The sequence below is a fragment of the Blastomonas sp. genome (genome assembly GCF_046294995.1).
Classification (GTDB): Bacteria; Pseudomonadota; Alphaproteobacteria; order Sphingomonadales; family Sphingomonadaceae; genus Blastomonas.
In genome coordinates this window covers 60,952-115,267 of record NZ_JBKBOG010000002.1, presented here as the reverse complement: position 1 = coordinate 115,267, position 54,316 = coordinate 60,952, and the positions used below count along the sequence as shown (strand labels likewise).

General features: G+C 64.6%; 59 protein-coding genes (2 of these 59 running past the window's edge). 33 read left to right on the top strand and 26 right to left on the bottom strand.

From position 1 onward, the window contains the following. From ACK4R0_RS05140 to ACK4R0_RS05100, 9 genes are all read left to right on the top strand, one after another. Positions 1–362: the 3' portion of an ABC transporter ATP-binding protein gene (locus ACK4R0_RS05140; protein ID WP_409671244.1), read on the top strand. Its footprint begins 487 nt before the window's first position; only the last 362 of its 849 coding nucleotides appear in the window; its start codon lies off the left edge, out of view; it ends in the stop codon at positions 360–362. A 92-nt stretch (positions 363–454) separates the two neighbouring features. Continuing rightward, positions 455–1,402: an MlaD family protein gene (locus ACK4R0_RS05135; protein WP_409671241.1), complete on the top strand. Its 948-nt coding sequence runs from the start codon at positions 455–457 to the stop codon at positions 1,400–1,402. 11 nt (positions 1,403–1,413) lie between these two features. Beyond that, a complete protein-coding gene (locus ACK4R0_RS05130) occupies positions 1,414–2,040 on the top strand; it encodes an ABC-type transport auxiliary lipoprotein family protein (protein ID WP_409671238.1) in 627 nt (208 codons plus the stop codon). A gap of 42 nt (positions 2,041–2,082) precedes the next feature. Further along, positions 2,083–2,505, top strand: a complete 423-nt coding sequence (ribH, locus tag ACK4R0_RS05125; protein WP_409671235.1) for a 6,7-dimethyl-8-ribityllumazine synthase — start codon at positions 2,083–2,085, stop codon at positions 2,503–2,505. 129 nt (positions 2,506–2,634) lie between these two features. Beyond that, positions 2,635–3,267 carry a glutathione S-transferase gene (locus ACK4R0_RS05120; protein ID WP_409671232.1) on the top strand — a complete coding sequence of 211 codons (633 nt, stop codon included), beginning with the start codon at positions 2,635–2,637 and terminating at the stop codon, positions 3,265–3,267. Positions 3,268–3,326: 59 nt separating this feature from the next. After that, a complete protein-coding gene (locus ACK4R0_RS05115; RefSeq protein WP_409671230.1) occupies positions 3,327–4,247 on the top strand; it encodes a hypothetical protein in 921 nt (306 codons plus the stop codon). A gap of 39 nt (positions 4,248–4,286) precedes the next feature. Beyond that, a complete protein-coding gene (locus ACK4R0_RS05110) occupies positions 4,287–5,225 on the top strand; it encodes a DMT family transporter (protein ID WP_409671227.1) in 939 nt (312 codons plus the stop codon). 136 nt (positions 5,226–5,361) lie between these two features. Next, on the top strand, positions 5,362–6,597 hold the full coding sequence (locus ACK4R0_RS05105) for a NupC/NupG family nucleoside CNT transporter (RefSeq protein WP_409671224.1): 1,236 nt from the start codon (positions 5,362–5,364) through the stop codon (positions 6,595–6,597). A gap of 3 nt (positions 6,598–6,600) precedes the next feature. Then, positions 6,601–7,002 (top strand): hypothetical protein, encoded by a 402-nt coding sequence (locus ACK4R0_RS05100; RefSeq protein ID WP_409671221.1) that lies wholly within the window; start codon positions 6,601–6,603, stop codon positions 7,000–7,002. 45 nt (positions 7,003–7,047) lie between these two features. On the opposite strand, the gene ACK4R0_RS05095 is transcribed toward ACK4R0_RS05100, so the two are convergent. Together ACK4R0_RS05095 and ACK4R0_RS05090 are read right to left on the bottom strand one after the other, a co-directional pair. Continuing rightward, complete coding sequence (locus tag ACK4R0_RS05095) at positions 7,048–7,272, bottom strand: hypothetical protein (protein ID WP_409671218.1); 225 nt, start codon at positions 7,270–7,272, stop codon at positions 7,048–7,050. Positions 7,273–7,330: 58 nt separating this feature from the next. Continuing rightward, positions 7,331–7,657 carry an Mpo1-like protein gene (locus tag ACK4R0_RS05090; RefSeq protein WP_409671215.1) on the bottom strand — a complete coding sequence of 109 codons (327 nt, stop codon included), beginning with the start codon at positions 7,655–7,657 and terminating at the stop codon, positions 7,331–7,333. Between the two features lie 35 nt (positions 7,658–7,692). Here ACK4R0_RS05090 and ACK4R0_RS05085 point away from each other — a divergent pair, with 35 nt between their 5' ends. Beyond that, on the top strand, positions 7,693–8,094 hold the full coding sequence (locus ACK4R0_RS05085; RefSeq protein ID WP_409671212.1) for a gamma-glutamylcyclotransferase: 402 nt from the start codon (positions 7,693–7,695) through the stop codon (positions 8,092–8,094). On the opposite strand, the gene ACK4R0_RS05080 is transcribed toward ACK4R0_RS05085, so the two are convergent. From ACK4R0_RS05080 to ACK4R0_RS05065, 4 genes are all read right to left on the bottom strand, one after another. Next, complete coding sequence (locus ACK4R0_RS05080) at positions 8,091–9,758, bottom strand: flotillin family protein (protein ID WP_409671623.1); 1,668 nt, start codon at positions 9,756–9,758, stop codon at positions 8,091–8,093. The two genes, ACK4R0_RS05085 and ACK4R0_RS05080, sit on opposite strands and share 4 nt — an antisense overlap. 314 nt (positions 9,759–10,072) lie before the next feature. After that, a complete protein-coding gene (locus ACK4R0_RS05075) occupies positions 10,073–10,681 on the bottom strand; it encodes an OB-fold-containig protein (protein WP_409671210.1) in 609 nt (202 codons plus the stop codon). Between the two features lie 13 nt (positions 10,682–10,694). Further along, on the bottom strand, positions 10,695–11,417 hold the full coding sequence (locus ACK4R0_RS05070) for a hypothetical protein (protein WP_409671207.1): 723 nt from the start codon (positions 11,415–11,417) through the stop codon (positions 10,695–10,697). A gap of 13 nt (positions 11,418–11,430) precedes the next feature. Further along, positions 11,431–12,639 carry a toxic anion resistance protein gene (locus ACK4R0_RS05065; protein ID WP_409671204.1) on the bottom strand — a complete coding sequence of 403 codons (1,209 nt, stop codon included), beginning with the start codon at positions 12,637–12,639 and terminating at the stop codon, positions 11,431–11,433. Between the two features lie 216 nt (positions 12,640–12,855). Between ACK4R0_RS05065 and ACK4R0_RS05060 the strand changes: the two genes are divergently transcribed. Both ACK4R0_RS05060 and ACK4R0_RS05055 read left to right on the top strand, forming a co-directional pair. Beyond that, positions 12,856–13,113, top strand: coding sequence for a type II toxin-antitoxin system ParD family antitoxin (locus ACK4R0_RS05060; RefSeq protein WP_409671200.1), 258 nt, complete (start codon positions 12,856–12,858; stop codon positions 13,111–13,113). Then, positions 13,110–13,400, top strand: coding sequence for a type II toxin-antitoxin system RelE/ParE family toxin (locus tag ACK4R0_RS05055; protein ID WP_409671196.1), 291 nt, complete (start codon positions 13,110–13,112; stop codon positions 13,398–13,400). Before ACK4R0_RS05060 ends, ACK4R0_RS05055 begins: the two co-directional genes overlap by 4 nt. Positions 13,401–13,414: 14 nt before the next feature. On the opposite strand, the gene ACK4R0_RS05050 is transcribed toward ACK4R0_RS05055, so the two are convergent. Then, complete coding sequence (locus ACK4R0_RS05050) at positions 13,415–15,142, bottom strand: fatty acyl-AMP ligase (protein ID WP_409671193.1); 1,728 nt, start codon at positions 15,140–15,142, stop codon at positions 13,415–13,417. A gap of 207 nt (positions 15,143–15,349) precedes the next feature. On the opposite strand from ACK4R0_RS05050, the gene ACK4R0_RS05045 reads away from it, so the two are divergent. The 3 genes from ACK4R0_RS05045 to mtgA are packed head-to-tail and all read left to right on the top strand — an operon-like array spanning position 15,350 to position 17,120. Continuing rightward, positions 15,350–15,907: a regulatory protein RecX gene (locus ACK4R0_RS05045; RefSeq protein ID WP_409671190.1), complete on the top strand. Its 558-nt coding sequence runs from the start codon at positions 15,350–15,352 to the stop codon at positions 15,905–15,907. 6 nt (positions 15,908–15,913) lie between these two features. Then, positions 15,914–16,420 carry a DUF192 domain-containing protein gene (locus ACK4R0_RS05040; RefSeq protein WP_409671188.1) on the top strand — a complete coding sequence of 169 codons (507 nt, stop codon included), beginning with the start codon at positions 15,914–15,916 and terminating at the stop codon, positions 16,418–16,420. A 10-nt stretch (positions 16,421–16,430) separates the two neighbouring features. Next, positions 16,431–17,120, top strand: a complete 690-nt coding sequence (mtgA, locus tag ACK4R0_RS05035; RefSeq protein ID WP_409671185.1) for a monofunctional biosynthetic peptidoglycan transglycosylase — start codon at positions 16,431–16,433, stop codon at positions 17,118–17,120. Positions 17,121–17,159: 39 nt separating this feature from the next. On the opposite strand, the gene ACK4R0_RS05030 is transcribed toward mtgA, so the two are convergent. After that, positions 17,160–17,954 carry a citryl-CoA lyase gene (locus ACK4R0_RS05030; RefSeq protein WP_409671182.1) on the bottom strand — a complete coding sequence of 265 codons (795 nt, stop codon included), beginning with the start codon at positions 17,952–17,954 and terminating at the stop codon, positions 17,160–17,162. 120 nt (positions 17,955–18,074) lie between these two features. Here ACK4R0_RS05030 and ACK4R0_RS05025 point away from each other — a divergent pair, with 120 nt between their 5' ends. From ACK4R0_RS05025 to ACK4R0_RS04995, 7 genes are all read left to right on the top strand, one after another. Then, positions 18,075–19,238: a CaiB/BaiF CoA transferase family protein gene (locus ACK4R0_RS05025; RefSeq protein ID WP_409671179.1), complete on the top strand. Its 1,164-nt coding sequence runs from the start codon at positions 18,075–18,077 to the stop codon at positions 19,236–19,238. A gap of 2 nt (positions 19,239–19,240) precedes the next feature. Further along, on the top strand, positions 19,241–20,146 hold the full coding sequence (locus ACK4R0_RS05020) for an IclR family transcriptional regulator (protein ID WP_409671176.1): 906 nt from the start codon (positions 19,241–19,243) through the stop codon (positions 20,144–20,146). Between the two features lie 209 nt (positions 20,147–20,355). Then, positions 20,356–22,545 carry a TonB-dependent receptor gene (locus ACK4R0_RS05015; RefSeq protein WP_409671173.1) on the top strand — a complete coding sequence of 730 codons (2,190 nt, stop codon included), beginning with the start codon at positions 20,356–20,358 and terminating at the stop codon, positions 22,543–22,545. A gap of 24 nt (positions 22,546–22,569) precedes the next feature. Continuing rightward, on the top strand, positions 22,570–23,172 hold the full coding sequence (wrbA, locus tag ACK4R0_RS05010; RefSeq protein ID WP_409671170.1) for an NAD(P)H:quinone oxidoreductase: 603 nt from the start codon (positions 22,570–22,572) through the stop codon (positions 23,170–23,172). 33 nt (positions 23,173–23,205) lie between these two features. After that, the gene (locus ACK4R0_RS05005) at positions 23,206–23,748 is read left to right on the top strand and encodes a VOC family protein (protein ID WP_409671167.1); all 543 of its coding nucleotides are present in this window, start codon (positions 23,206–23,208) and stop codon (positions 23,746–23,748) included. Between the two features lie 42 nt (positions 23,749–23,790). Further along, positions 23,791–24,630 carry an alpha/beta fold hydrolase gene (locus ACK4R0_RS05000; RefSeq protein ID WP_409671164.1) on the top strand — a complete coding sequence of 280 codons (840 nt, stop codon included), beginning with the start codon at positions 23,791–23,793 and terminating at the stop codon, positions 24,628–24,630. Between the two features lie 35 nt (positions 24,631–24,665). Next, positions 24,666–25,796, top strand: a complete 1,131-nt coding sequence (locus ACK4R0_RS04995; RefSeq protein WP_409671161.1) for a cobalamin-independent methionine synthase II family protein — start codon at positions 24,666–24,668, stop codon at positions 25,794–25,796. 17 nt (positions 25,797–25,813) lie between these two features. On the opposite strand, the gene ACK4R0_RS04990 is transcribed toward ACK4R0_RS04995, so the two are convergent. After that, positions 25,814–28,651, bottom strand: coding sequence for a PAS domain S-box protein (locus ACK4R0_RS04990; RefSeq protein WP_409671158.1), 2,838 nt, complete (start codon positions 28,649–28,651; stop codon positions 25,814–25,816). A gap of 209 nt (positions 28,652–28,860) precedes the next feature. Here ACK4R0_RS04990 and ACK4R0_RS04985 point away from each other — a divergent pair, with 209 nt between their 5' ends. From ACK4R0_RS04985 to nadA, 5 genes are all read left to right on the top strand, one after another. Continuing rightward, the gene (locus tag ACK4R0_RS04985; protein WP_409671155.1) at positions 28,861–29,232 is read left to right on the top strand and encodes a BlaI/MecI/CopY family transcriptional regulator; all 372 of its coding nucleotides are present in this window, start codon (positions 28,861–28,863) and stop codon (positions 29,230–29,232) included. After that, entirely contained in the window at positions 29,229–31,115 is a 1,887-nt protein-coding gene (locus tag ACK4R0_RS04980) for a M56 family metallopeptidase (RefSeq protein ID WP_409671152.1), read from the top strand. Before ACK4R0_RS04985 ends, ACK4R0_RS04980 begins: the two co-directional genes overlap by 4 nt. Before the next feature lie 70 nt (positions 31,116–31,185). Next, a complete protein-coding gene (locus tag ACK4R0_RS04975) occupies positions 31,186–32,061 on the top strand; it encodes an MBL fold metallo-hydrolase (protein ID WP_409671149.1) in 876 nt (291 codons plus the stop codon). Beyond that, positions 32,051–32,674 carry a DUF4230 domain-containing protein gene (locus ACK4R0_RS04970; RefSeq protein ID WP_409671146.1) on the top strand — a complete coding sequence of 208 codons (624 nt, stop codon included), beginning with the start codon at positions 32,051–32,053 and terminating at the stop codon, positions 32,672–32,674. Before ACK4R0_RS04975 ends, ACK4R0_RS04970 begins: the two co-directional genes overlap by 11 nt. After that, positions 32,671–33,678, top strand: coding sequence for a quinolinate synthase NadA (nadA, locus tag ACK4R0_RS04965; protein WP_409671143.1), 1,008 nt, complete (start codon positions 32,671–32,673; stop codon positions 33,676–33,678). Before ACK4R0_RS04970 ends, nadA begins: the two co-directional genes overlap by 4 nt. Here nadA and ACK4R0_RS04960 read toward each other — a convergent pair. From ACK4R0_RS04960 to dapB, 9 genes are all read right to left on the bottom strand, one after another. Further along, positions 33,675–34,310 (bottom strand): lysophospholipid acyltransferase family protein, encoded by a 636-nt coding sequence (locus ACK4R0_RS04960; RefSeq protein ID WP_409671140.1) that lies wholly within the window; start codon positions 34,308–34,310, stop codon positions 33,675–33,677. The two genes, nadA and ACK4R0_RS04960, sit on opposite strands and share 4 nt — an antisense overlap. 92 nt (positions 34,311–34,402) lie before the next feature. Then, complete coding sequence (locus ACK4R0_RS04955) at positions 34,403–34,819, bottom strand: DoxX family protein (protein ID WP_409671137.1); 417 nt, start codon at positions 34,817–34,819, stop codon at positions 34,403–34,405. 5 nt (positions 34,820–34,824) lie between these two features. After that, positions 34,825–35,136: an alkylphosphonate utilization protein gene (locus tag ACK4R0_RS04950; protein ID WP_409671134.1), complete on the bottom strand. Its 312-nt coding sequence runs from the start codon at positions 35,134–35,136 to the stop codon at positions 34,825–34,827. A gap of 8 nt (positions 35,137–35,144) precedes the next feature. Continuing rightward, on the bottom strand, positions 35,145–35,273 hold the full coding sequence (locus ACK4R0_RS04945) for a hypothetical protein (protein ID WP_255352559.1): 129 nt from the start codon (positions 35,271–35,273) through the stop codon (positions 35,145–35,147). A 482-nt stretch (positions 35,274–35,755) separates the two neighbouring features. Next, positions 35,756–35,974 carry a hypothetical protein gene (locus ACK4R0_RS04940; RefSeq protein ID WP_409671131.1) on the bottom strand — a complete coding sequence of 73 codons (219 nt, stop codon included), beginning with the start codon at positions 35,972–35,974 and terminating at the stop codon, positions 35,756–35,758. A gap of 229 nt (positions 35,975–36,203) precedes the next feature. After that, a complete protein-coding gene (locus ACK4R0_RS04935) occupies positions 36,204–36,818 on the bottom strand; it encodes a hypothetical protein (protein ID WP_409671128.1) in 615 nt (204 codons plus the stop codon). Positions 36,819–36,982: 164 nt separating this feature from the next. Next, on the bottom strand, positions 36,983–37,723 hold the full coding sequence (gene nth, locus ACK4R0_RS04930; protein WP_409671125.1) for an endonuclease III: 741 nt from the start codon (positions 37,721–37,723) through the stop codon (positions 36,983–36,985). Positions 37,724–37,733: 10 nt separating this feature from the next. Beyond that, positions 37,734–38,927, bottom strand: a complete 1,194-nt coding sequence (locus tag ACK4R0_RS04925) for a M48 family metallopeptidase (RefSeq protein ID WP_409671122.1) — start codon at positions 38,925–38,927, stop codon at positions 37,734–37,736. 51 nt (positions 38,928–38,978) lie between these two features. Beyond that, positions 38,979–39,710 carry a 4-hydroxy-tetrahydrodipicolinate reductase gene (gene dapB, locus ACK4R0_RS04920; RefSeq protein WP_409671119.1) on the bottom strand — a complete coding sequence of 244 codons (732 nt, stop codon included), beginning with the start codon at positions 39,708–39,710 and terminating at the stop codon, positions 38,979–38,981. Between the two features lie 59 nt (positions 39,711–39,769). Between dapB and ACK4R0_RS04915 the strand changes: the two genes are divergently transcribed. After that, the gene (locus ACK4R0_RS04915; protein ID WP_409671116.1) at positions 39,770–40,471 is read left to right on the top strand and encodes an NAD-dependent deacylase; all 702 of its coding nucleotides are present in this window, start codon (positions 39,770–39,772) and stop codon (positions 40,469–40,471) included. A gap of 217 nt (positions 40,472–40,688) precedes the next feature. Here ACK4R0_RS04915 and ACK4R0_RS04910 read toward each other — a convergent pair whose 3' ends face one another. The 5 genes from ACK4R0_RS04910 to mutM form a co-directional block, all read right to left on the bottom strand. Beyond that, positions 40,689–41,096 carry an MAPEG family protein gene (locus ACK4R0_RS04910; protein WP_409671113.1) on the bottom strand — a complete coding sequence of 136 codons (408 nt, stop codon included), beginning with the start codon at positions 41,094–41,096 and terminating at the stop codon, positions 40,689–40,691. Positions 41,097–41,119: 23 nt separating this feature from the next. Further along, positions 41,120–41,890 (bottom strand): HesA/MoeB/ThiF family protein, encoded by a 771-nt coding sequence (locus tag ACK4R0_RS04905; protein ID WP_409671110.1) that lies wholly within the window; start codon positions 41,888–41,890, stop codon positions 41,120–41,122. Between the two features lie 144 nt (positions 41,891–42,034). Continuing rightward, on the bottom strand, positions 42,035–43,429 hold the full coding sequence (gene dnaA / locus ACK4R0_RS04900) for a chromosomal replication initiator protein DnaA (RefSeq protein ID WP_409671621.1): 1,395 nt from the start codon (positions 43,427–43,429) through the stop codon (positions 42,035–42,037). Between the two features lie 886 nt (positions 43,430–44,315). Beyond that, positions 44,316–44,579 carry a 30S ribosomal protein S20 gene (gene rpsT / locus ACK4R0_RS04895; RefSeq protein WP_284457630.1) on the bottom strand — a complete coding sequence of 88 codons (264 nt, stop codon included), beginning with the start codon at positions 44,577–44,579 and terminating at the stop codon, positions 44,316–44,318. 166 nt (positions 44,580–44,745) lie between these two features. After that, a complete protein-coding gene (gene mutM / locus ACK4R0_RS04890) occupies positions 44,746–45,558 on the bottom strand; it encodes a bifunctional DNA-formamidopyrimidine glycosylase/DNA-(apurinic or apyrimidinic site) lyase (RefSeq protein WP_409671106.1) in 813 nt (270 codons plus the stop codon). A gap of 57 nt (positions 45,559–45,615) precedes the next feature. Here mutM and ACK4R0_RS04885 point away from each other — a divergent pair, with 57 nt between their 5' ends. Together ACK4R0_RS04885 and ubiB are read left to right on the top strand one after the other, a co-directional pair. Next, positions 45,616–46,347 (top strand): class I SAM-dependent methyltransferase, encoded by a 732-nt coding sequence (locus ACK4R0_RS04885; RefSeq protein WP_409671103.1) that lies wholly within the window; start codon positions 45,616–45,618, stop codon positions 46,345–46,347. Between the two features lie 215 nt (positions 46,348–46,562). Then, positions 46,563–48,128 carry a 2-polyprenylphenol 6-hydroxylase gene (gene ubiB / locus ACK4R0_RS04880; protein ID WP_409671100.1) on the top strand — a complete coding sequence of 522 codons (1,566 nt, stop codon included), beginning with the start codon at positions 46,563–46,565 and terminating at the stop codon, positions 48,126–48,128. Positions 48,129–49,237: 1,109 nt separating this feature from the next. Here the strand turns inward: ubiB and ACK4R0_RS04875 are convergent. Further along, positions 49,238–49,540, bottom strand: a complete 303-nt coding sequence (locus tag ACK4R0_RS04875; RefSeq protein ID WP_409671097.1) for an ArsR/SmtB family transcription factor — start codon at positions 49,538–49,540, stop codon at positions 49,238–49,240. Positions 49,541–49,620: 80 nt separating this feature from the next. Between ACK4R0_RS04875 and ACK4R0_RS04870 the strand changes: the two genes are divergently transcribed. Further along, entirely contained in the window at positions 49,621–50,736 is a 1,116-nt protein-coding gene (locus ACK4R0_RS04870; protein WP_409671094.1) for an NADH:flavin oxidoreductase/NADH oxidase, read from the top strand. Positions 50,737–50,823: 87 nt separating this feature from the next. On the opposite strand, the gene ACK4R0_RS04865 is transcribed toward ACK4R0_RS04870, so the two are convergent. Next, positions 50,824–51,852 carry a hypothetical protein gene (locus tag ACK4R0_RS04865; RefSeq protein WP_409671091.1) on the bottom strand — a complete coding sequence of 343 codons (1,029 nt, stop codon included), beginning with the start codon at positions 51,850–51,852 and terminating at the stop codon, positions 50,824–50,826. Between the two features lie 180 nt (positions 51,853–52,032). On the opposite strand from ACK4R0_RS04865, the gene ACK4R0_RS04860 reads away from it, so the two are divergent. Then, positions 52,033–52,629, top strand: coding sequence for a phosphatase PAP2 family protein (locus ACK4R0_RS04860; RefSeq protein WP_409671088.1), 597 nt, complete (start codon positions 52,033–52,035; stop codon positions 52,627–52,629). Here ACK4R0_RS04860 and ACK4R0_RS04855 read toward each other — a convergent pair. After that, positions 52,626–53,279: a YoaK family protein gene (locus tag ACK4R0_RS04855; RefSeq protein WP_409671085.1), complete on the bottom strand. Its 654-nt coding sequence runs from the start codon at positions 53,277–53,279 to the stop codon at positions 52,626–52,628. The two genes, ACK4R0_RS04860 and ACK4R0_RS04855, sit on opposite strands and share 4 nt — an antisense overlap. Before the next feature lie 286 nt (positions 53,280–53,565). Between ACK4R0_RS04855 and rpoB the strand changes: the two genes are divergently transcribed. Beyond that, positions 53,566–54,316 carry the start of a DNA-directed RNA polymerase subunit beta gene (gene rpoB, locus ACK4R0_RS04850; RefSeq protein ID WP_409671082.1) on the top strand. It continues 3,416 nt past the right edge of the window, so the window shows 751 of its 4,167 coding nt (coding positions 1–751); it begins with the start codon at positions 53,566–53,568; its stop codon lies off the right edge, out of view.

Genomic DNA, 54,316 nt, shown 5'->3' with positions numbered 1-54,316 from the left:
CGCTGGCGCTCGATCCCGATGTGCTGTTCCTCGACGAGCCGACCGCCGGGCTCGACCCGATCGGGGCGTCGCGTTTCGACGAACTGACGCTCGAGCTGCAGCGGACCCTGGGCCTGACGGTGTTCCTGATCACGCACGATCTCGATACGTTGCACGAGATCTGCGACCGGGTCGCCGTGCTCGCAGACCGCAAGGTGATCGCCATCGGCACGATCGCCGAATTGCTGGCGATGGACCATCCCTGGATCCAGGAATATTTCAACGGACCGCGCGGCCGTGCTGCGGCGGTCAGCCACGCGGACGAGGAGCGGCGCCAGAACCGGCATCCGGTCCAGACCCAGAGCCGGGGGTTCAAGCGATGACGCCAGGCACCGACCCATATGCCTATCCAGGCACGAACAGCGCCGCATTGGCGGTAGACAGCATTCAAAGATCAGAGGCATAACGCAACGCCATGGAAACACGCGCCAATCATATCTGGGTGGGAACCGTCACCCTGGTGCTGCTCGCAGGCATTGCCGCCTTCGTCATCTGGCTCGCTGGTCTCGGCGAAACCAACCGCAGCGAGTACGACATCTTCTTCAAGACCTCGGTCGACGGCATCGCCAAGGGATCGGTGGTCGCCTATTCGGGCGTGCCATCGGGCCAGGTCACCGAGATTGCCTTGTGGCCCAAGGATCCGCAATTCGTGCGCGTGCGCATCATGGTCGACAATGCAGCGCCGGTGCTGGAAGGCACCACCGCCACGATCCAGGGGGTCGGCTTTACCGGTGTGTCGCAAATCCAGCTCGATGGCGCCAAGCCGGGCGCCCCTGCCATCACCGAACCCGGCCCCGAGGGGGTTCCCGTCATTCCCACCAAGCCCGGCGCGCTGGGCGAACTGCTCAACAACGCCCCGCTGCTGCTGGAGCGGCTCGCGACGCTGACCGAACGTTTCAACACGGTGCTGTCCGATGAAAATCAAGCATCGATCGCGATCCTGCTCAAGAATTCGGGCCGTCTGACCGGCGAGCTTTCCGAAACCGGCCCGCAGATGCGCGCTGCGCTGGCCGAATTGCGCATCACCCTCGAGAAGGCCGGGGTTGCCGCCGAGCAACTCGGGATGACCGCGCAATCGACCAAGGATGTGCTCGATTCCGAAGGTCGTCCGCTGGCGCGGCAGCTTGCGCAGACGCTCGCCGAAGCCAACAAGGGCATCGCCAAGCTGAGCGTGACGCTCGACGCGGCACAGCCGGGCCTGCGGCAGTTCTCGAACACGACGCTGCCTGAGACCGAGGCGCTGGTGCGGGATCTGCGGGTGACGGCCAAGGCGCTGTCGTCGATCACCGAAAAGATCGATCAGGAAGGCGCCACCGGCCTGCTCGGTGCGCCGCCGCTTCCCGACTACAAGCCCAAGAAGTGAGAAGGCGAGCCATGACCGCGATGCCGACAACCGGAGCCAGCCTTGTGACCCAGATGTTCCGCCCCGTTCTTGCAGCCGGGGCGACCGTGCTGCTGCTGTCTGCCTGTGTCAGCTTTGGCGACAAGGCCCCGCCGCAGCTGCTCACCCTGACCTCCGATGCCGCACCTGCCGCAGGCTCGATGGCGCAGGCTTCGGTGACCGAGGCGATCATCGTCGATGTGCCGACCGTCGAGCGCACGCTCGATCAGGTGCGCGTGCCGGTGCAGGTCAGCGACAGCGCGATCGCCTATGTCCAGGATGCGGTGTGGGCGGACAAGCCCGCGCGGCTGTTCCGCGGCGTACTCGCCGAAACGCTGGCCGCCAGGAGCGGGCGGCTGGTGCTCGACCAGGTCGAAACCGGATCGGAACGCGGCGCGATGCTTTCGGGCCAGCTCCAGCGTTTTGGTTATGACGAGGCGGCGCGATCGGTGATCGTGCGCTACGATGCCGTGATCCGCAGCCCGGGAAGCCCCTTGCGCAAGCAGCGCTTCGAGGCGAGCGTGCCGGTGGCCACGGTCGATGCGGTCAGCGTCGGCGCTGCGCTCAACCAGGCAGCCAACACCGTCGCGGTACAGGTTGCCGACTGGGTCGCCGGCTGAAACCCTTTTTGCCCTTCATGAAATTTACGGGATACTGAAACCATGGCGCATTTCCTCATCGTCGAGGCCCGCTTCTACGACCATCTTAACGACCTGCTGATCGAAGGCGCCAAGGCGGCGATCAAGAAGGCCGGGCACAGCTGCGAGGTGCTCACGGTGCCCGGCGCGCTCGAAATCCCCGCCGGGATCGCAATGGCATCGGAAACCCAGCGGTTCGACGGCTATGTCGCGATCGGCGTGATCATCCGCGGCGAGACCTATCATTTCGAGGTAGTCTCGAATGAAAGCGCGCGCGCGATCATGGCGCTGAGCCTCGACGGCATGCCGATCGGCAACGGCATCCTCACGGTCGAAAACGAAGCGCAGGCGCTGACCCGCGCCCGGATGACCGAGAAGGACAAGGGCGGCGACGCCGCGCGCGCCGCGATCGCGATGCTGGAGATTTCCGAGCGTCTGGCGGGGTGAACCCTTTAGCAAATCGCCGTCATTCCCGCGAACGCGGGAATCCCGCTTGTGCGCCAAGGTTGCAGGAAAGCGGGACCCCCGCGTCCGCGGGGGTGACGATGGAGCAGGTGATGCTGTAAGCCTTCGTCCATGACCGACCTGCCCATCCTCTACAGCTTTCGCCGCTGCCCTTATGCCATGCGCGCGCGGATGGCGGTGCTGGTCAGCGGGCAGGCGGTCGAACTGCGCGAAATCGTGCTGCGCGCCAAGCCGCAGGCGATGCTCGATGCCTCGCCCAAGGCAACGGTGCCGGTGCTGGTACTGCGCGATGGCACGGTGATCGACGAGAGCCTCGACATCATGCGCTGGGCGCTGAGCCTCGATGATCCCGAAGCCTGGCTGGCAGGCGACGATGCCGCGCTGATCGCGGCGAACGACGGGCCGTTCAAGCATCATCTCGATCGCTACAAATACCCTTCGCGCTATGACGAAGACCCGCTTGCGCACCGCGATGCGGGGCTCGCGCATCTCATGATGCTGGAGGACCGGCTGCAAGCGCAGGCGCATGTGTGTGGAGACCGTCGCGGTTTGGCCGACATCGCCCTGTTCCCCTTCGTCCGCCAGTTTGCCGCCACCGATGCGGACTGGTTCGCCGATCAAGGCCTTCCCCGGGTACAGGCCTGGCTGGCGCAGATGACAGGGTCCGATCTGTTCGCGCGCTGCATGCTGCGGGTGCCGCCATGGCAGCCGGGGGATGACCAAACCGTGTTTGCATGGAATTAACGCGCGCGGGCGTATGATCGCATCATGATCCCCGTTTATCCCGGTCGCCGTTGATGCTGATGGATTTCCTCCCCTATCGCCTGCGCAGCCGCATCGACCAGCGGCGGCATGATGCCGCGTGTCGCCCGGTGCTCGCCACCGCGCCGATCGTGCCTGCCGATGACGGGCTGGTAATCTTCTCGATGATGGGGACAGCGGTGCTGCTGCCCTATCTGGTCGCGGTCAAATCGCTGTGGACACACCTGCGTCGTGGGCGGCTGGCGATCCTGTCGGATGGCACGCTGACGCCCGCCGACCGTGCCACCCTGGCGCGGCAGTGCGGCGATCCGCAGATCATCGAGATCGCCGATGTCGACACCACCGGGTTTCCTGTCGGCGGCACATGGGAACGGTTGCTGACCATCCTCGACATGCGCCGTGACGATTACGTGATCCAGCTCGACAGCGACACGGTGACTCTGGGCTACCCCGACGTGGTGGCAGATGCGATTGCGGCGAACACCAGCTTCACCCTGCTGGGCGGCGCGGAGTGGGAGATCGGCGCGCAGACCTGCACCCGGTTCACGCCGCCCACCGATGTTCCGGCGTCGGCCGAAAACCATATCCAGACCCGGATGGAGCGCGCGCTGGCACAAATCGCCGATGCAGATCAGTTGCGCTACATCCGCGGCTGCTCGGGCTTCACCGGCTTTGCCCGCGGCGATGGCGGCCGCGCGCTTGCGGCACATTTCGCGCACGAGATGCAGCGGCTGCTGGGCCGCGACGCAATGCACGAATGGGGGACCGAACAGGTCACCTCGAGCTTCGTGATCGCCAACGATCCCGGCGCGGTGCTGCTGCCCTATCGCCAGTACGGCAATTATTGGGGCGAGCCCTGGGCCGCGGATTGCCGCTTCATGCACTTCGTCGGCGCGCACCGGCATGACGGCAGCGCCTATCGCGATGCCACCGCTGCCGCGCTCGCTGCGATGGACCGCTGAACGCTGGACAGCCCGCCTTTCGGTGGCGATAGCGTCGCTATGGCATCGAACCCCTCACCCCTGATCTCTGCCAACGCAGCGCCGCTGGCCGCGATCGCGGCGTGCGCAGGCGGCATGCTGTTCTTCGGCGCGATGGACACCGCGATGAAGGCGGTGACGATCGATATCGGCGTTGTCGCGACGTTGTTCTGGCGCTGTGTGATCGGGTCGGTGCTGGCGTTCGCGCTGTTCATCGGCAGTGGCAAGCGCGTGCCCCTGCGCGGCGCGACGCTGCGGTTGCATGTGCTGCGCGGCACCGTGGTCTCTGCCATGGCGGTACTGTTCTTCTGGGGCCTCGCCCGCACGCCGATGGCCGAAACCGTGGCGATAACCTTCATCGCGCCGATCATCGCGCTGTTCCTCGCCGCTTTGGTGCTGGGTGAGCGGATCGGCAAAGGCGCGATCATGGCGTCGGTGCTGGGGCTGGCGGGCGTTGCGATCATCGCAGGTGGACGGCTGGGCTGGCTGGGCGGCGCAGGCTCCGGGGCCGGTCAGGGCACGGCGCAATGGCCGGGGATCGCGGCGATCACCGGCTCGGCTGTGCTTTATGCGTGGAACCTCATTCTCCAGCGCCAGCAGGCGCAGGTCACCAGCCCGCAGGAAATCGTGCTGGCGCAGAACCTGATCATCGGCTTCTGGATGGCGCTGGCGATGCCGTTTGCAGGCGCGATACCGGGCGATGGCAGCATGACGGCTCCGGTGGCCTGGGGGTTGCTCGCCCTGGCCGCGACCCTGGCGACGGTATCGCTGCTGTTGCTGTCATGGGCCTATGCGCGCGCCGAGGCGCAGGCGCTGCTGCCGCTCGAATACAGCATGTTCGTCTGGGGCGCATTGTTCGGCTGGCTGGTGTTCGACGAAACCCTCGGCTGGACGACGCTGGCAGGCGCGGGCTTGATCGTCGGCGGTTGCTGGCTGGTTGCGCGCCAGTCGCGGGCCTAAGCAATTCAGGTCTGACCGCGCGCCAACGCCTTGGCGCACCGGGCACAGTTCGCGCTTCCCCCTTGGCGGCATTCTGGCTAGGCAGAGATGGGGACAATCCATACCTTTTCCATTTTCGGGGGCACGGGCGCAACGCATGACACGGATTTTGCTGGGACTGGCAGGCATCGCCTTGATCCTGTCGCTCGCTCTGCTGCTGTCGAACAACCGCCGCGCGATCCGGCTGCGCGTGGTGGGCGCCGCGTTCGCGTTGCAGGCGAGCATCGCGGTGCTGGTGCTGTACGTTCCTGCGGGCAAGACCGCGATCCAGGCGATGGCGCGCGGCGTTTCCAACCTCTTGGGCTATGCGCAGGCGGGGACCAACTTCATTTTCGGCCCACTCGCCAGCCCCGAAGTGGGCGGCAACAGCTTTGCGATCGCCGCGTTGCCGGTGATCATTTTCTTCTCGGCCCTAGTCTCGATCCTCTATTATCTCGGCATCATGCAGCGGGTGATCCAGTGGGTGGGCGGCGCGATCCAGAAGCTGATCGGGATCAGCAAGGTCGAAAGCCTGTGCGCGGCGGCCAACATCTTCGTCGGCCAGAGCGAATCGCCCTTGGTGATCCGTCCTTATCTCGCCGCGCTCAAGCCCTCGCAATTGTTCACGGTGATGAGCGTGGGGATGGCGGGCGTCGCGGGCACCATCCTGGCGGCCTATGCCGCGATGGGGATCCGCATCGATTTCCTGCTCGCCGCGGCCTTCATGTCGGCACCCGGCGGCATCCTGATGGCCAAGATCATCATGCCCGATGACCCTGCCGACGCCAGCCCCGAAGCAGTGATGCCGCTCGACGTCGAGTACGAAGACGAACGCCCGGCCAACGTCATCATGGCCGCCGCGATGGGCGCGCAGACCGGGGTCAAGCTGGCGGTTGCGGTCGGCGCGATGGTGCTGGCGTTCGTCGCTTTGGTGGCGATGGCCAACGGCCTGCTCGGCGGCATCGGCGGGTGGTTCGGGCTCACCGAACTGTCGTTCCAGATGCTCGTCGGCTATGTGTTCGCGCCGATCATGTATCTGATCGGCGTGCCGTGGGACGAGGCGTTGCGCGCCGGCGGGCTGTTCGGCACCAAGATCGTGCTCAACGAGTTCGTCGCGTTCATCGATCTGGGCGGGCCGGACGCCGGGCTGTCGGCGCGGACGATCGCGATCGTCACCTTTGCGCTGTGCGGTTTCGCCAATTTCTCGTCGATCGCCATCCAGATGGCGGTGACCGGCGGCCTTGCCCCCAGCCAGCGCCCGATGATCGCCAAGCTTGGCCTCAAGGCGCTTGCCTCGGGAAGCCTGGCCAATCTGATGAGTGCCGCGCTCGCGGGGCTGCTGATCACGGTCTAGACCGTGGCTGCGCCCGCTCTCGTCGCCGGGCTGCGATACGGGGTTGAGGCATTCGCGCTGGGATTTGCGCTTGCTCTGGTGAGAATCCCGCTTCTCGTTCCCGCGATCGGGGAACTGGCCGCAGTGCTGTGCGAGCTTCCCGTGATGCTGGTTGCGATGGGATTTCGCGCACGGACGCTGGCGGTCCGCCACGATCTGCAGTCGGGCAGCGCGCTCGCCTCGATGGGAGGCACAGGCTTTGCGGTGCTGATGATGGGGGAGCTGACGCTGGCGATGCTCGTTGGCGGCGGGGTCAGCCAATGGCTTGCCGGGCTGGCGATGCCGCCGGGCGCAATCGGGTTGGCCGGGCAGATTGTCTTTGCAGGCCTGCCCCTGCTGGTTCGGCGCCAGCGGCGTCGAAGCTGATCAGGGGCAGGCTGTTCGTCGGTTAAGTGATAAAGGGGTAGGCGGTCAGGGCTGGATGAAGGCTGGCGGATCGGAACCGTCCATCGATTCCTCGATCGCCTCGTCGAGATCGGCTTCGCTGACGTCGTCCTTTTTGACGTCGGATGCGGCATTTTCGTCTTCATCGGCCTTGTTCAGGCTGGTCTGCTGGGCACCTGCGCGCTGCGCGGTTTCCTGGGTGCAATCGACAGGATCGTTGGCTGCGGGTTTGTGGTCGGATTGATCGGTCATAAGACTCTCCTTGGTGATGATCCTACGCCGGTCGTGGCCGCCGGTTCCTTCTGGCCGATCAACGTACCCCGGCGCGCTTGAGCTCCGGCCCCAGTCGCCCCGTGATCCACAGACCCCACATCCTGAAATCCGCCGCCAGCGACCAGAGCGGATAGGTGAAGGTCGCAGGCCGGTTGCGCTCGATCCGCCAATGGCTGATCCAGGCAAAGAAATACCCCGCCACCGGCATCGCGGCGAGCAACAGCCAGCTCCCAGTGAGCAGCGCCGCCAGCCCCAGCAGCACGACCAGCGAGGTCCCGGCATAATGCCACGCCCGGGTAGCTGCCCGGCTGTGTTCGCTGAGGTAATAGGGCCAGAATTCGGCGAAGCTGGTGTAGCGTTGCATATCGATGTTCTCCTGACGCCATGATAGGCAAGGCGATGCCCGCCCGCCAAGCCCCCGATCTGCTTTTCGTCTATGGCACGCTGCGCCGGGGCAGCGACCACGCCAACGCCGCACGGCTGGCGCGCGAGAGCGACTGGCTGGGCACCGCGCGTCTGATCGGCACGCTTTACCGGGTGAGCTGGTATCCGGCGCTGGTGCTCGAGGGCAGCGACAGCGTGACCGGCGATCTGCTGCGGCTGCATGACGCCGCAGCCAGCCTGCGCTGGCTCGATGCGTTCGAGGGTTGCGCGCCCGATGACCCGCCGCCGCACGACTATCGCCGCGAGACCGCGCATGTGATCACCCCGCGCGGGCCGGTGACCGCATCGGTCTATGTCTGGAACCTGGCCGCAGATGGGCTCGAGCGGATCGGCTCGGGCGACTGGCTGGCGGGCTAGGCAGCCGTGTCGTCAGGCGGCGGGCTATCGTTGGCAGGCGTGGCCGCTTCGGTCTGCGTCGCGCCGGCCACCAGCCCGTCGAGCGAGCTTCCGTTGAGGCCCAGTTCCTTCATCAGCCCGTCGATGATCGGCGCCTGCGCGCGATAGCTCAGCGCCGCCGACACCGCATCGCTGGCAAGGTTGCCGCTGCTTCCGCCGCCATTGCCACCACCATTGCCGCCATATCCGTTGGACCCGCTCGATTGCCCAAGGCCATCGACCTTGACGATCTTGATCGAGTCGATCGCCTCCAGCGGCTTGCTTGCCTCGCGGATCACTTCGGGCAGCACCTTGAGCAGCGCGAGCTTGGTCTGCAGCGAGATCTGGTCGGACGAGAGCAGGTTCGCCGCCTCGTTGACCGCGCGCTGGCCCGCCGCCTCGACCTCGAAGCGAACGCGCGCGGCTTCGGCGCGCAGCTTTTCGGCCTCGGCCTCGCCCTCGGCGGAGAGGCGCATCGCCTCGGCGCGGTTGGCGGCGGCTTCGCGCTCGGCCTGCGCCTCGACCTTGACCCCGATCGCGTCGCGTTCGGCCTGCTTGGCCGCCTCGATCAGTTCGATCCGCTTGGAGCGGTCGGCAATCTCGGTCTCGCGCGCGGTTGTGACCTGTTCCTCGGCGGCGACCGCAGTGGCGCGCGCCTCGTCGGCCTCGGCCTTGGCCTGGCTTTCCTCGCGGCTCTTGTTCTGGATCGCGATCTGCTGTTCCTGCCGGGCGATCTCGATCGCCTGCTGCTGCGCGATCCGCGCCTGCTGCACCGCGCGGTCGGCCTCGATCTGCTGGCTGTCGACCAGCTTCTTCGCCTCGATCCGCGCGCCTTCGGCTTCCTGGCTGCGCAGTGCCTGCTCGCGCGCCACCTCTGCCGCCTGCTCGGCACGGCGCATCTCGATCACCCGCTCCTGCTCGAGCCGGGCGAACTCGTTGTCGCGGGAGATCTCGAACGATCGCTTGTCGGCCTCGAGGTTCTTGGTCTCGATCTGCACCCTTGTGTCCTGCTCGATGTCGTTGCGCGCCTTCTTGCGCAATTCGATCTGCTCGGTCAGCTTGGTCAGGCCCTCGGCGTCGAAGGCGTTGTTGGCGTTAAAATGCTCGATGCTGGTCTGGTCCAGCCCGGTCAGCGAGACCGATTCGAGCTCGAGCCCGTTCATCGCCAGATCGGCCGACGAGACCTGCTGCACCTTCTGGACGAAGTCGGCGCGCTGCTCGTGCAGCTGGTTCATCGTCATGCCCGCAGCGACCGAGCGCAATGCATCGACGAACTTGCCCTCGACCAGATCTTTCAGCGCCTCTGGCTGCATCGTGCGCAGGCCCAGCGTCTGCGCCGCCATCGCAAGCGCGCCCGCATCGGGCCGCACGCGCACATAGAACTCCGCCTTCACATCGATCCGCAACCGGTCGAGCGTGATCAGCGCATCGGTGTTCTTGCGCTCGACCGCGAGCCGCACCGTGTTCATGTTGACCGGCATCGTCTCGTGCAGCACCGGAAACACGATCGCCCCGCCATTCATCACCACCTTCTCGCCGCCAAAGCCGGTGCGGACAAACGCAATCTCCTTGGTCGCACGGCGATACAGCCGGGTGATGATGAGGCCGAAGATGATCAGGAAGGCGAACACGACGCCGACGATCATGGCGATGGTGATGATGCCGCTGGGGATGGCGTCGGTCATGGGGGCTCCTGTTGGGGGCGGGGAATCGCCAAAGGTGATGGTCAGGCTAACCGGTCAACGGGGGTGTTGCGAGGAGAATCACAGCTCATTTGAGGCGGGCTTCGCAAATTGCTGTTGCAGACTGGACTGTCGCGGATTCGGGCAAAGCGCACTGGGTCTACAACACCCGCTCAGCCTGAGCTTGTCGAAGGCCACGCTATCCGGCTGCCGTCCGCGCGAGCCCTTCGACAGGCTCAGGGTGAGCGGATGTGGTCATGATTGCCGCTGGCCAGCCCTCACAATCCCGGCAGGAAATGCCCGCCTCGGCTCACCGCCCGGAACGTCTCGCCCTCGCGGCGGACGAGCAGTATCTCCTCACCCTCGTGCAGCGTCTGGTCTGCGTTATCCGGTTCGACCATCACGAAATGCGGGTGACCGTGGATGTCGGTGACGCGGGCTCTGGCAGGCGAGCCGGGGCGGGCGGTGCCGGTCTGGATGGTGGCGAAGCGGCCGACCAGCGAATCGACGGCGACGGCGGTGGTCTCGTCTTGCGGCATCACGCGGGCGAGCAGACGCGAGCCTGCGCTGGTGATCGGCAGCGCGGCGGCAAAGGCGACCGGCCCGGCGAGCCAGGCGCTTGCCAGGCTTCCGGTCAGCGATTGCCAGAATTGCTGCCCCGCATAGCCGATCACCCCGAAGACCATCAGCAACAGCGCGAGCCACAGCAGCAGCGGCAACCGGCCCAGCCCGAGCAGCGCGAGCAGGCCATCGCCCGCCGCATCGCCCAGGTTGCTATCGGCATCGAGATCGCCGAGCCCTGCCGCCTGGAGGCCGCCGATCAGCAGCATCAGCACGATCGCGGCGGCAAAGGGAGTGTTCTGGATGGCGAGGAAAAAATCGAGCATGGCGGCAGACTAGCTACTGCGCGTCTGCGACACCATCATATTTCAGCTCGAGGAAACGTCCGCGAATGGCGAGCTTGTCGGCATCGCCCTCGGCGATTGTCCGGGTCGCGCCTGCGATCTCGCGTTCGATGACGCCCAGACCGTGCAGCAATTGCTCCTCGGGGCTGCGCTCGCCGCGCTTTTCCTTGCGCATGCTTGCCGGGATCTTGCGATAGCCGGTGATCAGCTCGGGCAGGTGTTCGCCGACGAGTTTGCGGATTTCGCGCGCGGGCTCGCTGTTTTCCTCGAGCGTCTGCAGCTGCGGCGCGAGCATGTCGAGCTGGACGCCGATATTGTCGATCAGGTTGATGGCGGGCGCTGGCAGCGCGGGGCGCTGGCTTTCGAGCCAGATCTCGGTCTTGCCTGCGAGCACCTTGAGCGGTTCCTTGGCCAGTTTCTCGGGCGTCGGCACCTTCAGCTTCATGCCGCTGCCCAGCACCACGGTGGCGACCACGGCAGCGAGCACCGTCAGCAGCACGCCATAAAAGCCGATGCCATCGATGATCGCGCCGATCACGCCCGCAGTCACGAGGATGACGCCGATGCTGATCGCGATCGCCGCGATCTTCTTCCACAGATGCTGGCGCTTGAGCGCGCGCGATTTGCTGCCGATGGAGGGGCCCGACTGGACGCGGCGCTTGACCGCAGCGGCATCGGCGAGGATCTGGTCGGACTGGCTGGTCAGGGATTTGCTCATGCGGACCGCTGCCTCACGCCTCCAGCGCGCTGAGCAGTGAAGGACCCGACGATGCGCCGCTGCTGGCCTGTGCCGCCCCTTCGGCGCGCGCGATATAACCCTTCGATTTCTCGACTTCCTTGCTCAATGTGTCGACCGTGGTCTTCATGCTATCGAGCGCCTTGACCTTGAACGTGTCGATGTTGTCCATCGTGTCGTAGATGTTCTGGAACGCGCGCTGCAGCGTTTCGACGGGGATCGTCGCCGATGCCGCCTGCTCGTGAATCTTGGCAGTCTGCTCTTTCAGCATCGTTCCGGTCGAATCGATGATGTTGGCGGTGGTGGTGTTGAGCGCGGTGATCTGGTCGAGCACCAGCTTCTGGCCGACCAAAGCCTGCGCGACGGTGACCGCAGTGCGCAGTGCCGCGACCGTGGTGGTGCTGGCGCGGTCGACGCCCTTGACCAGTTCGACGTTGTTCTTCTTGACCAGATCGAGCGCGAGATAGCCCTGTACCGTCACCGCCATCTGGGTGAGCAGGTCCTGCGTGCGCTGGCGCACGTAGAACAGCGCGGTTTCCTTGATCGCCTTGGCCTTGGCCGGGTCGGTCATCTCGAGCTCGGCGGCTTTTTCTTCCAGCCGCGCATCGAGCGCCTTGGAAACGTGGATCATCTGCTCGAGCTTGCCCATCGCCGCCCACAGATTCTGCCGCTCGACGTCGATCGCGGCATTGTCCATCAGCAGCTCGTCCTTGCCGCTCTGCAGACTGCCAAGGATCGACTGGATGTGGCCCTGCGAGCTTTTGTAGCTGTCAAAATAGTCGCGCATCTTGTTGCCGAACGGGATGATGCCGAAGATCTTCTTGCGGGTGAACAGGTCGCCCTTCTTGCCGGGATCGAGGTCCTCGACCGTGCGGCGCAGCTGCGCGAGATTGGCACCGACCGAATTGTCGGAGTCCATCGCCTTGACCGGGCGATCGAGGAAGCGGTTGGACTGGCCCGCCGCGTCGGTGATTTCCTTGCGGCCCATGTTGGTGATCTGGTCGACGCGCTTGCCGAATTCGGGCGAGTTGACGTCCTGCGCCACCAGATCGGCGATGAAGCCCTCGACCTTCTCGTCGAGCTTGGATTTCACGTCGTCGGACACCGGAACCAGTCCGGTGGCCTCTGCGGCCGTGACGACAGGCACCGGCTCGGGCGCCTCCAGCGTCAGTTTCTTTTCGGCCACTGCCGTCTGCGTCGCCATTACCTGCGCTCCCATTGGTGCCTGCTTCCCTCAAAATGAGGTGAAACCGCAATTCAGGCAAGCGAATTAGCCTGACTGTGTTAATATATCAACACAGTTCGCGGGCGCAAGGGCCGTGGGGGCATCTCCATCGGAATCCTTGCCCCGACTGGCGCTGCTTGCACAAGCTTTGATAATAATTGATAATCCGGCTCCGAACGATTGGGAGCCCAACAGATGATCAGTGCAGAATTGGGGCAAGCGCTTGAAAATTATGTCGCAAAGCTGGTCGAGAGCGGTCGCTACAACTCAAAGAGCGAGGTTCTGCGCGAAGGCATAAGGCTGGTTCAGGATCGCGAGACCCGCCTGGCCGCGCTGGATGCATCGATCGAGCGGGGAGTGGCTGATGCAGCCGCGCAGAATGTCAGGCCGATCGACGATGTGTTTGATCGGCTCGAACGCAAATATCAGGCACAAGCGAACGACGCTGAATGATCATCCAGTTTACCGCAGAGGCCGAGCGGGACCTGGACGACATTGCGCATTACATCGCGGCGGACAATCCAGCGCGTGCCGTCTCGTTTCTCGCTGAACTGCGGGCTCGCTGCCACTCCCTGGCAGCGTTCCCCAAACGCTTCCCGCTGGTGTCGCGCTATGCGCGCCATGGCATCCGGCAATGCGTGCATGGGAATTACCGAATATTCTATCGCATCGAAAAGCAGACGATCACCGTCATCCACATTCTCCACGGGGCCATGGACGACGAGAACATTTTGTCCTGAACGTGGCCCCGCCCTCAGGCCGCCAGCTCGTACGGCTGGATTTCGCCTGACAGATACAGGTTGCGCGCCTTGGCGCGGCTCAGTTTGCCCGATGAGGTGCGCGGCAGCGTGCGCGGCGGCACCAGTTCGATGACGCAGTTCATTCCGGTGATCGAGCGCACCTTTTCGCGGATCTCGTCGCGCAGGCGGCGGCGCTCGCCCTCGTCGGTGGTGCGGCACTGGACCAGCACGGCGGGCGCTTCTTCCCCTGCAGGCGTGGTGATCGAGAACGCGGCGATATCGCCGGACTTGAAGCCGGGCAGCTGTTCCACCGCCCATTCGATATCCTGCGGCCAGTGGTTCTTGCCGTTGATGATGATCATGTCCTTGGCGCGGCCGACGATGTACAGATAGCCATCGACCATATAGCCCATGTCGCCGGTATCCAGCCAGCCATCGATCAGGCAGGCGGCGGTCGCTTCGGGATCGCGGAAATAGCTGTCCATGATCGACGGACCGCTGGTCCAGACCTTGCCGATCTCGCGGTCGGCGAGCACGCGGCCATCGGGATCGCGGATTTCCAGGCTCATGCCCCGGCAGGCCTTGCCGCAGTTGACGATCGAGCGATAACGACGCGGCTTGCTGACATCGACCGGCGCACCCGAAAGCCGCTGTTCCTCGACAAGATCGACGATGATGCCCTCGCCCGGCGGCATCAACGTCACCGCCAGCGTGGCTTCTGCCAGGCCATAGCTGGGCATGAACGCATTCGCCTTGAAGCCTGCATCGGCAAAGGCGTTGACGAAGCTCTGCATCACATCGGGGCGGATCATGTCGGCGCCGTTGCCCGCCAGCCGCCAGCGCGACAGGTCGAAGCGTTCGGCGACCTTGGACTGGCTGCCGATCCGGCGCGCGCAGATGTCATAGCCGAAGGTCGGCGAATAGCTGCACGAGGTGCCGGGGTTGCGGCTGATGATGTCGAGCCAGGCGAGGGGCCGCCGCGCGAAATCCTCGGTCTTGAGATAATCGGTCGAAACCTGGTTGGCGACCATCGAGAGCATGCATCCGACCAGGCCCATGTCGTGATACCAGGGCAGCCACGAGATGCAGCGGTCGCTTTGCGCGATGTGCATGCCGTGCGCGTGCGCGGCAAGGTTGCTCAGCAGCGCGGCATGGGTGATGGCGACGCCGTGGGGAAAGCGGGTCGATCCGCTGGAATATTGCAGATAGCAGATGTCGTCGGTGCTGGCTTGGGGCAGCGCGACATCGGCATCGGGGTCCTGGGCAAAGCTTTCCCAATCGACGCCTTCGACGCCGCAGCGCTGGGCTGCCTCGCCGCCCATCTCGGCAAGCTCGGCCGGGTAGAACAGGAATTTCGGGTCGCTCGAGCGCAACTGCACGCCGAGCTGCTCGACATAGCTTTCCTTGCCGCCAAAGCTGGTGGGCAACGGCAGCGGAACCGGCCAGGCTCCGGCATAGACCGCGCCGAAGAACAGGGCAGCGAAATCCGCGCTGGTCTCGGCGACGATGGCGATGCGGTCGCCGGGCGCCACGCCACGCGCGATCAGCCGCCGCGCATGGCCCAGCGCGTCATGGCGCAGTTCGCTGAACGGATAGGGCCGCACCAAAGTGCCGCGCGGATCGTGGAAATTGAAACCCCGCACGCCGCCTGCGGCATAATCGAGCGCCTCGCCCAATGTCGCGAAATCGGCGAAGCGTCGCGCCAGCGTATCGGCGGTTGGTGTCGGCTGCAAATCAGTCATGCGTATCAACCCGTTGCTTTCCTGTGCGCGGTGCCTGTTGTCCGGCCTCTCACGCATGTCGGGCGGACCGTAGCGGTCTGCCCATTGTTCAATGGCTCGGGGATGAACAATCTTGCTGCATAAAAACACCCCGAAAATGGTCTAACCTGCTCTCTAGCCGACGACAGGCGTTCTAATTTCGGCCCGACTGTGGCACAAAAAAGGCGCATGTTTCCAAAATCGCGCTCTAGCAGGGCCGAACGCCGCCCGCCCAAGCCGCTCAACGAGACGAGCCTGCGGGATCTTGCGCTGTATTATCTGGGGCGCTTTGCCTCGACCCGGGCGAAACTGGTGCAGTATCTTGAGCGTAAGCTGCGCGAGCGCGGCTGGGAGGGCGATGCCCCGCCCGACCTGGTGGCGCTGGCCGACCGGTGCGCCGAACTGGGCTATGTCGACGATGCCGCTTATGCCGCGATGAAGGGCGGCGCGCTGCTGCGCCGGGGCTATGGCGCGCGGCGGGTCGAGCAGGCGCTGACCGCTGCCGGAGTCAAGGAACCCGATCGCGGCGAGATGCGCGCTGCCGGCAAGGACCAAGCGGTAAGCTCGGCCATGGCGTTTGCCAGGCGCAAGCGCATCGGTGCTTTCGCCGATCAGCCCGCCGACCCGGACAAGCGCCGCAAGCAGTTGCAGGCGTTTATCCGCGCAGGCCATGATTTTGCACTCGCTCGCGCACTCGTTTTCGCCGATAGCATGGATCAGATTGCGGGGCTGGAAGAGGATTTCTAGGAGACAATGATGGTCATGAAATGGTGCCTCACCACGTTTGCGACGCTCGCGCTGGTCGCGTGCAACGCCACCGCGCCCAGCGATGCGATCGCGCAGCGGCCCGCCGCTGATGCCGGAGCGCTGTCGCCTGCAGGGCTGCAGCTGGCTCCGCTGACCATCCAGAGCAAGGGCAAGCGCCACGACTTCACCGTCGAGGTCGCGCGCACATCGCAGGAACAGGCGCAAGGTCTGATGTTCCGCACCGCGCTCGCGCCCGATGCGGGGATGATCTTCCCGTTCCCCAGCCTCAAGCCTGCCAGCTTCTGGATGAAGAACACGGTGATCCCGCTCGACATCATCTTCGTGCGCAAGGACGGCAGCATCGAGAGCATCGCGGCCAACACCGTGCCCTATTCGCTCAATCCGGTGAGTTCAAACGAGCCGGTGGCAGCAGTGCTCGAGCTGGCCGGCGGCCGTGCGGCGGAGCTTGGGATCGAGCCGGGCGACATCGTCACGTGGCGCCAAAAGGACTGAGCGCAGCATTATGGCCGCACGCAAACGCGGGATACTAGCCCGGCTGATCGCATTGGTGTTCAAGCTGATCTTCGGCTTCGTGGCGTTGTCGCTGGTGATGGTGGTGATCTACCGCTTCGTGCCGCCGCCGACCACGATCACCATGCTCACCGACCCGAACGGCGCGACGCGTGACTGGACGTCGCTCGATGGCATCAACCGCAACATGGTCGCCGCCGCGATCGCTGCCGAAGATGGCAAGTTCTGCACCCACAACGGCTTCGACCGCGAGGCAATCGAGGATGCTGTGCGGCGCAACGCGCAAGGTGGCCGCATCCGCGGCGGATCGACGATCAGCCAGCAGACCGCCAAGAACGTGTTCCTCTGGCAGAATGGCGGCTTTTTCCGGAAAGGTCTGGAGGCGTGGTTCACGCTGCTGATCGAGACGATCTGGGGCAAGCGCCGGATCATGGAGGTGTATCTCAACGTCGCCGAAACCGGCATCGGCACTTATGGCGTCAAGGCAGGGGCGCAGCGCTATTTCGGCAAGGGGGCTGGTTCGCTGACCCGCGACCAGGCGGCGCGGATGGCGGCAGCCTTGCCCTTGCCCAAGAAGCGCTCGGTCAAGAACCCCAGCGGATTTACCCGCCGCTATGCCAACTCGATCGCGCGACGCATCGGCATCGTCCAGCGCGACGGGCTGGACGCCTGCACGCGCTAGGGCCGTCGGTCAGGTTCTGGTCGGTCAGGCGCTGCCCGGTCAGGTGGCTGGTGCGGGACCATCATAGTCGATCGCCGCGGCGGCAGCGCCCGACATGATGAAGCCGATCGGCCGTTCGATCTCTTCGTGCAGATGGCCGATCAGGCTGGCGGTGCGTGCCAGCAGCGAGATGCCCTTCAGTGCGCCGACCGGAAAGCCGACATCGAGCATCACCGCAGGGATCGCGCCGTTGACGTTGATCGGCAGCGCGCGGCCCAGCGTCTCTGGCAGGCAGTCGCGCAGCGCATAGAGCATCTCGATATGCTCGCCGACGATGCCGTGCTCTCCTGCCATCTCCAGCAGCAGCAGCGCGCGCGGATCGCCGCCGGAATGCTGCGGGTGGCCAAAGCCGGGGATCGGCTGCTTTGTCGCCCGCAGCGTGCGCACACCATCCGATGCGATCTCGGCCATGTCCTTGCGGCTTTCGCGCGTCTTGGCGACCAGATCGGCATAGAAGCGCCCGGCGACCTCGGCGCTGCCCAGCACGACCGATCCGCAGCCGAGCAGACCTGCGGCCACCGCGCCGTGAAACGCTTCGGGCGCCGCAGCGTAGGTCATCCGCGCGGCCACGACACTGGGGACGAGGCCGTGTTCGGCGATCGCGGCGAGCACGGCGTTGGCGAACAGCTTCTGCACCTCGGTTGGCTCTTCGCCGGTAACGAGCAGCCAGAAATAGCTGGTGAAGTCCATCTTTCCGATGACGTCGCCGCACAGGTCGCGCCCGCGTACGGTGATGCTGCTGGCATCCGATGTGCAGATCGAAGTGAGGGGAGCGTCCTGCTTGCCGATGCGCATGAAAATGGTCCTTGTTTGTCTGGCGCGGAACCTGAAGCAGCCGCAGCGCCCATTATTCGATTTACGAAGTTGATTTCGTATATCGAAGTTTCTATGATTGCGCCTCTAGGAGATGTCAATATGGCCAAGCCGCTTGCCAATGTCACCGTGCTGGAAATGGGCACGTTCATCACCGGTCCTGCTGCGGGCATGATGCTGGCCGATATGGGCGCCGATGTCATCAAGGTCGAGCGGCCCGATGGCGGTGATCCGTTCCGTGCGTTCCGCGGCGGTCTCTACAGCCCCCACTTCCAGACCTACAACCGCAACAAGCGCTCGATCGCGATCGATACGCGTGGCGGTGCGGACCTCGAGGCGTTCGACCGGCTGGTCGCCAAGGCCGATGTCTTCATCCAGAATTTCCGTCCCGGGGTCGCCGACAAGCTCAACGTCGACCCCGAGCGGTTGCGCAGCATCAACCCGCGGCTGATCTATCTGTCGATCTCGGGCTTCGGCGCGACCGGGCCCGATCGCGACCGGCCTGCCTTCGATACCGTGGCGCAGGCGGCAAGCGGCTTTCTGCGGCTGCTGGTCAATCCGGAAAACCCGCGCGTCGTCGGCCCTGCGCTGGCCGATGCGATTACCGGCTTTTACGGTGCTTATGGTGTGCTCGCCGCGCTGCACGAGCGCGAAACCACCGGCAAGGGCCGCCTGGTCGAGGTCTCGATGTTCGAGGCGATGGCGCATTTCAACCTCGACGATTTCACGCACTATTTTTCCGACGACCAGGTGATGGGGCCGTACAGCCGGCCCAATGTCTCGCAATCCTATGTCTTCCAGTGCGCAGGCGGCGACTGGCTGGCGCTGCATATGTCGTCGCCGCCCAAGTTCTGGGAGAATCTGGCGATCGCGGTCGGCCAGCCCGATATGCTCGCACGTCCCGAGTTCGCCAGCCGCGATGCGCGGATCGAGAATTACGAAACGGTTGCTGCGTTCCTGGCGCCTTTGTTCGCCGCGCGCAGCCGCGCCGACTGGTGCGCCACGCTCGAGCAGCTCGAAGTGCCGCATTCGCCGGTCTATTCCGCGCCCGAAGTGATCGAAACGCCCCAGGCGCAGCATCTGGAACTGTGCGTCGAAGACCCCGATGGCCCGCACGGCCGCTTCCGCACCATCCGCTCGCCGGTCAGCTTCGATGGCGAGCGTTCGACCCGGGTCACCGCGCCTCCGGTGCTCGGTCAGCACAACCATGAAATTCTGGGGGACGAGATCCTGGGGCTAGCCGATACATCCGCTGCTGCGGAGTGAGCGTGCTGTTCGCATCCGATAGCATCACCTTGCCTGCAACCGCGCCAAAGGGTAGCGGTGCGGCAATGGAAGACGCGCCCAAACCCGAGAAGGCCAAGCCAGAAAAGGCCAAACCCGAGAAAGACAGCGAATATCTGTCGACCCTCGAACGGGGCTTGAAGGTGTTGCGCGCATTCGATGCAGCGCACCCCGAGATGCAGTTGAGCGAGGTGGCACAGGTCACCGGGCTCAGCCCCGCGGTGGCGCGGCGCTGCCTCAACACATTGGTGCAGCTGGGCTATGTCGCGCAGTTCGGGCGCAAGTTCCTGCTGCGACCCGAAGTCCTGTCCTTCGGCACCGCCTATCTCTCCTCGATGAATGTCGAGCAGGTGATCCTGCCGCCGCTGCAGAAACTGCGCGACGATACCGGCGACAGCGCGTCGATGGCGGTGCTGTCGGGCACCGATATCCTCTATGTCGCGCATGTCTCGACCAACCGGCGGATCCGGCTGGGGGCGAACGTCGGCACGCGCTTTCCGGTGCACGCGACGTCGTTGGGCAAGGTGCTGCTCGCATTCCAGCCCGCGCCCGTGATCGCGCACTATATGGCGAACGTCTCGCTGCAGCGTTTTACCGAGCGCACCGTGACCAGCGCCGACGCCTTGGAACAGCGGCTGCAGGGCGCACGCGAGACCGGATATGATTCCGCGCTCGACGAGCTCGATTACGGCATCGTCTCGGTTGCGGTGCCGGTGTTCGACGCCGACCGCAACGCGATCGCCTCGATCAACTGCTCGACCTCGACCACCCGGATTTCGCAGGATGAACTCGTCCGCACCCGGCTGCCGATGCTGCGCGAGGCCGCGGCCGAGATCGGCAGCGCATTGCAGCGCTGGCCGACGCTGATGCACTCGCTTCAGCACAGCTGATCTTCACCCGCACCCGCCGATACCGACCGTTTCGTGAGCGCGGCGAACTGCGCCGTGCCGAACAGCGCATTTGCGCGCAAAACTTCGCATAGCGAACTTGACTTCGCAATACGAACAATTTACCTCTTTGGCATAACCCGCACGCACGGCCTCAAGGCCTGGGCGAATGACGTAGCGGGACATCACAGGATGAGGGGGAGCTGGTGGTTATGGCCGTCATTTGGAACAGCATGCGACTTGCAGGTTCGGCATCGGTACTGGCGCTGGCATGCGCCACCCCTGCTTTCGCGCAGGACCAGTCCCGCACCGTGGACACAGCAGACAGCAGCGAGATCGTCGTCACCGCGCTGCGCCGCGACACCAACCTTCAGGATACCCCCGCCGCGATTACCGTGTTCAATGCCGAGTCGATCGAAAACGCCGGGATCGACAAGGCCGCAGATTTCATCGGCCTGACCTCGAACGTCCAGCTGATCGAGACGCAGAACGCGGGCAACGCCTTCGTCATCATCCGCGGCATCACCCAGAACCGCAATTCCGAGCCCTCGGTCGCGGTGGTCGTCGATGGCGTGCAGCAGGTCAACGCTGCGCAGTTCAGCCAGGAACTGTTCGATATCGAGCAGATCGAAATCCTCAAAGGTCCGCAAGGCGGCCTCTATGGCCGCAATGCGATCGGCGGCGCGATCATCATCAACACCAAGCAGCCCAGCGACCAGTTCGAAGGCCGGGTGTTCGCCGGCATCGACAACGGCTTTGGCTACACCTTGCGCGCGGGCATTTCAGGCCCGATCAGCGACACGCTCAAGTTCCGTCTTTCGGGATCGTACCGCGACACCAACGGCTATATTCCCAACACCTTTCTGGGCGAGGATGCCGATCCGCTCGAGGATATCTCGCTGCGCGGCAAATTGCTGTGGACGCCCACCGACAACCTGACCGTCGATCTGCGCGCCTCGATGTCGCTGCTGCGCACCCAAGCGCTGTATTACAACATCGTCGCCGATGTGAACGACACCAGCCTGCCGGTGCGGGTCAACAATGCCGGTCAGAACGACCGCGACATCTACAACGTCTCGGCCAAGATCGACTATGAGGCCGATTGGGGCAAGATCACTTCGGTGACGTCGTACGATACGCTCACCGAAATCCTGACCGGAGATGCCTTCGACTTCCTGCCGATCCAGGAATCGCTGTTCTTCGCGATCCTCGGCTTCGATCTCAACCAGAGCCAGTTCCTCGATGTCGAGGCGATCAGCCAGGATCTGCGCATCCAGTCGCCCGACGGCCAGGCGTTCGAATGGACCGTGGGCGGCTATTTTATCGATACCAACCGCTATATCTCGACCGGCAACATGGTCGATACCGGCAATGGCGTGTTCCCGGTGTTCCGCACGCCGAGCACCAATCCGCTGAACCCGCAGGCGACGTTCCTCGCCGATTCGCAGAACAACTTCGCCTGGGCGGGCTATGTGAACCTGGGCTACAAGTTCTCCGATGCGTTCCGCGTCGATGCCTCGCTGCGCTATGACAAGGACCGCAGGCGCAACCGCACATTGACCCCGCTGGCGTTCATCCCCGTGGTCCCCGGCTTCCCCACCGGCACGCCGGGCGAGGTCCGCCGCGAGACCTTCGATGAATGGCAGCCCAAGGTGACTTTGACCTACAAGCCGGCCGAGAACGTCACGATCTATGGCGGCTATGCGCGCGGCTTCCGCTCGGGCGGCTTCAACCAGACCGGCGTCGGCGCGGTGGCGGCGGGCACCGGCGTGGTCGGCGTGGCGGATATCTACGAGGCCGAGGTCGCCGACACCTTCGAGCTTGGTGTCAAGGCGACGCTGTTCGACCGGATGTTGACGCTCAATGCCAGCGCCTACACCACCAAGTCCGAAAACGGCTATTTCTTCGTCTTTCTCGCCGCCAACTCGACGCAGAACCTGGGCAATGTGCCCGAGGTCCGGCTGCAGGGCTTCGAGATCGACGGCACGCTGCGCCCGACCCAGGGCTGGGATATCAACTTCGGCCTCGGCGTCACCTATAGCGAGATCAAGGAGTTCCCCGACGCCACCGTGATCGGCAACGAAGCGCCGTTCATCTCGCGCTACACGATCAACCTGGGCACCCAGTATGAGAGCAACCTGGGCGACAGCGATCTCAAGGGCCGCATCCGGGTGGATTACAACCGCACCGGCAAGACCTGGTTCGATGTGCCCAACTCGACCGTCCGGCGTCCGGTCGATCTGGTCAACGCGCGGCTGACATTGGATGGCGGCGCGTGGTCGCTGACCGGCTTTGCCGACAACCTGTTCAACGAGCGCTACAATGCCGAGTTCTCGCCCGGCGGCTTCGTGTTCAAGGGCCGCCCGCGCGTCTTCGGGCTCGAAGCGCTCTACAAGTTCTGATCCTCGCACAACGGGAAACAACACGTGGCACGCATCTTGATCCTTTATTATTCGGGCTATGGACACACCGAGGTGATGGCGAACGCCGTCGCTGACGGCGTCAATGCGGTCGAGGGCTGCGAGGCGGTGGTCAAGCGCGTGCCCGAACTGGTGTCGGACGAGGTTGCCGCCGCCGCGCACATGAAGCTCGACCAGGCCGCGCCCTTCGCCAGCCCCGAGGAACTGGCCGACTATGACGGCATCATCTTCGGCACGCCCACCCGGTTCGGCAACATGGCAGCGCAGATGCGCAACTTCCTCGACCAGACCGGCGGGCTGTGGGCCAAGGGCGCATTGGTCGGCAAGCCGGGCAGCGTGTTCGTCTCCACCGCCAGCCAGCATGGCGGGCAGGAGACCACGATCACCTCGTTCCACACCACGCTGCTGCACCACGGCATGATCGTCATCGGGCTGCCCTACAGCTTTGCCGGCAACACCATCATGACCGAGATCAGCGGCGGCACGCCTTATGGCGCGAGCACGATCGCGGGCGGCGACGGATCGCGGATGCCGTCCGAAAACGAGCTTGCAGGCGCGCGCTTCCAGGGCGAGCATGTCGCGAAAATCACGCTCAAGCTGGCCGCCTGACCGCCGGTTTTGAGGACACCTAAGGAGGATGCGATGACCGTACTCGTCAACCGTTTGCACCACACCGCCTACACCACCCGCGATCTGGAAGCGACGCGCGCGTTTTACGAGGATGTGCTCGGCTTTCCATTGGTCGCAACCTATTGCGAGAAGGACGAACTGTTCGGCAAGGAGCGCACCTATTGCCACTGCTTCTTCGCGATGAAGGATGGCAGCGCGCTCGCCTTCTTCCAGTTCGCCGATGAAGCCGACCAGGCCGAATTCAGCCCGCCGATCCCCGAATCGCCGTTCCATCACATTGCGCTGCATGTCGATCAGGATGCGCAGGTCGAACTCGAAAGGCGCATCGCCGCTGCCGGGATCGTCGAGCCGCAGACCTATATCCTCGAGCACGGCTATTGCCGCTCGGTCTACGTCAAGGACCCCAACGGCATGATCATCGAGTTCACCTGCGATGCGCCCGAGGCACTGGCGATCGAAGCCGATGTCCGCGCCAAGGCGCGGAGCGAGCTCGCACGCTGGCTGGCCGGCGATCACAGCAACAACAACACCTTCCGCAGCGCAGAAGCGGCCTGATCGGTGCCAGGCCCGGTCGGCACGCTGGGCTGCGCACACCCCATGACCCCGCCTGGCGCGCGACTGGGCGGCGAAACCTGCTGGCTCGATGTCGGCGACGGGCTGCTGGCGGTCGAACAGACCGGCACCGGGCCTGCGGTCGTGCTGCTGCACGGCTGGACGCTCGATCGGCGGATGTGGACGCTGCAGGCGCGCGCGCTAGCAGGCCGGTTCACGCTGATCGCGATCGATCGGCGCGGCTTCGGGCAATCCACCGCACCTGCGGACCGGTCGCGCGAGGTCGCAGATCTTGACCGGCTGGCCGACCGGCTCGGCCTGGTCCGGTTCCATCTTGTCGGCATGTCGCAGGCAGGCGCCACCGCGATCGCTTTTGCGCAGGCGCATCGCGAACGCGTGGCTTCGCTGGTGCTGCAGGGCATTTCGCTGGCCGGCATTCCCGATCATTCCAACGCATCCGACACCATACCGCTGAGCGACTATGCCGATATGGTGCGCGCCGGGCGGCTCGCCGAGATGAAGCGCCATTGGGCCGATCATGCGCTGATGGCGGGGCTGACGGGCGAGGCGGCGCAGATCGGCGCGGCGATGCTGGCCGATTATGACGGCCGCGATCTGCTCGCTGGCCCAGCCGGTCCTTCGGCGCGCATCAAGAGCGTTGCTTCGCTCAGCGTCCCACTGCTGGCGATAACCGGTGACGAGGACACCGCATGGCGCCGTTCGATCACTCAGGCGATCGCGCGGACTGCGCCGCTGGGTCACGCGCGGTTCGTTCGGGGGGCAGGGCATCTGTGCAACCTGTCGCATGCGGCTGCATACAACACGACCGTGTCCTCGTTTTTCGCCCGGCCTTTGCTGCCGGTGCCTGACGCCGTGAACGACTGACCCGCCCCTTTTTCCGAGCTATGGAGATTTCCGCAATGCCCGCGCCCGACCGTTTCCTCACCACCCATGTCGGCAGCCTGCCGCGGCCCGAAGCCCTGCTCGACCTCGTCTTTGCGCGCGAAGGCGGAGAGCAGGTTTCGCAAGCGGACTTCGATGCCGCGGTCGAAGATGCCACAGCTTATGTGATCAGGCGGCAGATCGAAGCCGGGGTCAGCATCGTCAACGATGGCGAGCAGTCCAAGCCCAGCTATGCGACCTATATCAAGCACCGGCTCTCCGGCTTCGGCGGCGAGGCGGGGCAGTATGAATTCGCCGATCTTGAGGCTTTTCCGGGAGCCAAGGCACAGGTGTTCGGCAACACCGGGCGCGCCAAGCGGTCGGCACCAGCGTGCACCGCGCCGATCACCGTGATCGACATGGAAGCCCCCAGGATCGATGCCGAACGGCTGCAGCGCCTCGCAAATGGCCACGCCACCTTCATGTCGGCGGCGTCGCCGGGGGTGACCGCCTTGTTCTTCCCCAACCAATATTATGCCAGCGACGAGGAATATGTCTTCGCGCTCGCCGAGGGGCTGCGCCACGAATACGAGACGATTGCCGCTGCCGGCATTACCTTGCAGGTCGATTGTCCGGACCTTGCGATGGGGCGTCACGTCCAGTTCACGCACCTCAGCCTCGAGGACTTCCGCAAGCGCATCGGCATGAACATCGCCGCGCTCAATCATGCCGTGCAGAACATTCCGGCGGAGCAATTGCGCATGCACCTGTGCTGGGGCAACTATCCAGGGCCGCACCATTGCGACGTGGCGCTGGGCGAGATTGCCGATATCGTCTGGACGGCCAAGCCGCAGACCGTGCTGATCGAAGGCGCCAACCCGCGCCACGCGCATGAGTTCGCCTTTTTCGAGGAACACAAGCTACCAGACGGCAAGATCCTGTGTCCCGGCATGGTCGAACCGCAGAGCCCCTATATCGAGCATCCCAAACTGATCGCGCAACGCATCGGCCGCTATGCCGATCTGCTCGGGCGCGAGCGGGTGATGGCGGGCGTGGACTGCGGCTTTTCGGTCCATGCCGGCAGCAACAGCCTCGACCCCGAAATCGTCTGGGCCAAGCTGGCCGCGCTGGCGCAGGGCGCAGCGATCGCCAGCGCGCGCTACTGGTAGGCGATTGGCCGCAGGCGTCAGCGCGCGTCGAGGCACTGGCGCACTTTGCGCGCCAGCATATCGCGGGTGTAGGGCTTGCTCAGCAACCTGACCCCAGGCTCCAGCGTCCCGCCATTGACGATGCCCTTTTCGGCATAGCCCGAGGTGAACAGCACCGCCAGGCCGGGGATCAGCTTGGCTGCACGCTTGGCTAGTTCGTGGCTCTGCACGGGGCCTGGCATCACGACATCGCTGAACAGCATGTCGATCTTCGTGCCGCTCTCGACGATCGCCAGCCCGGCAGCGGCGTGGCGCGCGGTCAGCGTGGCATAGCCCAGCTCGTTGAGCAAAGCGGTGACGGTCGCACGGACATCGTCATCGTCCTCGACCACCAGGATCGTTTCGTTTCCGCCCGCAACGACGTCCGCGACCTGCTCGGCCTGCACCGTGTCAGGCGCAATCGACCGCGGCAGGTACATGCGGAAGGTCGTGCCGACCCCCGGTTCGCTGTACACCGTCACATGCCCGCCCGACTGCTTGACCAGCCCATAGACCATGCTCAGCCCCAGCCCCGTTCCCTTGCCGACCTCTTTGGTGGTGTAGAACGGCTCGAAGATGCGCTCGCGCACTTCGGGCGGCATGCCGGTGCCGGTGTCGGTGAGCGACACCATCACATACTCGCCGGCGGCAACGTCGGGATACCTGCTGGCGAACAGGTCATCCACCGCCGCATTGGCAAGCTCGATGGTGAACATGCCACCGTCGGGCATCGCATCGCGTGCGTTGATCGCCAGGTTGAGGATGGCGTTTTCAAGCTGGCCTTCGTCGACAAAGCAATCCCACAGTCCGCTTTCGGCGACGGTCTTGAGCGCGATATGTTCGCCCAGCGCGCGGTGGAGCATGTCGCCCAGATTGCCCGTCAGCCGGGAGAGGTTGACCGGCCTGGGCGCCAGGGGCTGCTTGCGGCTGAAAGCGAGCAGCTGCTGTGCCAGCTTGGTGCCGCGCGCAACGCCGGTCAGCGCCAGCTCGACGCGCTGCCGGGCGCGCTCGTTGCCTGAAACATCGCGGCTCAGCAGCTCCAGGCTGCCGCCGATGATCTGCAGCAGGTTGTTGAAATCGTGCGCCACCCCGCCAGTGAGCTTGCCCACCGCTTCCATCTTCTGGGCGTGGCGCAGCTGCGCTTCGGCAGCGTCGCGTTCGGCCAGTGCGTTGTCGACCTGCGCCTTCAGCTCGGCGTTGAAGTTTTCGCGCGCCGTTCGCGCCTCGAGTTCGGAGGAGATGTTCTTGACTTCGATGACGGTTCCAATGGCTACGCCCGATTCGTTGCGGATCGGGCTTGCGGAATAGGCGACAGGATAGAAGCTGCCATCCTTGTGGACGAAGACCTCTTCACCCTGCATCTGGTTGTCTTCAGGCAGCGCGCGGTCGATCGCGCATTCGTGCAACGGAAAAGGCTCACCGTTGGGCCGGGTGTGGTGGATCAGGTCATGCAGGATGCTGCCCTCGATCTCGGCATGGGAATAGCCGGTCAGGCGTTCTGCGGCATCGTTGAGGTAGATGCAGCGTTGCTGGTCATCCATCAGGAAGACCGCCATGGTGGCGTTGTTCAGCACGGTGTCGAGCCGGTTGGTGACGCTGCGCAGCTCGTTCAGCGCCTCGTTGCGCTCGGTGACATCCTCGATCGCCGCATAGAAAACCTTCTGCTCCTGATCGACCAAAAGCTGCAGCCGGACCGCGACGTTGTACGTGCTGCCATCCTTGCGCTGGTGCACCGTCTCGAATGCGACGACCTCTTTCTCTCCGGCGAGAAGCGGCGCGATCACGGCGTGAAACTGGTCGTCATCGATCTGCGGCTTGATATCGACCGGGGTGATCGAGCGCAGCTCTTCCATCGTATAGCCAAGGTTCTCGCGCGCGCCGCGATTGACCAGGATGAAGTTGAGCGTATCGGCATCGAACAGGAACGTCTCGCTGGCCGCCTCCTCGACGATCCGTCCCAGCCGCTCGATGCTGGAGGAGGATTTGAGCCGCTCGAGCTCCGCCGCCGCGCGCCCTGCGAACAGCTCGAGGATCAATGCCGGCTGGGTCTGCTCGTCGATCGGCGCATCGTGCAGCACCGAGATCAGCCCGATCAGCCTGCCGGTGCTGGAATGCAGCGGCACGCCAAGATAGCTTGCGGCGCCGATCTCGCTTAGCATTGCGTCCTTGGGGAACTGTTCGGCAACGTCCGATCGAATGAAGCAGATTTGGTTCTGGGCGACTTCGGCGCAGGGCGTGCCGGCCAGCGGATAATCCATGTTCGGCTGCAGCTGCCCGTCTGCCCAGAAGCGGACGGTGCGCACCGTATCGGGCATTTCGGGGTTGATCTCGCCGATGACCACCCAGCGGACCTTGAGCGCCTCGGCGAGCACCTCGACCGACTTTTCGAGGAAGGGCTCGCCAACCAGCCGCGCGCAATCCACCAATGGTTGCTGGATGAAGAGGGCGCGCAGCTTGCGCGACGGATCCTTGGCGACGATCCAGAAGCCCAGGATGTGGTTGTCCTCGCCAAGCACCGGCGACACGCACAGGTTGAGGGTGATGGGTTTGCCGTTGGCGTGGTGTGCCACCATGTCGCAGCAGCCATCCTCCGCGACGCTCGATCCCGGACGGCAATCGCGCAAGGCCAATGCGTTCAATTCGGGAAAGACGTGCGTGATGGGGTGACCGATGATGTCGCCGGGCGCGAAGCCGAGGGCAGAGGTGGCGGCGGTGTTCCAGGCGTGGATAACGCCGTCCTGCGTCAACCCGATCATGATATCGGAGCTGAAGTCGAACGCGCCCACGCCCTGCACCAATGCTTTGCCTGATGTCTGGCCAGAAACCTGCGAGGCCATTGCTCTGTCTTGCCCCCTTTGGCCTCGCCCAGCCTCAAAAGCCTGGGCGATACGACGATACAGCAAAGCACGAACGGGCAAAAGGTTCCGCGCCAGCCACTTCGCTGCGAAAGTCTAGCGATTTGTCCGGCCGCACACAACATTCCCGTTTACATATGTGGTCGAATCGATTACACCCGTGGTCGATCATAGCGAAAGGCAGCGATTCCATGGCCCCTGAACGTATCAGCGATGCCGAACATGCGGTGATGGAGGTGCTGTGGCAACGCTCGCCGCTGACCGCTGCCGATGTCGCCGACGGGCTGGCCGATGCGCGCGACTGGACCTTGCAGACGGTCAAGACGCTGTTGTCGCGGCTCGCGAACAAGGGCGCGGTGTCGTACGAACAGGATGGTCGCCGCTATCTCTACAGCCCGATCCTGGCACGTGAAGACTATGTCGGCGATGAATCGCGGCGGTTGGTCGATCGCCTGTTTGGCGGCCGCGCCGCACCGCTTATCGCGCATCTGGCAGAACAACAGAAGTTTACGGCCGAAGATCTCGAAGAGATCGAACGGCTGATTGGGGAGTTGAAGTCATGATCGGGGAATGGCTTGCGAGCGACGGGCTCGCCGAATTTGCGCATGGCGTCACTGGTCAGTGGCTGGTCGAAACGCTCGCCGTCACCGCTGCCTTGATGGCGCTTGTGCTGGTTCTGCGGCGCCCGGTGGCGCGGCATTTCGGCGCAGAGATCGCCTATCTGCTCTGGGCGATCCCGCTGGCGCGGCTGTTCATGCCGCCGGTGGTCCAGACGATCGAGGTTCCGGTGAGCGAGCCTTCGGTGCCCGATGCCACCGGCATGGCTGCGATGGCGATGCCGGTCGGCGATATGACGACACCCCTCGACGCCGTGCCCGAAGCTGGTTTTGCCAACGGCTTGCTGCTCGATGCCGACTGGTTCGCGATCGGTGTGACGGTATGGCTGTGCGGCGCTGCGATCTTCCTGATTGCGCAATTGTCGGCCTATCTGCAGAACCGGCGCGAACTGCTCGAAGACGCGGTCGAGGTCTCGCGGATCGATGGCATCCGGGTGATCGAGATTGCCGGGATTTCCGGACCCTTCGCCTTCGGGCTGTGGCGGCGCTACATCGCGCTGCCGATCGGCTTTACCCGGGCATACAACCCGATGGAGCGCGAACTGGCGCTGGCGCACGAACGCTCGCACCACCGCGCCGGCGACCTTTGGGCGAACTTCGCTGCGCTTGGCCTGCTGTCGCTGCACTGGTTCAATCCCGTCGCCTGGATGGCGTGGCGCGCGTTTCGGTTCGACCAGGAAGCCGCCTGCGATGCCCGCGTGCTGCGCCGCCGTTCGGCTGCCGAGCGCACCGCATATGCCCGCGCTATCGCCAAGGCAGCGACCGGCCACACGCTTGCCTTTGCCAGCCCGCTCAACCCCAAGACCAAGATCGTCGAGCGCTTGAAGATCATGAAGCAGTCCGAAACCTCGCGCGCCCGCAAATGGCTGGGCGGCACCCTGATCGGCAGCGGCATTGTCACTGCGATGGCGATGACCGCCACGGTCAGCTACGCGTTCCAGCCGGTGGAGCAGCCGGACGTCCCGCAGGCTCCCGAAGCGCCGCTGGCACCTGCTGCCCCCGATGCGCCACGGGCCCCCGGAACACCCACCGTGCCCGAAGCCCCCGACGCTCCGATCACCCCGGTGATCAAGGATGGCGTGTATATCTACACCGTCAGGCGCGGCGACAACAACATCACGCTGCGTCTCGATGGCCCTACGGGTCGTGCTGAGATCGAGCGCAGGGTCGCAGAGGCCGAAGCGTCCCGCGCGATGGCCGAAGGCGACCTGGCGATGGCGCAGGGCGACCGTGCCATGGCAGAGGGTGATCGCGCCATGGCCCGGGCAGACCGGATGGCAGCGGCGACCGAAACCAGGGCCGCTGCAATGGACCGCGCCGAGCGCAACCGTGCCCAGGCGATGGATCGTGCGCAGCGCGTCGTCGTGCGCACCGGCAATCCAGAAAACTACGTCATCGAAATGGGCAAGGGACACCGCTTGCGCGTCCAGACCAAGAGCTGCGACGGCAAGCCCAAATCGGCGGCATTCATGACCCATACCGAAACCAAGGATGGCAACGTCACCCGCACCAAGGTGGTCACCTGCGGCCAGGTCATGCCCGATGAAGCGGAGATCGCGGCGAGCATCGAAAAAGGCATGGCCGAGGCCCGCCGCAGCATGGAAACGGCGCGCGCCGAGATCCGGAGCAACAAATGGCTGAGCGAAGCCGATCGGGCCGAGGCGCTGCGGGGACTTGACGAAGGCTTGCGCGAGCTGCGCGCCGACCTGGCCGAGGCGCGGCGCGATCTGCGCGAGGACATGGCCGAGGCACGCAGGGAAATGGGCGCATTGCCCGCGCCGCCCGCACCCCCGGCACCGCCGAGCCAGCCATCCGCACGCCGCTGGTAACCGCACCCTTTGCGGTCCAAAATGTCCGCCGCCCCTTTCGCTTTGCGACGATCGATGCCACTTAGGCGCGATGGAACTGCCTGCTGATCTTCCGACCGGCCTTGCCGAAACCATCGAACCACTGGTGCGGCGTGTGCTCGCGGGCAATCCGTCCGCGTTCACCTACACCGGCACCCAGACTTACATCGTGGGCCATGGCGCCGACGTCGCGGTGATCGATCCGGGTCCGGCCGACCCCGACCATATCGAAGCGATCCTGGCCACCGTGGGCGATGCGCGCATTGCCGCGATCATGTGCACCCACACCCACCGCGATCACAGCCCTGCCGCTGCGCCGCTCAAGCAACGCACCGGCGCGCCGGTCATCGGCTGCGCGCCGTTGATACTCAGCGACGATGGTCCGCGCTCCGACGAGGCGTTCGACACGAGTTACGCGCCCGACCGGGTGCTCGCGGATGGCGAGAGCGTCTCGGGCGATGGCTGGACGCTGCAGGCGGTCGCGACCCCGGGACACACCAGCAACCATCTGTGCCTGGCGCTGGTCGAGACCGGCGCGTTGTTCACCGGCGATCATGTCATGGGCTGGTCGACCAGCGTCATCTCGCCCCCCGATGGCGACATGGCGGACTATATGGCCAGCCTCGGCAAATTGCAGGAGCGTTCCGACCGCGTCTATTACCCCGCGCATGGCCCTGCGGTCGAAAACCCCGCGCAACTGGTGCGCGGCATGATGGGCCACCGCAAGCAGCGCGAACGGCAGGTGTTGCGCCAGCTCGAGGCAGGTCCGCAGGCGATCCCCGATATGGTGCCGCTGATGTACAAGGGCATCGACAGCCGACTCTACGGCGCGGCGGGCCGATCGGTGCTCGCGCATCTGATCGATCTGGAAAACCGCAGGCTGGTGGCGCGCCAGGGTGACGCATGGGCGCTGACCGATGGCCGTTAAGGGAAGCACTGCAGGCCTGCTCGTCGCGGGCGCATTGGCGCTGGGCGCCGTCGGCACCTGGTACGGCGCGGGGCTGTTCGAGGACGACACCCTTGTTTCGGCCGAAGCGATGCTGGCAGGCTTTGAGCGCACCAACCAGTTGGTCGTGCTGGTCGCGCAGGTCGTGCCCGTGGTCACCAACAAGGACCCGGGCTTTATCGGCATGTTCGATGCCGAGCAGACCGCGATCATCCCCGCCACGGTGAGCTACTCGGTCAACATGGCCAAGATGGACCCGGACGCGGTGGTATGGAACGAGGCCGAGCGGCGGATGACGATCACCGTGCCGCCGGTGATGATCCAGTCGCCCAATCTGCAGGAGCAGCAGGCGCGCTATTACCGCGACGGGCTTTGGGTTACCGGCGCGAGCGTCGAGCGCCTGTTCAGGGCCAACTCGGCCGCCGCGCTCAAGCAGGCGCAGACGCTGGCGCGCAACGAATCGCTGCTGGCGATCGCGCGGGCCAGCGCGCGCGATGCCGTCGAGCGCAATGCGCGTGCGTATTTGAGCGGCGCGGGGCTGCAAGATGCTGTAGTGACCGTGCGAATTGCCAATCAGGGAGCCAATCAGCAATGACCGCCCAACCCCGTGAAAACCTGTCGGGCCTTGACCTGCGCGCCGAAATAGACCGGCTGCGCAAGGAGCGCAACGCGGTCATCCTGGCGCATTATTACCAGAAGCCCGAGCTGCAGGACATCGCCGATTTCGTCGGCGATTCGCTCGAGCTGTCGCGGATCGCGGCGGAAACCGATGCGGATGTCATCGCGTTCTGCGGCGTCAAGTTCATGGCGGAGACCGCCAAGATCCTGAGCCCCGACAAGATCGTGGTGCTGCCCGACATGGACGCAGGCTGTTCGCTCGAGGACAGCTGCCCGCCCGACCAGTTCGCCGCATTCCGCGCCAAGCATCCCGATCACATCGCGCTGACCTATATCAACTGCTCGACCGAGGTGAAGGCGCTGTCGGACATTATCGTCACCTCCTCGTCGGCAGAAAAGATCCTCAGCCAGATCCCGCTCGACCAGAAGATCATCTTCGGCCCGGACAAGCATCTGGGCGGCTATCTCGTGCGCAAATTGGGCCGCGAGATGCTGCTGTGGCCGGGTGTGTGCATCGTCCACGAGGCGTTCAGCGAGACCGAACTGCTCAAATTGAAGGCAAAGCATCCGGGCGCGCCGGTCGCCGCGCATCCCGAATGCCCGTCGCACATCATCGACCACGCCGATATGGTCGGATCGACCAGCGCGATCCTCAAGTTCGCCAAGGAAACCACCAGCACCACCGTGATCGTCGCGACCGAACCGCACATCATCCACCAGATGGAAAAGGCGGTTCCGGAAAAGACCTTCATCGGCGCGCCGGGTGCGGACGGCAACTGCAACTGCAACATCTGCCCGTATATGGCGCTCAACACGATGGAAAAGCTCTATGTCGCGCTGCGCGATCTGGAGCCCCGCATCGAGATGGACGAGCAGTTGCGGCTCGACGCCAAGAAGTCGCTCGACCGGATGCTCGAAATGGCGAGCAGCACCGTCGGGCAGGGCGATCTCGGCCGTCCCGACCTCGCGCATCAGGACTAAATCTTCGGAGCCGTGTGCACCGCATTGCGCCCCGCCATCGCCGCATAAAAGGCGAAGGCGGGCGCCATGTCTTTCTCGTAGTCGCCGGTCGGATAGATCACCGGGCCAAGCCCTGCGCGGCGGTTGCCATAATCCATGAACCCGCAGACGATCGGCACGCCCGCGCCATGTGCGATCCGGTAGAAGCCGGTGCGCCATGCGGTCACCGACTTGCGCGTGCCCTCGGGCGCGATCGTCAGGATGAAGTCGTCGCGGGCGGCGAACTCGGCGATCATCTGCTGCACCATGTCGCCCGCCGCGCTGCGATCGACCGGGACACCACCCATCTGCCGCATGAAATTGTGAAACGGCCAGCGGAACAATGTCGTCTTGGCCATAAAATGCGTCTCGAGCCCCAGCTCGCGGGTGACCCCCATATAGTTCGGGAAATCCCAGTTGCTGGTGTGCGGCACCGCGATGATGATGTAGCGGCGCTCGGGCGGCGGCGTGCCGATCGCCTGAAACTTGTGACGGCGATAGACGAACATCATCAGCGCATACAGCGCGCGCGCGGCCCAGCCGAGATGCGTGGTGGAAAGCTTGCGCGGCCGGGAAGGCTCAGGCTGGCTCGCGTTCATCATCCGTCCCCACATGCTTGATGCAGGGCTCTCCTTCAGCGAGATCGCCGGGTGCCGCTGTCATGGAATCGCCTAGTGGCGCAAAGCGCTGGCCAGATCAATTGCCGTTACGGCATCTTTTGTTGGCGCCGGAACGGCCAGTCGGTCACCCCGCCTGCCCACAATGCCCACCAGATGATCACCGGCTGCAGCAGCAGGCGCGGGCCGTGATAGGCGAGAGGCAGCGTCCGTCCGCCGACCGCGATGTCATTGACCGCGTGGTTGATATTGGCCGGCCACACGCACAGCGCATAGAGCGCCAGCCCGATGCCCGCAGCGAAACGCAGCCGCGGCACCATCAGCCCGATCGCGCCTGCGATCTCGGCAACACCGGTCAGGAAGACCACTTCGTCGGGAAACGGCACCCAGGCGGGCGTGATCGCCAGGAACCCGCCCGGCGAGCGGATATGGATGACGCCTGCGGCAAAATAGATCAGCGCCAGCAGCCAGCGAAATCCGGTGCGGACAGCGGACGGACGCGGCATATGGTTCAGCGCTTGCGGACGAACTCGGCGCGCAGCACCAGACCCTTGATGCCGTCGAACCGGCAATCGATCTCCTGCGCGTCGCCGGTCAGCCGGATCGACTTGATCACGGTGCCGCGCTTCAATATCTGCCCCGCGCCCTTGACCTTGAGGTCCTTGATCAGCGTCACCTGATCGCCATCGGCGAGCAGGGTGCCTGCCGAATCGCGCACTTCGACCGTCTCGTCCTCGGACGGCGCGACGGTCAGGTCACCGGGGGCGACCCATTCGCCGGTCGCTTCGTCATAGACATAGTCGTCGCTGTCGCCGCTGTGCATCGCTCGGTTCAGCTCTTGAGCGTGACGATGGACAGGCCGCCGGGCTTGGTCGAGGGGTTGGAGGCGTTCTGCGGCTTGGGCTTTTCGGCCTTGGGCTTGCGGGTCTCGCGGTTGGTCTTCTTCTGGCCTTTTGCCATGGTCTGTTCCTTGTCCAGGCGCAGCGCCCGGAGCGCGGCTATAGCGCCAATCGCCGTGCAAAGCGCGACAATTCGCGAGGATCGCATGTGCCCGATTTGCAAGCGCGTTATGAGAGACGAGGCATCAGGAGCCGCAGTTCTCTGAGATGTCCGCAATTCGGGAAAATTTCAAACAGCGTGAATGGCGACGATTGGAGTGGAAACTGCCCCACCCTTCATCGTCACCCCGGACTTGATCCGGGGCCCAGAGCGATCAAGTGCGCCGCCTGGAATCAAAACCCTGGGTCCCGGGTAAAGCCCGGGATGACGGAAAAAGCGGGCTGCCCAAGGGGTCTGCAAAATAGTACCGGTTTCGGTAGGATCGATCCGATAGCCGCCTGACCGAAATTCGAGAGTTACCGATGCATCGGGAACGACCGTTGATGGGTGGAAAGGCGACCAATTCCCAATGCGGTTTGCGAGAAGCCTCCGCGGAGCGCGTTCTAACCAATACCATTAAGCAGAAAAGCTGCACCTACAATCAATAAGAAGATATTGAAAATCGTTGCAAACCAAAAGAGTAATGGGCTCTTTAAGCGTGAATAACTCGCGTAAGGTACACCAGCTACATCCATTGTGCCTGTTTGCAAGCCATGCAGTGTGGCCCACCCGATCAACGGAATACCAACCAACAGTATCGCGATAACCGCTACATCTGCCATCTGATTTCTCCTGGCAACTTTTCCCAAATTTCGTTGATAGAACGACCACGATCCCGGGCACGCAATCGTGACTATCTTTCTGAATGTGTGCAACAGGGTCGATAAAGGAATTACCGCTTTTGTCCGCAATCACGGCATAGCTGCCATCTGCTATGATCGTCATACGGCCCCTTCTGGCAGGTCACGACAGAAGTGATTGGAAAGCATTGAAAGTCGGCGTCAGCCCTAGCTACCAGCCCCACGGTGCGGGCGGCGGGGCGACTGGTTGGGTGAGATCGAACTCGACGCGGAAATTGCGCTTCGTCGGTCCGTCGGGGCGGCGCAGGGCGTAGGCATAGGTGTTCGCGTCGATGTCCACGATCCAGCTGTTGGTCACCGATGCGGCCAGCCCCTGCGCGCGGAACATCGCGATGCTTTCGGCATCGACCGGGAACGTCTGCTGGCCAGATGTGCCGGGGGTGGCGGTGTCGCCGCCGTACTGGGTGACCTTGTCGATGCTGCCATCCTCGTGGCGATGGTCGTGCTTCAAGCGCAGACCGGTTCCGGTGCGGGTGATGATCCAGGTGCGCGAGCGGTTCCAGCCGCCGTCCTCGGTGCCGACATGGAACGGGATTTCCATCCGGTCGGCGCTGCACGCGCGGAAATGGACGATCATCGGCTTGCCCGCCAGATCGGCATCGGCGGCTTCGGTGCTCACCAGCCTGCCGGCATAGGCCTTGCCGCAATGCTGCGCGAGGTTGGCCATGAAGGCGGCCTGCGGGTCATCGGCGGGCGGGGTGGTGGTGCAACCGGCGAGGGCGAGCAGCAGCGGGATAAGGGCGAGCGGGGTGTTCAAGCGGGTCATCCCGCCAAGCTGGCGTATTGCGGCAGCGTTGTCGAGCCGAAGCAATCCCTTTCCGGTCCCCTGCGAAGGCAGGGGCCCATCATCGGACGGTTCCTTTGTCAAACAACCGGTGCATCGGACGCGTTTGCAGGAGATGGGCCCCTGCCTGCGCAGGGGTCCCGGCTTTATCCGGCAGCGCCTGGTGGTGTTGCGACCTTCACCCGCTTCTTGCGCGCGGGCGCAGGCTTGTTGGCGCGGTGCTTGAGTGCGGCTTTGGGCGTAGGCGCTTCCGGGCCGTCGGGCTTGGGCTTGAACCGGCACAGGTCGGCCACCGGGCAGCGCCAGCATTCGGGCTTGCGCGCCTTGCAGACATAACGCCCGTGCAGGATCAGCCAGTGGTGGCCGTGGACGCGGAACGGGCTAGGCGTGCCCTTGTCAAGCGCGCGTTCGACATCGAGCACCGTGCGCCCCGGTGCCAGCCCGGTGCGGTTGCCGACGCGGAAGATGTGCGTATCGACCGCGAAGGTCTCCGCGCCGAACGCGGCGTTGAGCACGACGTTCGCCGTCTTGCGCCCGACCCCCGGCAACGCGGTGAGCGCGTCGCGGTCATTGGGCACCTCGCCTGCATGTCGCGCGATCAGCGCTTCGGACAAGGCGATGACGTTCTTGGCCTTGGCGTTGAACAGCCCGATGGTCTTGATGTGCGCCTTGAGCCCGTCCTCGCCGAGCTCGACCATCTGCTGCGGCGTCTTGACGAGCTCGAACAGCGCGCGCGTCGCCTTGTTGACCCCGACATCGGTCGCCTGCGCCGAGAGCACCACCGCGACCAGCAGCTGGAAATGGTTGCCATATTCGAGCTCGGTCACCGGCGCGGGGTTGGCCTCGGCGAGACGGCGGTAGAATTCGAAGGTGTCGGCCTTGTTCATGCGGACAACATCACGGATTGGCGGCGGGCGCGGGTGTCACGCTCGGCGGGTGCGTCGCCTTCCATTCCATCGCCCGGGCCACGCGGCGTTCGACCGAGGGGTGCGAATAGAACAGTGCCTCCTGCACCGGATGCGGGCGCGGATAGCGGTATTCGGCGGTCTTGACGAGCGCGCCTGCCAGCGCATCGGGCAGGTTGACCATCTGCAGCGAATACGCGTCGGCCTCGCTCTCGCTGATCCGGGTGAGGCTGTTGGCCACCGGCACCGCGAACACGCCGAGGAACGACAGCACGAACAGGAACACCGGCAGCCCGCGCGGATCGCCGATCTCGGTGGTGTGGCTGCCGAACACGCGCGCGAACCGTGCAAACAGCCGGTCGGCGAGGAAGAAGAACAGCATCGCGAGCACGCTCAGCACCAGCACCGAACGCCAGACATGGCCGAGCACATAATGGCCGATCTCGTGCCCCGTCACCGCGCGGACCTCGTCGAGCGAGGCCTGCTTGAGCGCGACATCCGAGATCGCGATCCGCGCCGCGCTGCCGACGCCCGAGACGTTGGCGGTGAAGTTGTTCGACTGGCGCGAGCCGTCGTAGATGAAGATGCGGTCTTCGGGGATGTCGACTTCGCGCGCCATCTCGAGCACCGCATCGCGCACGGGACCTGCGGGGATCGGCTCGTAGTTGTTGAACAAAGGCTCGATCAGCGTCGGCGAAAGCAGCAGCACCGCCGACAGAACGGCAGCGGAAAACCCGCCCGACCACAGCCACCAGCGTTTGCCGGTCTTGCGGATCAGCGCGTAAATGCCGAGGAAGAACAGCCCGCCGCCGATGACGCTGATCGCGATGCCGATCGCGTCCTGCATCAGAAAGTCGGCGAGCGGCTGCTGGGTGCGGTCATAGGCGCGCTCGTGGCCCCATTCGGACCAGATGCTCCACGGCAGGGTGATGATCGCCGAGACGAGAAAGAACCCGGCGGCCGTGACGAAGGTGCGCAGCGCCCAGCCGCGCTTTTCCAGCCAGGCCCAGATCCGGTCGGTGAGCTTCAGCCGGACGATGATGAATGTCGCCAGTGCCGAGACCAGCAGCCCCCACAGGATCATCCAGTGACCATCCATCGTGTAGGCGGCGGACTTGGCCAGCGCGTCTGCGCCCAATCCGTCGATATAGGCTTTTGTCGCCGCTTCCGGATTGAATGCCATCATGCCCCCGCTGTATTGGATTTATAACACAGCTAGGCCGTGCCCTGGCGTTGGTCAAGCCAGCCCCAGCACCTGCGGCATCGTATAGCGTCCGGCGGGCTTGTCGTGCAGCCACAGGCACGCCTTGACCGCACCGCGCGCGAACACCATCCGGTTTTCGGCGCGATGCGTGAGCTCGATCCGCTCGTCGTCGCTGGCGAGGAACACGGTGTGGTCGCCCGCCACCGATCCGCCGCGCAAGCTGGCAAAGCCGATTGCGCCGCGCGCGCGTGCGCCGGTGACGCCATCGCGGCCGCGCTCGCTGTCCTTCGCCAGATCGAGCCCGCGCGCCTTGGCCGCAGCCTCGCCGAGCAGCAGCGCCGTCCCCGAAGGCGCATCGACCTTGTGGCGGTGGTGCATCTCGGCGATCTCGATGTCCCAGTCTTCGCCCAGCCGGGTTGCCGCCTCGTGCACCAGATGCGCGAGCAGGGTGACGCCCAGCGAGGTATTGCCGGTCTGCAGCACCGCGATGTGGTCGGCGGCGGTGTCGATCAGCCAGTGGTGGCGTTCCTCAAGCCCGGTGGTGCCGATCACGATCGGGATGTTCGCGGCCACCGCAGCATCGAGATTGTCCTCGAGTGCTTGCGGAGACGAGAAGTCGACGAGCACGTCGCTTTCCTTCGCGAGCGCCAGCGCGTCGCCGCCCTTGTCGATCCCGCCCGAGACGCTGGCGCCTGCATCGGCAATCGCCGTCGCCAGCGCCTGTCCCATGCGGCCTGCATTGCCGATAATTCCGATCCGCGTCATCGCTGTATGCCCTTGCTCTGGCTTGTATCTGCGCCAGCCAATGCCTTAATGCATGGGCTATGGCAAAGATTCCCAGCATCGTCATCCTCACCGGCGCCGGCGTGAGCGCCGAAAGCGGCATCGATACCTTTCGCGCCGAAGGCGGGCTGTGGGAGCAGCACCGCATCGAGGATGTCGCGACCCCCGAAGCGTTCGTGCGCGACCCCGATCTGGTGCTGCGCTTCTATGACATGCGCCGCGAATCGATCCAGACCAAGCAGCCCAACCCCGCGCACGACGCGCTGGCGCGGCTCGATGCGGCGTGGCCGGGCGAACTGCTGATCGTCACGCAGAATGTCGACGACCTGCACGAGCGCGCCGGCGCGAGCCGGTTGTTGCACATGCACGGAACGCATCTGACCGCCTGGTGCCTGGCGTGCGATGCGCGGCCCTCCTGGCGCGATCCGCTGATCGACCGCCCCGCCTGCCCCGAATGCGGCACGCCGGGGCAATTGCGGCCCGATATCGTCTGGTTCGGCGAGATGCCCTACGAGATGGAGCGGATCTACGAGGCGGTCGGCAATTGCGACCTGTTCGTTTCGATCGGCACCTCGGGCGCGGTCTATCCCGCCGCCGGGCTGGTCCGCGAGGCGAGGGCACGCGGTGCCAGGACGCTCGAGCTCAACCTCGAGCCCAGCCAAGGCAGCCATTTCTTCCACGAATCACGCCATGGCCCGGCGTCAAAGCTGGTGCCCGAGTGGGTGGACGAGCTGCTGGGGTGAACCCTCTCCCCTCCCGCAGCAAAAGCCCTCCCCCTCGATGGGGGAGGGTTGGGTGGGGGTGATCTCTCCGGATTGCGCAAGGATGAAGGAGCGCGGGGGTCGGCGCCCAGCCGCACCATCACCCTCACCGCTGCGACTAGGTGGCAAAGCCACCAAGTCTCGCTGCCTCTCCCATCAAGGGAGAGGCGGGTAGAAGCGGTAGGGGAGAGGCGGTGCCTCAGCCATTCACCGTCACCACCAGAAACAGCGTCCAGCCGATCGCGCCTGCATACGCGATCCACGTCCCCACCACGCCCAGCGCGCGCAGCATTGGCGGCTTTCCGGCGCTGTGCATCTGGTGCAGCCCGATGATGTGCGCGGCGCGCGCGCCCAGGAACAGCACCGCAAGGCCGGTGAGCGGCCAGTGGCTGGCATCGGCCATCTCGAGCAGCCCGACCAGAATCACGAACAACGGCGCGTGTTCGGCAAGATTGCCGTGCGATCGGCTGGCGCTGATCAGTTTCGCATCGCCGCCATCGCCGAACGCGGCCTGGGTACGGAAGCGCGCGCGGACCGTGGCGATCGCTGTGGCGAGCAGCATGATCGCGCAGATCGCGGCGGTGAGTGCGGTTACCGGCAGTGTCATGGCGTTCCCCCTGATAGGGGCGACTATGCCGCCGGGGCACCATCCCCGCAAGCCTTGCAGGCCGGGTCCTTGGCGATCCTGAGCGTGCGCCACAACGGCTTGAGGCCATCGAACAGGTGCAGCTTGCTTTTCGGGTCCTCGCCAAAGCCGGTGATCGCGCGCACCGTCTCCATCGCGGCGAAGCTGCCGATCAGCCCGACCATCGCGCCCAATACGCCCTGCTCGGCGCAGGTGTCGCAATCCTCGGCATCGAACGCATCGCCGACGAAGCAGCGATAACAGGGGGCATCTGACAACCAGCCGCGAAAGGTGCCGATCTGTCCCTGAAACCGCCCGATCGCGGCACTGACCAGCGGGATATGCAGGTCGGTCGCGGTGTCGGAAACCAGCAGCCGGGTAGCGAAATTGTCGGTGCCGTCGAGGATGACGCTCGCGCCTGTGAGCAAGGCTGAGGCGTTGGCGGGGGTGATCCGCTCGGCGATGGCGCTGACGGTCAGTTCGGGGTCGAAGCTGCGCACCCAGTTTGCTGCGACCTGCGCCTTGGGCTGGCCGACATCGCCGGGCGTGAACAATGTCTGGCGCTGGAGGTTGCTGAGGTCGATCGTGTCGTCATCGATCAGCGTCAGCCGCCCGATCCCGGCGCCCGCCAGATACTGCAGCGCCGGACATCCGATCCCGCCCATGCCAACCAACACGACATGCGCCGCCGACAGCCGGGCAACGCCGACGCCGCCGATCTCGGGCAGCACGATATGCCGGGCGTGGCGCTCTAGCTGGGTGGGGGTGAGGGGCATATTGCGTCAATCCTGATGCTGATGCGCAAATGCCGGGCCAGTCCTCGTCATTCCCGCGAACGCGGGAATCCCGCTTCACCCGCGCTATAGCGGGATTCCCGCGTTCGCGGGAATGACGAATGTTTCAGAAATGCGGCGAGGCGCTCAGCTCTCGAGCTGCTGCAGCAAGGCCCGGACATCGCCGTCCATGTCGGCATCGCGGGTGCGCAGGTCTTCGATCAGGCGGACCGCGTGGATCACGGTCGAATGGTCGCGCCCGCCGAACTTGCGGCCGATCTCGGGGTACGAGCGCGGGGTCAGCACCTTGGCGAGATACATCGCGACCTGGCGCGGACGCACCACGGCGCGGGCGCGGCGCTTGGAGGACATCTCGGAGCGATCGACCTTGTAGAACTGGCACACCGCGCGCTGGATCTCGTCGATGGTGATGCGCCTGCGGTTGGCGCTGAGCAGATCGGACAGCTGCTCCTCAGCCAGCGGCAGCGTCACCTTCTGGCCGGTGATCTGGGCATAGGCCATCAGCTTGTTGAGCCCGCCGACCAGCTCGCGGACATTGCGGCTGATGGTGCGCGCGAGGAATTCGATGACCTCTTCGGGTACCTCGCCCATCCGCATCGTTGCGATCCGCGCGCCGATGATCGCGCGGCGGAGTTCAATGTCGGCCGGCTGGATGTCGGCGACCAGACCCATTGCGAGGCGCGAGAGCAACCGCTGGTCGACGCCGTCGAGCGCCTGCGGCGCGCGGTCCGATGTCACCACCAGGCGCTTGCCCGACCCCAGGATCGCATCGATCGTGTGGAGAAACTCTTCCTGCGTGGAATTCTTGCCGATGATGAACTGAATGTCGTCGACCAGCAGCATGTCGAAGCCGCGCAGCCGCGCCTTGAACGCCATCGAATCGCCGCGCTGGATGGCGCTGACGAAATCGTTCATGAACTTTTCCGCCGGGCAGTAGCAGATGCGCGCGCCCGGGTTGACCTCGGCAAAGGCGTTGCCGATCGCGTGCAGCAGGTGCGTCTTGCCCTGGCCGGTGGCGGCCTTGAGGTAGAGCGGGCTGAACAGCGGCTTCTCGATCGCCGCCATGCGCTGTGCCGCATTGTACGCCAGCACGTTGGACTGGCCGGTGATGAACCCTGCAAAGACCTGCGAGGCATCGAGCGAGATGCGGTTGCCTGAATCGGCAAGGGCCGGACGCGGCGCGGGGGCAGGTGCATGCGGGACAGGCGACGTCGTGCGCGGGCGGGTGGCATCGGCATCGCGCGGTGCGGCGGCAATGGTCACGCTGCGCACTTCAGGGCGAACGATCTTCCACGCCAGCGCCAGCCGGTCGGCAAAGCGCTCGCGCACCCAGTTGGCGGAAAATTCCGAAGGCAGGTGCAGGTTGAGCATGCCCGAACCCGGCTCGAAGCTGCCGGGACGAATCGGACGGATCCACTGCGTGTGAATCTGCGCGCCCAGATCCTTCCTCAAGCCTTCGCTGATTTCGTTCCAGTCGGCAGCCCAGTCGGCTGCGCCATTCGAATCACCCATATCGATCATGCCGGTAACTGCCACTTCTTGGTTCTTGGTCATTGCTGACAAACTCCGGCGACGCGAGACTGCGCCATGGCCGGGATAGGCGGAAACAGGGCCGGGCGCCGGTCGGTGCAGGCTCATGCCGCACCGATGGTCGCTGGCCGCTTCCGCTAGGTGATGCTCCCTCGGCACATTTCGCGCCTGGGGGTCGTTGCGGGCTGGCAGGTGCGGGTGTGCGCGATCATGCGCAGACCCCCTTTGGCCAATCCGGCGAGCATCGCTTCGAATGTCAGTTTCTGTGGCAGTCCGACCCTGATACGCAAAACTTGCTACCTCCCCCTCAGCCGCGACGGCAGCCTGCACATCGCTTGCTGCCCACTTCATACCCACCGGCACCGACCAACCCCTGGCCCGCGCGGTATCGAGACATCTTCACCAGCGCGCAGGACACCTGTACGAATAGGCCAGGAGCCCGCCGATACGTCCGTGTCTCATCCGATGGTGCAGTGGAAAGCGATGCAAGACTGCCCGCTCTCGAAGGGTGATGTAGCGGCCAAAAAACGAGTCGAGCAAGAGCCTCGGGGTAAAAAAAATGAAATAAACACGCTTGACTCGGTTAACGTCTGGATATTGCTCGATTCACCAAAGTAACCGTTTTAAAACAGTAAGTTAAAGCAATGGCGGGCAAAGCGGCCAATGCGAATCGCGGGAAACACGGGGCTTTGAAAATCCCCCGCCGTGACGGTTTTGTTACGGCACTGTCACACGCTTCGTGATGTTACAAAGCGTTGTAATATGGCAGCGGACACGAAAAATCCGCCGACCAGGGCTGGACGGCGGACAATCGTGCAGAAGGTACCGAATAATCGCCCCGGCGCCTGGACATCATCCTGCGCCGGGTGGACCCGGATCAGCCGAGCGCGGCGACCCGCTTGGTCAGGCGCGAGAACTTGCGCGATGCGGTGTTCTTGTGCAGCACGCCCTTGGCGACGCCGCGTGCCAGCTCGGGCTGCGCGCTGGCGAGAGCTGCCGAAGCGGCTTCCTTGTCACCGGCTTCCAGAGCCGATTCGACCTTCTTGACGAAGGTGCGGATGCGTCCGATGCGGTTGCCGTTGACAATCGCACGACGGTCGTTCCGGCGGATGCGCTTCTTGGCTTGCGGCGTATTGGCCATAAGTTCTCACACGTCTTTCATACAGGCGATCAAGGCATGATCGGTCGATTTCGGGTAAAAGCATCGGGCCGCGATAAGGCTCTGCCCGCGCTTTGAAGCCGCTGCCGTTAGCGATTATCGGGTGCGGCGTCAACGCCAGAATGCCGAACCGGTCTGCAAGGCCGCCTCACTTCTGGCAGGACGGGCACCAGAAGCTCGACCGGCCCGACTGGACCGTACGCATCACGGTGCCGCCGCACGGGCAGGCCTCTCCTTCGCGGGCGTAAACCCGCCATTGCTTGGCGAAATAGCCCAACTGGCCATCGGGCCGGGCATAATCGCGCAAGGTCGATCCGCCTGCCGCGATGGCATCGATCAGCACCGATTTGACCGCTGCAACGAGCGGTTTGAGCTTGGCGGGGCCAATCTGTCCGGCAGCGCGCAGCGGAGAGATTCGCGCCATGTTGAGCGCCTCGCAGACATAGATGTTGCCAAGGCCAGCGACGATTCGCTGGTCGAGCAGCATGGCCTTGATGGGGGAGGCGCGCCCCTTGAGCCGGTCGCGCAGATAGGCAGGCGTGAAATCATCGCCCAAAGGCTCGGGGCCCATCGCGGCAAAGCTGGGAAAGCTGGCGATCGAGGCGGTCTCGACCAGATCGACCGACCCGAATCGGCGCGGATCGAACAGCGAGAGGACATGGCCCGAATCGGTGTGCATCACCAGATGGTCGTGCGTCCCGATCTCATCGGGGTCGATTCGCCAGCGCCCCGACATGCCGAGGTGAAAGATCATCGAATCGCCGCGGTCGGTGCCCAGCAGGCCGTATTTGGCGCGGCGGCCCAGGCTGACAATTCGCGCGCCGGTCATCCGCTGGCCCAGATCGACCGGAAACGCGCGGCGCAGATCCGCGCGGCGCGCGATGACGCTGGTCAGCCGCACATCCTGCAGCACGGCGGCAAGCCCGCGCACGGTGGTTTCGACTTCGGGAAGCTCTGGCATGAAATTCCGGCGTTATCAGTCTTTGCGCTGGGCACAAAGATGCTTACATGCGGTGCCATGAGCGAGACAGTGCCCTTTGGCTATCAGGATATCGACCCGGCGGAAAAGCAGGGTCGGGTTGGCGGCATCTTTTCGAGCGTGGCCGCCAAATACGACATCATGAACGATGCGATGTCGGGCGGGATGCACCGGCTGTGGAAGGACCGGTTCGTGCGCCGGGTCAAGCCGCGCGCCGGAGAGGACATCCTCGACATGGCCGGCGGCACCGGCGACATCGCCTTCCGCATGGTCAAGTCGGGTGCCAACGTCACCGTGGCCGACATCAACCAGGACATGCTCGATGTCGGCATCGACCGCGCGGTCGAGCGCGGCGAGGACCGGCTGGTCTGGTCGTGCCAGGATGCCGAAAACCTCAAGTTCCCCGATCGCTGCTTCAACGCCTATACGATCGCGTTCGGCATCCGCAACGTGACGCATATCGACAAGGCCCTGGCCGAGGCGCACCGCGTGCTGCGCTATGGCGGCCGCTTCTTCTGCCTCGAATTCTCCACGACCGAATGGCCGGGGTTCGGCGAAGTCTATGATGCGTATTCGCATCATCTGATGCCGCAGCTGGGCCAGCTGATCGCGGGCGATGCCGACAGCTATCGCTACCTCGCCGAATCGATCCGCCGCTTTCCCAAACCGCCGGTGTTCGAGCAGATGATCAAGGACGCCGGGTTCGTATCGACCAGGGTCGAGCCGATTCTGGGCGGCGCGGTGAACATCCATAGCGGATGGAAGGCGTGATCGCGCGTGCTGCCTCGACAGGCCACACTCGATGCCTTGAAGAGACGGTTGCAAAAAACTCTTTGTCGTCACCCCCGCGAAGGCGGGGGTCCCGCTTCTGCGCTGCGCGGGAGCCAAATAGCGGGATTCCCGCATTCGCGGGAATGACGATGCGGCAAAAAATGGCACTCAGGATAGTTTTGCCGCGGACCCCTCAAGGGGAGGGGCTTTTTTAGGTGACCGCCCCGCGTACGCATATCTTCCGGCTCCTCAAATGGGGCCGTATCCTTGCGCGGCATGGCGCGCTGAAAGGTCTCGAGGCCGCGCCGCAGACCCCGCCCGAGGTCCGCCGGTTGTTCCGGATAGCGCGGCTGGGCGCGCGCGTGCCCGCAAAGCCCGATTATGCCGGCGCCTTTCGCGCGATCGGTCCTGCGGCGATCAAGCTCGGCCAGACGCTCGCCACCCGCCCCGATCTGGTCGGCGAAGAGGCCGCGAACAATCTGCTGGAGTTGCAGGACAGCCTGCCGCCGGTGCCGTTCGAGCTGATCCGTGCCGAGATCGAGCAGGGGCTGGGCGGCCCGCTCGAGAAGTTCTTTGCCCATGTCGATCCGGTGCCGGTGGGCGCCGCCTCGGTGGCGCAGGTGCATCGCGGGCGCACGATCGAGGGCCGCGATGTCGCGATCAAGGTGCTGCGCCCCGGCGTGCGCAAGAATTTCGCGCGCGATATCGAGACCTATGAATGGGCCGCTGCGCATCTCGAGGCGCTGGGCGGCGAGGCGACGCGGCTGCGCCCGCAGCTCACCATCGCCAACTTCAAGCGCTGGACGCTGCGCGAGCTCGATCTGCGACGCGAGGCGGCGAGCGCGTCGGAACTGGCAAGCGCGATGGATGGCCATCCCGGCTATCGCGTCCCCGATATCGACTGGGACCGCACCTGCGGCACCGTGATGACGCTAGAATGGATCGACGGCATCAAGATTTCGAACCGCGAGGCGTTGATCGCCGCCGGGCACGACCTTCCTGACCTTGCGCGGCGGCTGGTGCTGGCGTTCCTTCGCCAGGCGATCGCGGGCGGCTTCTTCCACGCCGACATGCACCAGGGCAACCTGTTCGTGGCGCCCGATTCGACCATCGTCGCGATCGATTTCGGTATCATGGGGCGGATCAACCGGCAGGCGCGGTTCTGGCTGGCGGAGATTCTCTACGGGCTGACCACGGGCAACTACAAGCGCGTTGCCGAGATCCATTTCGAGGCGCAGTACGTGCCGAGCTATCACAATGTCGACGAGTTCGCGACCGCGCTGCGCGCCGTCGGCGAGCCGATGCGCGGCAAGCCGGTGAGCGAGCTGTCGGTCGGCCAGATGCTCGACGGGCTGTTTGCGATCACCCGCGATTTCGACATGAAGACCCAGCCGCACCTGCTGCTGCTGCAAAAGACGATGGTGATGGTCGAAGGCGTCGCGACCCAGCTCGATCCGCAGATCAACATGTGGGACGTCTCAGCGCCGTACGTGCGCGACTGGATCCGCGGTGAACTCGGCCCCGAGACGTTGCTTGCGGATCGGATCAACACCGATGTCGCGACGCTGCTGCGCCTGCCCGATCTGGTGCGGCGTCTGGAAGAGCAAGTCCCCAAAAAGGGCGGCGCCCCCGAACCACCGCCGATCCCGCATATCCCGCTGATCTGGGACAAGAAGGTGCGCGTTGCTGGCACTGGCGGCGGCGGCTTCTGGAGCCATCTGGCGGCGTTGGTGATCGGCGCGGGAGCAGGCGCTGCGGCGCTTTTTGCGTGGGTGCATTGAGCGACTGATGCTCTCTCCCCTTTAGGGGAGAGATACGCAGGCTTGCGAGCTTGCTCGCTAGCCGAAGTTGAGAGGGGGCCAGCCACCGCCACCTTAAGCGCCTTCCCCCCTCCCAACCCTCCCCCCTAAAGGGGAGAGGGCTATTGCGCCCCGCGCTCCACGCTTCCGTCAGCGACCCATCGCCACCCCACCGGTCCCCTGCGAAGGCAGGGGCCCATCTCCCAACCGCTGCTCCAGGTGCGAGGGCAGGAGATGAATGCCTGCCTTCGCAGGCAAGCGGGACGGGCAGAATGAGCGACCGTCCGATGGCTCACAGCCCCGTCCTCAAACCACCTACCCAACCACCCCCGCTCATCCTGAGCCGCGGGCGCAGCCCGCGAAGTCGAAGGAACCGCGCCCACGCTGGCCGTATAGCGGGGCCTTCGACAAGCTCAGGCTGAGCGGAGGGGGTGGGGGCTATTGAGGGGTCGCAGAAAAAAAACCTGCCGTTGTGCAAGCGACTACGCACCTGTCATTCGACTTTGGCAAGCGCCTATGGCAGTCGGTTGTCATGCGGACCACGTTCAGACAGAGAATGCTCGTGCTTGCGGTTGTCGCCCTCGCTGCATTTGATCTTTGGTATATTGCTAGCCTATCGACAGACGACGGGAGGTATATGCTAGCAGAATGGGTAGCATATATGCCCGCCTTGGAGACGCGACAACGCGACGATGTGTCTCAACTCCTACATTCATCACATCATTGGGATCCGACTTATCCTTCTCCTACGATAGAAGACGGCGTTCCATATCCGTTACTCCCGAAGATTGCACATAGCTGTAGGGTTCGCGAATACGTTTTTAGCAGTGAGTTCGATGGCCCACCACAGATGCCCGACAGACTATTTTTAGGCGCGCTTGAGCCCAATCAAGCCAAATGTTTGAAAAAAGAACTGCCTAAGGGTTACTTGCTGAAAAAGCTGTCGGCTCCGGTCCGCCCACACTCGGTCGGATGGGCGGAGGGAGATTTGCAGATCAATCCTGATCAAGAGTGATCACCAGATTCCACCCAATCCGCACCATCTGCGCGTTCTGGCCCGTTGCCTCAAACCGGCCAACCAGCCCTCAAACCTACCCCTTCACCCCCAAAACCGCATCCAGCAACCCCGGAAACCGCCTGTCCACCTCCTCGCGCCGCAGCGTGTTCATATGCTGTACGCCGGCGATGCGCGTGTGGACCAGCCCCGCGGCGCGAAGCACCCTGAAGTGGTGGGACATGCTCGATTTGGGGCGGCCGCCGTCCAAGGCGGCGCAGCTGGCTTCGATTTCGCGGTCGAGCTGGCGGACGATGTCGAGCCGCACGGGATCGCTCAGCGCGTGCAGCGCGTGCTCGATGGTGACGGTGGCAAGGTCGGGATGCTGATAGGTTCGCATGGCATCCATATAGCATGGCGGGCTTGAAAATCCTATAGTTCGATTATATACGTACTATCATAACAACCACAGGATTTCTCATGACCGACCAGACCCCCGCCAAGACTCCCGCGCTGTTCGAGCCGTACACGCTCAAGTCCGTCACGCTGCGCAACCGTATCGCGGTGTCGCCGATGTGCCAGTATTCCGCCGAGGACGGCGTGCCCAACGACTGGCACCGCTCGCACCTGGTCTCGCTGGCGCGCGGCGGCGCGGGGCTGGTGGTCGCCGAGGCCTCGGGCGTGTCGCCCGAAGGCCGGATCACTCCGGGCTGCACCGGGCTGTGGAATGACGAGCAGCGCGATGCGTTCGCGCCGATCGTCGCCGAGATCAAGGCGGCAGGGGCGGTTCCCGGAATCCAGATCGCGCATGCCGGGCGCAAGGCCAGCGCCAACAAGCCGTGGGAAGGCGATGATCATATCGCCGAGGGCGATCCGCGTGGCTGGGAAACCGTTTCGCCGTCAGCAATCGCGTTTGGCGGTGGCCTGAGCAAGGTGCCGCGCGAAATGACATTGGCGGATATCGAGAAGGTCAAGGCCGACTATGTCGCTGCTGCGATCCGCGCGCACGAAGCCGGGTTCGAATGGCTGATGCTGCACTTTGCGCATGGCTATCTGGCGCAGAGCTTCTTCTCCAAGCATTCCAACCAGCGCACCGACAATTATGGTGGAAGCTTCGAGAACCGCTCGCGCTTCCTGCTCGAAACCCTGGAAGCCGTGCGCGAAGTATGGCCCGACGAATTTCCGCTGTCGGCGCGCTTCGGCGTGATCGAGTTCGACGGTAACGACGAGGAAACGCTCGCCGAATCGATCGAACTGGTGAAGCTGATGAAGGAACGCGGGCTCGATTTCATTGATGTCAGCATCGTCTTCTCGACGCCGACCGCGCAGATCCCCTGGGGTCCGGCGTTCATGGCGCCAATCGCCGAGCGCGTGCGCAGCGAGGCCGGGCTTCCCGCCGCGACCAGCTGGTATATCGGCACTTCGGAAAACGCCAACCGCATGGTCGAGACCGGCCAGGTCGATCTGGTGATGATGGGTCGTCCGATGCTCGAGAACCCCCATTGGCCCTATCAGGCGGCGCGCGAGCTGGGCAAGGACAAGCCGAGCTGGACGCTGCCTGCGCCTTACGCGCACTGGCTCGAACGCTATCGCTAAGCCAGGGCATGCGCTGACGACACAAGGAAGGCGGGGATTGCTCCCCGCCTTCTGTCGTTTCGTGTCGTCCTAATCCGGGGCCGGCGCTTATGCTGCGCTCTGCATCGGATAGCTGTTGCGCAACAGCCAGATCGCGCGACGCTTGCGGTTGGCCCGCGTCTTGAACGGATTGTCGCGATTGGGGGCCTGCGCGATCATCTCTTCCAGCCGACGCTCGTCAACCGTCAGGTCACCGCGTGCCGCCGCTGGCGCCCTGCGCGGAGCAGGACGCGCCGAAGCCATCGGTGCCACCGTAGGCGATGCCATCACCGGCTGATCGAGCCGCGTCGTCGAAGGAGCCGGGACCGGCGTGGTCACGGTGGTCGCCTGCGGACGATCATGCGGACCCGCCAGGCCACGATCGTAATCAGCATCGGCTGCACGCGCCTCGGCCATCATCACGGCGCTCTTGCGGGTGCGGGTCCGGCGCAGCGCGATTGCGCCACCGCCGATGCCGAGCAGCGCCAGCAGTCCTGCCATCCAGCCCCAAACGTCGCCGCTGGTGCCGTCATTGTCGCCAGCAACGGTGTCCTGCTGGGTGGGAGCATCAGCGGTCGTTGCGGCCGGCGCAACGGGCGCTGGTGCGGCGGTTGTTTCGACCGGCGGTACCGTCAGCGTTTCTGCGGTCGACGTTTCCACGGGGGTCGGATCGGGTGCAACCTGGGCTGCAGGCGGGGTGGCAGGTGCAGCGGTGCGCGCCGCAGGCCGCTCAGCAGGTGCCGTGCGGCTGGCCGGAGCGGGGCGCTCGGCCACTTCGGCCGGCGGCGCGATGCTGGTCACCGGAATATCGGTGACGACAGGCGGCGCCACGGGGGCTGCCATCGGCGTCCCGGGCAGCGAGGCTGCGGGCGCCGGGCCGCTGGTTGCAGGCACGGACGGCTGGGCCGTGGGCATCTGCATCTGCGGCATCGTCGTCGGGGCGGGCACCACCGGACTTGCCGGTTGCACAGCCTGGGGCTGCGGCATCACGGGCGCGATGGCCGGAGCTTCCTGCGCCAGCAGCGGGGTTGCGGTCAGGGCAAGAACGGCGGCAATCGCTGCCCTTGCCGGGCGAATGGGGTGCGATGTGTGTGTCATAGTAACGCAACAAACGCTCGACGCTCGCAAAACCGTTCAGGCACTTGCGGCGATTCCCCGGTAAGCCGACGCGCGCAGGCGGCAAGTGGAGTAACTAGGTCTGGATTGCATACCTAAAATCTGCGACTTGACCCTGTCAAGGACTTGACCCTGTCAAGGATCGAACGGGGATGACCTGAGATGCGCAATATCAGCCTGGCCTTGATCGCAATTGTGCTGGTGCTGGGCGGCGCCGGGGTGTGGCTGAACGGTCCTTTGCCGCTCGATATCGAGGCGACACGGCTGCTGCAGCAGGGCATCGATGCGCGCGCGGCGTGGATAGAATGGCTTTCGGAAACCGCAGGATGGCCGCTGATCGTGGTCAGTACATTGGTCGCGGGGCTGTTTGCGGCATCGCTGGCAAGGCTGCCCGGAGCGCTTGCCGTCATCATCGGGGTCGGCATCGCGATGGCGAGCGAACGGCTGTTGCGGCTGGCGATCTTTGTCCCGCGTCCTTCGCCCGAGCTGGTCGAGGTGGCCAAGGCCAGTGCATCCTCCGGGCTGCCCTCGACCTTTGCCATATTCTACGGCGCAGCCTGTGGCGGGCTGATCCTGCTCACTCATCGCACGCGCGGTCGCGAGGCTATGGCGGTTCGGATTGCGGCGTGGGCCTTGCTGATCATCGGCTGTGCCGGGCGCGTCGCGGCAGGCGCACACTGGACCAGCCAGGTGCTGGCCAGTGCGGCTTTGGGCGGGCTGGCCGCGATATTGGCGGCACGGCTGATGAAGATGCGTTAGGCCTGTTCGGTCAGCGAAAAGCGCGGCAGGCAGGCGATCGCCGCCAGTGCCAGCCCAAAACCTGCCGATGGCCACAACGCCAGCAGGCCCCAGCCCAGAAATGCCATCGCCCCAAGGCCAGCGCCAATGACCAGGCCCAGCCACAGCATCAGATAAGGCGCCCATTCCCAGTGATGGCCTTCGCGGTGAATGCGCGACAGCGCCTGGCCCAGCTTGACCAGCGTTCCGGTCATATAGGTCAGGCCGATGCTGACCTGCCCCTCGCGCTGGAACGCGGTGTTTTCCATCCCCATCGCCAGCAGGGTACAGCCGATCGCGGCGGTGGTATTGCCCAGCATCGCCAGCATCGCGGCAATGGCCAGCAGCATTGCCACCCCCCCGATCGCCACGGGCAGCCGCGCGCGTTCGGGGACCTGCCGGGTGATCGTGGTCCCCAAGGTGACGCCTGCAACGAAGGTTGCAATCATCGCTGCGGCCAGGGCCGCCAGCGATACCTCGGTCAGCAGCCCCACCGACAGCCGGGTCGAGTTGCCAGACATGAACGCGGTGAAGAACCCGCCGGTCTGCAGAAAGCCGATCGCATCGACAAAGCCCGCCAGCGCGGCCAGCGCGACAGCAAGAAACCAGTGGTGGCGGCGATAGCGGGTCATGTCCGTCTGCCATAGCGCCGCGGCCCGATGTGCGCCACTGCGCTCAAGTCCCGGCGGTGCGGTTTGACAAGTCCAACAGCTGCGCTTATATCGTCATCCAACACCGGACGTTTCGAGACATGACAGGTTTGCGCGGACCTGCCCACCGAATGAGATGTCAGGCATCAAACAAAACGCGATAGGCTGCAGTTCATGGGGTTCCATGGGCTTGCGGCCTTTTGGCGTCTCTGGCGCCCCAATGTTGTTTGTGCGAATCGATTGACAAGACAAAGGCGAAGACAAAGCTATGGCAACCAAAGCACGTCCGACGGCGCATCAGAAGCCGACCCCGATGAAGCGCATCCGCAAGATTTTCGGCGACATCCACGAAGTCAGTGAAATGCCGAACCTGATCGAGGTTCAGCGCGAAAGCTACGAGCAGTTCCTGCGCTCGGACCATTCGATCGGCTATATCTCGGGTCTTGAAAAGACGCTGCGCAGCGTGTTCCCGATCCGCGATTTCGCCGGCACCGCCGAGCTCGATTTCGTGCATTACGAACTCGAATCGCCCAAATACGACGTCCAGGAATGCCGCCAGCGCGGGATCACTTATGCAGCCCCGATGAAGGTGACGCTGCGTCTGATCGTGTTCGAGGTCGACCAGGAAACCGAAAGCCGCTCCGTGCTCGATATCAAGGAGCAGGACGTCTATATGGGCGACATGCCGCTGATGACCGGCAACGGCACCTTCGTGATCAACGGCACCGAGCGCGTGATCGTCAGCCAGATGCACCGTTCGCCGGGCGTCCTGTTCGATCATGACCGCGGCAAGACCCACTCGTCGGGCAAGTATCTGTTCGCCGCGCGCGTCATTCCGTATCGTGGTTCGTGGCTCGATTTCGAATTCGACGCCAAGGACATCGTCAACGTGCGTATCGACCGCAAGCGCAAGCTGCCGGTCACCTCGCTGCTGTATTCGCTCGGCCTCAACGACGAGGAAATCCTCGACCATTTCTATGAGAAGGTGGTTTACGAGCGCGGCACCGGCGGCTGGAAGA

What these genes read in the sequence shown, in the direction of transcription:
- ACK4R0_RS04975 (WP_409671149.1), top strand. Translation starts at nt 31,186, where the DNA reads ATGGAACTGCCTGCTGATCTTCCGACCGGCCTTGCCGAAACCATCGAA.
- ACK4R0_RS04885 (WP_409671103.1), top strand. Translation starts at nt 45,616, where the DNA reads ATGAGCGAGACAGTGCCCTTTGGCTATCAGGATATCGACCCGGCGGAA.
- rpsT (WP_284457630.1), bottom strand. Translation starts at nt 44,579, where the DNA reads ATGGCCAATACGCCGCAAGCCAAGAAGCGCATCCGCCGGAACGACCGT.
- ACK4R0_RS04865 (WP_409671091.1), bottom strand. Translation starts at nt 51,852, where the DNA reads ATGACACACACATCGCACCCCATTCGCCCGGCAAGGGCAGCGATTGCC.
- ACK4R0_RS04995 (WP_409671161.1), top strand. Translation starts at nt 24,666, where the DNA reads ATGCCCGCGCCCGACCGTTTCCTCACCACCCATGTCGGCAGCCTGCCG.
- ribH (WP_409671235.1), top strand. Translation starts at nt 2,083, where the DNA reads ATGGCGCATTTCCTCATCGTCGAGGCCCGCTTCTACGACCATCTTAAC.
- ACK4R0_RS04960 (WP_409671140.1), bottom strand. Translation starts at nt 34,310, where the DNA reads ATGTGGGGACGGATGATGAACGCGAGCCAGCCTGAGCCTTCCCGGCCG.
- ACK4R0_RS05070 (WP_409671207.1), bottom strand. Translation starts at nt 11,417, where the DNA reads ATGAGCAAATCCCTGACCAGCCAGTCCGACCAGATCCTCGCCGATGCC.
- ACK4R0_RS04935 (WP_409671128.1), bottom strand. Translation starts at nt 36,818, where the DNA reads ATGACCCGCTTGAACACCCCGCTCGCCCTTATCCCGCTGCTGCTCGCC.
- mutM (WP_409671106.1), bottom strand. Translation starts at nt 45,558, where the DNA reads ATGCCAGAGCTTCCCGAAGTCGAAACCACCGTGCGCGGGCTTGCCGCC.
- ACK4R0_RS04970 (WP_409671146.1), top strand. Translation starts at nt 32,051, where the DNA reads ATGGCCGTTAAGGGAAGCACTGCAGGCCTGCTCGTCGCGGGCGCATTG.
- ACK4R0_RS05085 (WP_409671212.1), top strand. Translation starts at nt 7,693, where the DNA reads ATGCCCGCCCGCCAAGCCCCCGATCTGCTTTTCGTCTATGGCACGCTG.
- ACK4R0_RS04860 (WP_409671088.1), top strand. Translation starts at nt 52,033, where the DNA reads ATGCGCAATATCAGCCTGGCCTTGATCGCAATTGTGCTGGTGCTGGGC.
- ACK4R0_RS04915 (WP_409671116.1), top strand. Translation starts at nt 39,770, where the DNA reads ATGGCAAAGATTCCCAGCATCGTCATCCTCACCGGCGCCGGCGTGAGC.
- ACK4R0_RS05060 (WP_409671200.1), top strand. Translation starts at nt 12,856, where the DNA reads ATGATCAGTGCAGAATTGGGGCAAGCGCTTGAAAATTATGTCGCAAAG.
- ACK4R0_RS05045 (WP_409671190.1), top strand. Translation starts at nt 15,350, where the DNA reads ATGTTTCCAAAATCGCGCTCTAGCAGGGCCGAACGCCGCCCGCCCAAG.
- ACK4R0_RS05090 (WP_409671215.1), bottom strand. Translation starts at nt 7,657, where the DNA reads ATGCAACGCTACACCAGCTTCGCCGAATTCTGGCCCTATTACCTCAGC.
- ACK4R0_RS05135 (WP_409671241.1), top strand. Translation starts at nt 455, where the DNA reads ATGGAAACACGCGCCAATCATATCTGGGTGGGAACCGTCACCCTGGTG.
- ACK4R0_RS04945 (WP_255352559.1), bottom strand. Translation starts at nt 35,273, where the DNA reads ATGGCAAAAGGCCAGAAGAAGACCAACCGCGAGACCCGCAAGCCCAAG.
- ACK4R0_RS04955 (WP_409671137.1), bottom strand. Translation starts at nt 34,819, where the DNA reads ATGCCGCGTCCGTCCGCTGTCCGCACCGGATTTCGCTGGCTGCTGGCG.
- ACK4R0_RS05050 (WP_409671193.1), bottom strand. Translation starts at nt 15,142, where the DNA reads ATGACTGATTTGCAGCCGACACCAACCGCCGATACGCTGGCGCGACGC.
- ACK4R0_RS04875 (WP_409671097.1), bottom strand. Translation starts at nt 49,540, where the DNA reads ATGCGAACCTATCAGCATCCCGACCTTGCCACCGTCACCATCGAGCAC.
- ACK4R0_RS04940 (WP_409671131.1), bottom strand. Translation starts at nt 35,974, where the DNA reads ATGGCAGATGTAGCGGTTATCGCGATACTGTTGGTTGGTATTCCGTTG.
- ACK4R0_RS05040 (WP_409671188.1), top strand. Translation starts at nt 15,914, where the DNA reads ATGATGGTCATGAAATGGTGCCTCACCACGTTTGCGACGCTCGCGCTG.
- ACK4R0_RS04910 (WP_409671113.1), bottom strand. Translation starts at nt 41,096, where the DNA reads ATGACACTGCCGGTAACCGCACTCACCGCCGCGATCTGCGCGATCATG.
- ACK4R0_RS05015 (WP_409671173.1), top strand. Translation starts at nt 20,356, where the DNA reads ATGGCCGTCATTTGGAACAGCATGCGACTTGCAGGTTCGGCATCGGTA.
- ACK4R0_RS04855 (WP_409671085.1), bottom strand. Translation starts at nt 53,279, where the DNA reads ATGACCCGCTATCGCCGCCACCACTGGTTTCTTGCTGTCGCGCTGGCC.
- ACK4R0_RS05025 (WP_409671179.1), top strand. Translation starts at nt 18,075, where the DNA reads ATGGCCAAGCCGCTTGCCAATGTCACCGTGCTGGAAATGGGCACGTTC.
- ACK4R0_RS05075 (WP_409671210.1), bottom strand. Translation starts at nt 10,681, where the DNA reads ATGCTCGATTTTTTCCTCGCCATCCAGAACACTCCCTTTGCCGCCGCG.
- ACK4R0_RS05000 (WP_409671164.1), top strand. Translation starts at nt 23,791, where the DNA reads ATGACCCCGCCTGGCGCGCGACTGGGCGGCGAAACCTGCTGGCTCGAT.
- ACK4R0_RS04980 (WP_409671152.1), top strand. Translation starts at nt 29,229, where the DNA reads ATGATCGGGGAATGGCTTGCGAGCGACGGGCTCGCCGAATTTGCGCAT.
- ACK4R0_RS05065 (WP_409671204.1), bottom strand. Translation starts at nt 12,639, where the DNA reads ATGGCGACGCAGACGGCAGTGGCCGAAAAGAAACTGACGCTGGAGGCG.
- ACK4R0_RS05080 (WP_409671623.1), bottom strand. Translation starts at nt 9,758, where the DNA reads ATGATCGTCGGCGTCGTGTTCGCCTTCCTGATCATCTTCGGCCTCATC.
- dapB (WP_409671119.1), bottom strand. Translation starts at nt 39,710, where the DNA reads ATGACGCGGATCGGAATTATCGGCAATGCAGGCCGCATGGGACAGGCG.
- ACK4R0_RS04950 (WP_409671134.1), bottom strand. Translation starts at nt 35,136, where the DNA reads ATGCACAGCGGCGACAGCGACGACTATGTCTATGACGAAGCGACCGGC.
- ACK4R0_RS04985 (WP_409671155.1), top strand. Translation starts at nt 28,861, where the DNA reads ATGGCCCCTGAACGTATCAGCGATGCCGAACATGCGGTGATGGAGGTG.
- ACK4R0_RS04990 (WP_409671158.1), bottom strand. Translation starts at nt 28,651, where the DNA reads ATGGCCTCGCAGGTTTCTGGCCAGACATCAGGCAAAGCATTGGTGCAG.
- ACK4R0_RS05105 (WP_409671224.1), top strand. Translation starts at nt 5,362, where the DNA reads ATGACACGGATTTTGCTGGGACTGGCAGGCATCGCCTTGATCCTGTCG.
- mtgA (WP_409671185.1), top strand. Translation starts at nt 16,431, where the DNA reads ATGGCCGCACGCAAACGCGGGATACTAGCCCGGCTGATCGCATTGGTG.
- ACK4R0_RS05005 (WP_409671167.1), top strand. Translation starts at nt 23,206, where the DNA reads ATGACCGTACTCGTCAACCGTTTGCACCACACCGCCTACACCACCCGC.
- ACK4R0_RS04905 (WP_409671110.1), bottom strand. Translation starts at nt 41,890, where the DNA reads ATGCCCCTCACCCCCACCCAGCTAGAGCGCCACGCCCGGCATATCGTG.
- nadA (WP_409671143.1), top strand. Translation starts at nt 32,671, where the DNA reads ATGACCGCCCAACCCCGTGAAAACCTGTCGGGCCTTGACCTGCGCGCC.
- nth (WP_409671125.1), bottom strand. Translation starts at nt 37,723, where the DNA reads ATGAACAAGGCCGACACCTTCGAATTCTACCGCCGTCTCGCCGAGGCC.
- ACK4R0_RS05120 (WP_409671232.1), top strand. Translation starts at nt 2,635, where the DNA reads ATGACCGACCTGCCCATCCTCTACAGCTTTCGCCGCTGCCCTTATGCC.
- ACK4R0_RS05115 (WP_409671230.1), top strand. Translation starts at nt 3,327, where the DNA reads ATGGATTTCCTCCCCTATCGCCTGCGCAGCCGCATCGACCAGCGGCGG.
- dnaA (WP_409671621.1), bottom strand. Translation starts at nt 43,429, where the DNA reads ATGATCGATATGGGTGATTCGAATGGCGCAGCCGACTGGGCTGCCGAC.
- ACK4R0_RS05030 (WP_409671182.1), bottom strand. Translation starts at nt 17,954, where the DNA reads ATGCGCATCGGCAAGCAGGACGCTCCCCTCACTTCGATCTGCACATCG.
- ACK4R0_RS04870 (WP_409671094.1), top strand. Translation starts at nt 49,621, where the DNA reads ATGACCGACCAGACCCCCGCCAAGACTCCCGCGCTGTTCGAGCCGTAC.
- ACK4R0_RS05130 (WP_409671238.1), top strand. Translation starts at nt 1,414, where the DNA reads ATGACCGCGATGCCGACAACCGGAGCCAGCCTTGTGACCCAGATGTTC.
- ACK4R0_RS04925 (WP_409671122.1), bottom strand. Translation starts at nt 38,927, where the DNA reads ATGATGGCATTCAATCCGGAAGCGGCGACAAAAGCCTATATCGACGGA.
- ACK4R0_RS05055 (WP_409671196.1), top strand. Translation starts at nt 13,110, where the DNA reads ATGATCATCCAGTTTACCGCAGAGGCCGAGCGGGACCTGGACGACATT.
- ACK4R0_RS05110 (WP_409671227.1), top strand. Translation starts at nt 4,287, where the DNA reads ATGGCATCGAACCCCTCACCCCTGATCTCTGCCAACGCAGCGCCGCTG.
- ACK4R0_RS05095 (WP_409671218.1), bottom strand. Translation starts at nt 7,272, where the DNA reads ATGACCGATCAATCCGACCACAAACCCGCAGCCAACGATCCTGTCGAT.